This is a genomic window from Halochromatium glycolicum (assembly GCF_016584085.1).
Classification (GTDB): Bacteria; Pseudomonadota; Gammaproteobacteria; order Chromatiales; family Chromatiaceae; genus Lamprobacter; species Lamprobacter glycolicus.
Genome location: NZ_NRSJ01000039.1, coordinates 1 through 48,133, shown reverse-complemented (window position 1 = coordinate 48,133; position 48,133 = coordinate 1). Strand labels below are relative to the sequence as shown.

Annotated in this window: 48 protein-coding genes, 1 tRNA gene and 1 other RNA gene; 27 read left to right on the top strand and 23 right to left on the bottom strand. The window is 64.2% G+C overall.

What is annotated here, in order from left to right; translation table 11 throughout:
- Positions 1 to 103: 103 nt before the first annotated feature.
- The 3 genes from CKO40_RS17855 to CKO40_RS17845 all read right to left on the bottom strand — a co-directional run bounded on the left by CKO40_RS17855 (position 104) and on the right by CKO40_RS17845 (position 4,292).
- Entirely contained in the window at positions 104 to 1,252 is a 1,149-nt protein-coding gene (locus CKO40_RS17855; protein ID WP_200347804.1) for an IS66 family transposase, read from the bottom strand.
- A 407-nt stretch (positions 1,253 to 1,659) separates the two neighbouring features.
- A complete protein-coding gene (locus tag CKO40_RS17850; RefSeq protein WP_200347803.1) occupies positions 1,660 to 2,334 on the bottom strand; it encodes a 3'-5' exonuclease in 675 nt (224 codons plus the stop codon).
- Between the two features lie 92 nt (positions 2,335 to 2,426).
- Entirely contained in the window at positions 2,427 to 4,292 is a 1,866-nt protein-coding gene (locus CKO40_RS17845; protein ID WP_200347802.1) for a DUF294 nucleotidyltransferase-like domain-containing protein, read from the bottom strand.
- Between the two features lie 323 nt (positions 4,293 to 4,615).
- On the opposite strand from CKO40_RS17845, the gene CKO40_RS17840 reads away from it, so the two are divergent.
- Positions 4,616 to 4,834, top strand: a complete 219-nt coding sequence (locus tag CKO40_RS17840; RefSeq protein ID WP_200347801.1) for a hypothetical protein — start codon at positions 4,616 to 4,618, stop codon at positions 4,832 to 4,834.
- Between the two features lie 157 nt (positions 4,835 to 4,991).
- Here CKO40_RS17840 and CKO40_RS17835 read toward each other — a convergent pair whose 3' ends face one another.
- Together CKO40_RS17835 and CKO40_RS17830 are read right to left on the bottom strand one after the other, a co-directional pair.
- The gene (locus CKO40_RS17835; protein ID WP_200347800.1) at positions 4,992 to 6,836 is read right to left on the bottom strand and encodes a sodium:solute symporter family protein; all 1,845 of its coding nucleotides are present in this window, start codon (positions 6,834 to 6,836) and stop codon (positions 4,992 to 4,994) included.
- Positions 6,837 to 6,847: 11 nt separating this feature from the next.
- Positions 6,848 to 7,105: a sodium/substrate symporter small subunit gene (locus CKO40_RS17830; protein ID WP_200347799.1), complete on the bottom strand. Its 258-nt coding sequence runs from the start codon at positions 7,103 to 7,105 to the stop codon at positions 6,848 to 6,850.
- A 485-nt stretch (positions 7,106 to 7,590) separates the two neighbouring features.
- Between CKO40_RS17830 and thrC the strand changes: the two genes are divergently transcribed.
- From thrC to CKO40_RS17815, 3 genes are all read left to right on the top strand, one after another.
- Positions 7,591 to 8,982 carry a threonine synthase gene (gene thrC, locus CKO40_RS17825; RefSeq protein WP_200347798.1) on the top strand — a complete coding sequence of 464 codons (1,392 nt, stop codon included), beginning with the start codon at positions 7,591 to 7,593 and terminating at the stop codon, positions 8,980 to 8,982.
- 8 nt (positions 8,983 to 8,990) lie between these two features.
- Complete coding sequence (locus CKO40_RS17820) at positions 8,991 to 10,601, top strand: alpha-isopropylmalate synthase regulatory domain-containing protein (protein WP_242477155.1); 1,611 nt, start codon at positions 8,991 to 8,993, stop codon at positions 10,599 to 10,601.
- 282 nt (positions 10,602 to 10,883) lie between these two features.
- The gene (locus CKO40_RS17815; protein WP_200347797.1) at positions 10,884 to 11,129 is read left to right on the top strand and encodes a hypothetical protein; all 246 of its coding nucleotides are present in this window, start codon (positions 10,884 to 10,886) and stop codon (positions 11,127 to 11,129) included.
- A 242-nt stretch (positions 11,130 to 11,371) separates the two neighbouring features.
- Here CKO40_RS17815 and CKO40_RS17810 read toward each other — a convergent pair whose 3' ends face one another.
- On the bottom strand, positions 11,372 to 12,259 hold the full coding sequence (locus CKO40_RS17810; RefSeq protein WP_200347796.1) for an alpha/beta fold hydrolase: 888 nt from the start codon (positions 12,257 to 12,259) through the stop codon (positions 11,372 to 11,374).
- A 133-nt stretch (positions 12,260 to 12,392) separates the two neighbouring features.
- Here CKO40_RS17810 and CKO40_RS17805 point away from each other — a divergent pair, with 133 nt between their 5' ends.
- The 5 genes from CKO40_RS17805 to CKO40_RS17785 all read left to right on the top strand — a co-directional run bounded on the left by CKO40_RS17805 (position 12,393) and on the right by CKO40_RS17785 (position 17,083).
- On the top strand, positions 12,393 to 12,776 hold the full coding sequence (locus tag CKO40_RS17805) for a DUF6394 family protein (RefSeq protein WP_200347795.1): 384 nt from the start codon (positions 12,393 to 12,395) through the stop codon (positions 12,774 to 12,776).
- A 34-nt stretch (positions 12,777 to 12,810) separates the two neighbouring features.
- The gene (locus CKO40_RS17800; RefSeq protein WP_200347794.1) at positions 12,811 to 14,529 is read left to right on the top strand and encodes an NAD-binding protein; all 1,719 of its coding nucleotides are present in this window, start codon (positions 12,811 to 12,813) and stop codon (positions 14,527 to 14,529) included.
- Positions 14,530 to 14,747: 218 nt separating this feature from the next.
- Positions 14,748 to 15,302, top strand: coding sequence for a hemerythrin domain-containing protein (locus CKO40_RS17795; protein WP_200347793.1), 555 nt, complete (start codon positions 14,748 to 14,750; stop codon positions 15,300 to 15,302).
- Positions 15,303 to 15,506: 204 nt separating this feature from the next.
- On the top strand, positions 15,507 to 16,559 hold the full coding sequence (gene hemH, locus CKO40_RS17790) for a ferrochelatase (RefSeq protein ID WP_200347792.1): 1,053 nt from the start codon (positions 15,507 to 15,509) through the stop codon (positions 16,557 to 16,559).
- Positions 16,560 to 16,639: 80 nt separating this feature from the next.
- On the top strand, positions 16,640 to 17,083 hold the full coding sequence (locus tag CKO40_RS17785; RefSeq protein WP_200347791.1) for a gamma-butyrobetaine hydroxylase family protein: 444 nt from the start codon (positions 16,640 to 16,642) through the stop codon (positions 17,081 to 17,083).
- Between the two features lie 10 nt (positions 17,084 to 17,093).
- On the opposite strand, the gene CKO40_RS17780 is transcribed toward CKO40_RS17785, so the two are convergent.
- The gene (locus tag CKO40_RS17780) at positions 17,094 to 18,314 is read right to left on the bottom strand and encodes an argininosuccinate synthase (protein WP_200347790.1); all 1,221 of its coding nucleotides are present in this window, start codon (positions 18,312 to 18,314) and stop codon (positions 17,094 to 17,096) included.
- 323 nt (positions 18,315 to 18,637) lie between these two features.
- Between CKO40_RS17780 and CKO40_RS17775 the strand changes: the two genes are divergently transcribed.
- Entirely contained in the window at positions 18,638 to 19,480 is an 843-nt protein-coding gene (locus tag CKO40_RS17775; protein WP_200347789.1) for a UDP-2,3-diacylglucosamine diphosphatase, read from the top strand.
- A gap of 99 nt (positions 19,481 to 19,579) precedes the next feature.
- On the opposite strand, the gene ampD is transcribed toward CKO40_RS17775, so the two are convergent.
- The 5 genes from ampD to CKO40_RS25620 are packed head-to-tail and all read right to left on the bottom strand — an operon-like array spanning position 19,580 to position 22,559.
- Positions 19,580 to 20,143 carry a 1,6-anhydro-N-acetylmuramyl-L-alanine amidase AmpD gene (gene ampD / locus CKO40_RS17770; RefSeq protein WP_420827394.1) on the bottom strand — a complete coding sequence of 188 codons (564 nt, stop codon included), beginning with the start codon at positions 20,141 to 20,143 and terminating at the stop codon, positions 19,580 to 19,582.
- 45 nt (positions 20,144 to 20,188) lie between these two features.
- Entirely contained in the window at positions 20,189 to 20,641 is a 453-nt protein-coding gene (locus CKO40_RS17765) for a CBS domain-containing protein (protein ID WP_200347787.1), read from the bottom strand.
- Between the two features lie 2 nt (positions 20,642 to 20,643).
- Positions 20,644 to 20,994 carry a P-II family nitrogen regulator gene (locus tag CKO40_RS17760; RefSeq protein ID WP_200347786.1) on the bottom strand — a complete coding sequence of 117 codons (351 nt, stop codon included), beginning with the start codon at positions 20,992 to 20,994 and terminating at the stop codon, positions 20,644 to 20,646.
- A 5-nt stretch (positions 20,995 to 20,999) separates the two neighbouring features.
- Positions 21,000 to 21,806, bottom strand: a complete 807-nt coding sequence (locus CKO40_RS25625) for a DUF1538 domain-containing protein (RefSeq protein ID WP_476702806.1) — start codon at positions 21,804 to 21,806, stop codon at positions 21,000 to 21,002.
- A gap of 15 nt (positions 21,807 to 21,821) precedes the next feature.
- Positions 21,822 to 22,559 (bottom strand): DUF1538 family protein, encoded by a 738-nt coding sequence (locus CKO40_RS25620; RefSeq protein WP_476702805.1) that lies wholly within the window; start codon positions 22,557 to 22,559, stop codon positions 21,822 to 21,824.
- A gap of 439 nt (positions 22,560 to 22,998) precedes the next feature.
- Here CKO40_RS25620 and nadC point away from each other — a divergent pair, with 439 nt between their 5' ends.
- Positions 22,999 to 23,883 carry a carboxylating nicotinate-nucleotide diphosphorylase gene (gene nadC / locus CKO40_RS17750; RefSeq protein ID WP_200347785.1) on the top strand — a complete coding sequence of 295 codons (885 nt, stop codon included), beginning with the start codon at positions 22,999 to 23,001 and terminating at the stop codon, positions 23,881 to 23,883.
- 209 nt (positions 23,884 to 24,092) lie between these two features.
- Positions 24,093 to 24,482 (top strand): sulfur globule family protein, encoded by a 390-nt coding sequence (locus CKO40_RS17745; RefSeq protein ID WP_200347784.1) that lies wholly within the window; start codon positions 24,093 to 24,095, stop codon positions 24,480 to 24,482.
- 473 nt (positions 24,483 to 24,955) lie between these two features.
- On the opposite strand, the gene CKO40_RS17740 is transcribed toward CKO40_RS17745, so the two are convergent.
- From CKO40_RS17740 to CKO40_RS17720, 5 genes are all read right to left on the bottom strand, one after another.
- Positions 24,956 to 25,483 (bottom strand): phosphatase PAP2 family protein, encoded by a 528-nt coding sequence (locus tag CKO40_RS17740; protein WP_200347783.1) that lies wholly within the window; start codon positions 25,481 to 25,483, stop codon positions 24,956 to 24,958.
- Entirely contained in the window at positions 25,455 to 26,714 is a 1,260-nt protein-coding gene (locus CKO40_RS17735; RefSeq protein ID WP_200347782.1) for a glycosyltransferase family 4 protein, read from the bottom strand. Before CKO40_RS17735 ends, CKO40_RS17740 begins: the two co-directional genes overlap by 29 nt.
- On the bottom strand, positions 26,714 to 27,517 hold the full coding sequence (locus tag CKO40_RS17730; RefSeq protein WP_200347781.1) for a lysophospholipid acyltransferase family protein: 804 nt from the start codon (positions 27,515 to 27,517) through the stop codon (positions 26,714 to 26,716). Before CKO40_RS17730 ends, CKO40_RS17735 begins: the two co-directional genes overlap by 1 nt.
- 9 nt (positions 27,518 to 27,526) lie before the next feature.
- A complete protein-coding gene (locus CKO40_RS17725) occupies positions 27,527 to 28,285 on the bottom strand; it encodes a GNAT family N-acetyltransferase (RefSeq protein WP_200347806.1) in 759 nt (252 codons plus the stop codon).
- 186 nt (positions 28,286 to 28,471) lie between these two features.
- Positions 28,472 to 29,128, bottom strand: coding sequence for a histidinol-phosphatase (locus tag CKO40_RS17720; RefSeq protein ID WP_200347780.1), 657 nt, complete (start codon positions 29,126 to 29,128; stop codon positions 28,472 to 28,474).
- Between the two features lie 248 nt (positions 29,129 to 29,376).
- On the opposite strand from CKO40_RS17720, the gene CKO40_RS17715 reads away from it, so the two are divergent.
- Positions 29,377 to 29,931, top strand: coding sequence for an RNA pyrophosphohydrolase (locus tag CKO40_RS17715; protein WP_200347779.1), 555 nt, complete (start codon positions 29,377 to 29,379; stop codon positions 29,929 to 29,931).
- A 262-nt stretch (positions 29,932 to 30,193) separates the two neighbouring features.
- Here the strand turns inward: CKO40_RS17715 and CKO40_RS17710 are convergent, their stop codons facing one another.
- The 4 genes from CKO40_RS17710 to CKO40_RS17695 are packed head-to-tail and all read right to left on the bottom strand — an operon-like array spanning position 30,194 to position 34,479.
- Positions 30,194 to 31,591 (bottom strand): FAD-binding oxidoreductase, encoded by a 1,398-nt coding sequence (locus CKO40_RS17710; RefSeq protein WP_200347778.1) that lies wholly within the window; start codon positions 31,589 to 31,591, stop codon positions 30,194 to 30,196.
- Complete coding sequence (locus CKO40_RS17705; RefSeq protein ID WP_200347777.1) at positions 31,578 to 32,192, bottom strand: BON domain-containing protein; 615 nt, start codon at positions 32,190 to 32,192, stop codon at positions 31,578 to 31,580. Before CKO40_RS17705 ends, CKO40_RS17710 begins: the two co-directional genes overlap by 14 nt.
- On the bottom strand, positions 32,170 to 32,538 hold the full coding sequence (locus CKO40_RS17700) for a YraN family protein (RefSeq protein WP_200347805.1): 369 nt from the start codon (positions 32,536 to 32,538) through the stop codon (positions 32,170 to 32,172). Before CKO40_RS17700 ends, CKO40_RS17705 begins: the two co-directional genes overlap by 23 nt.
- A 54-nt stretch (positions 32,539 to 32,592) precedes the next feature.
- Entirely contained in the window at positions 32,593 to 34,479 is a 1,887-nt protein-coding gene (locus CKO40_RS17695; protein ID WP_242477154.1) for a penicillin-binding protein activator, read from the bottom strand.
- Positions 34,480 to 34,529: 50 nt separating this feature from the next.
- Between CKO40_RS17695 and rsmI the strand changes: the two genes are divergently transcribed.
- Both rsmI and rnpB read left to right on the top strand, forming a co-directional pair.
- Positions 34,530 to 35,378 carry a 16S rRNA (cytidine(1402)-2'-O)-methyltransferase gene (gene rsmI, locus CKO40_RS17690; protein WP_242477153.1) on the top strand — a complete coding sequence of 283 codons (849 nt, stop codon included), beginning with the start codon at positions 34,530 to 34,532 and terminating at the stop codon, positions 35,376 to 35,378.
- 115 nt (positions 35,379 to 35,493) lie between these two features.
- Positions 35,494 to 35,861, top strand: an RNA gene (gene rnpB, locus CKO40_RS17685) — RNase P RNA component class A.
- An 11-nt stretch (positions 35,862 to 35,872) separates the two neighbouring features.
- Here rnpB and CKO40_RS17680 read toward each other — a convergent pair.
- Positions 35,873 to 36,487, bottom strand: a complete 615-nt coding sequence (locus CKO40_RS17680) for a FlgO family outer membrane protein (protein WP_200347774.1) — start codon at positions 36,485 to 36,487, stop codon at positions 35,873 to 35,875.
- A gap of 8 nt (positions 36,488 to 36,495) precedes the next feature.
- A complete protein-coding gene (locus tag CKO40_RS17675; protein ID WP_200347773.1) occupies positions 36,496 to 37,281 on the bottom strand; it encodes a hypothetical protein in 786 nt (261 codons plus the stop codon).
- Between the two features lie 568 nt (positions 37,282 to 37,849).
- On the opposite strand from CKO40_RS17675, the gene CKO40_RS17670 reads away from it, so the two are divergent.
- The 12 genes from CKO40_RS17670 to CKO40_RS17615 all read left to right on the top strand — a co-directional run bounded on the left by CKO40_RS17670 (position 37,850) and on the right by CKO40_RS17615 (position 48,041).
- Positions 37,850 to 37,999: a hypothetical protein gene (locus tag CKO40_RS17670; RefSeq protein ID WP_200347772.1), complete on the top strand. Its 150-nt coding sequence runs from the start codon at positions 37,850 to 37,852 to the stop codon at positions 37,997 to 37,999.
- 53 nt (positions 38,000 to 38,052) lie between these two features.
- A complete protein-coding gene (gene rpsP, locus CKO40_RS17665; protein ID WP_200347771.1) occupies positions 38,053 to 38,319 on the top strand; it encodes a 30S ribosomal protein S16 in 267 nt (88 codons plus the stop codon).
- A 439-nt stretch (positions 38,320 to 38,758) separates the two neighbouring features.
- Positions 38,759 to 39,280: a ribosome maturation factor RimM gene (gene rimM, locus CKO40_RS17660; RefSeq protein WP_200347770.1), complete on the top strand. Its 522-nt coding sequence runs from the start codon at positions 38,759 to 38,761 to the stop codon at positions 39,278 to 39,280.
- A gap of 40 nt (positions 39,281 to 39,320) precedes the next feature.
- Positions 39,321 to 40,106 carry a tRNA (guanosine(37)-N1)-methyltransferase TrmD gene (gene trmD / locus CKO40_RS17655; protein WP_200347769.1) on the top strand — a complete coding sequence of 262 codons (786 nt, stop codon included), beginning with the start codon at positions 39,321 to 39,323 and terminating at the stop codon, positions 40,104 to 40,106.
- Position 40,107: 1 nt separating this feature from the next.
- The gene (rplS, locus tag CKO40_RS17650; protein WP_200347768.1) at positions 40,108 to 40,452 is read left to right on the top strand and encodes a 50S ribosomal protein L19; all 345 of its coding nucleotides are present in this window, start codon (positions 40,108 to 40,110) and stop codon (positions 40,450 to 40,452) included.
- A 129-nt stretch (positions 40,453 to 40,581) separates the two neighbouring features.
- Positions 40,582 to 42,024 carry an exodeoxyribonuclease I gene (gene sbcB, locus CKO40_RS17645; RefSeq protein ID WP_200347767.1) on the top strand — a complete coding sequence of 481 codons (1,443 nt, stop codon included), beginning with the start codon at positions 40,582 to 40,584 and terminating at the stop codon, positions 42,022 to 42,024.
- 152 nt (positions 42,025 to 42,176) lie between these two features.
- The gene (gene rplM / locus CKO40_RS17640; protein ID WP_200347766.1) at positions 42,177 to 42,605 is read left to right on the top strand and encodes a 50S ribosomal protein L13; all 429 of its coding nucleotides are present in this window, start codon (positions 42,177 to 42,179) and stop codon (positions 42,603 to 42,605) included.
- Between the two features lie 136 nt (positions 42,606 to 42,741).
- Positions 42,742 to 43,128, top strand: a complete 387-nt coding sequence (gene rpsI / locus CKO40_RS17635; RefSeq protein WP_200347765.1) for a 30S ribosomal protein S9 — start codon at positions 42,742 to 42,744, stop codon at positions 43,126 to 43,128.
- A 77-nt stretch (positions 43,129 to 43,205) separates the two neighbouring features.
- Positions 43,206 to 43,279: transfer RNA gene (locus CKO40_RS17630), tRNA-Gln, on the top strand.
- A gap of 150 nt (positions 43,280 to 43,429) precedes the next feature.
- On the top strand, positions 43,430 to 45,292 hold the full coding sequence (locus CKO40_RS17625; protein ID WP_200347764.1) for a hypothetical protein: 1,863 nt from the start codon (positions 43,430 to 43,432) through the stop codon (positions 45,290 to 45,292).
- Positions 45,293 to 45,360: 68 nt separating this feature from the next.
- Positions 45,361 to 47,100, top strand: coding sequence for a methylation-associated defense system protein MAD7 (gene mads7 / locus CKO40_RS17620; protein WP_200347763.1), 1,740 nt, complete (start codon positions 45,361 to 45,363; stop codon positions 47,098 to 47,100).
- A 38-nt stretch (positions 47,101 to 47,138) separates the two neighbouring features.
- Positions 47,139 to 48,041 carry a type I restriction enzyme HsdR N-terminal domain-containing protein gene (locus tag CKO40_RS17615; RefSeq protein WP_200347762.1) on the top strand — a complete coding sequence of 301 codons (903 nt, stop codon included), beginning with the start codon at positions 47,139 to 47,141 and terminating at the stop codon, positions 48,039 to 48,041.
- The last annotated feature ends 92 nt before the right edge of the window (positions 48,042 to 48,133 follow it).

Sequence of the window (48,133 nt, the reverse complement as noted above, 5' to 3'; positions counted from 1 at the left end):
CGCGCAGCAGTCCCGCGACGCTGAGGTGCTGGCGTGAGAACGGACCACTCATCAATACCTGCCTCGCAGCTTGAGAAGGTCGTGGCAGTATACTGATTCGGCTTCAAAAGTTTACGAAAGATTTTTTTCGGCTCAAAGCCAACTTATTGTTTCTAAAGCAGATATTTTTGCGGCGGGAATTGCTGTAGGCCCAGTAGCCGTCGCTCATCAGCCAGCCGTTGAACAGCGGCCCGAGCATGCGGGTGAGCACGGCCTTAGAGCGTGCTCCGATGGTAAAGACCGTGGTGGTGGCCGAGGTGAAGACCCACAACCACACGAGCTTGCCGGCTTCGAACCAACTGGTCTCATCGGCGTGCAGCAGGCCGCTGTCACGGGCTTGCTGAAGCAGTTGTTCCTCGACCACCGGCTCCAGCGCGCGCGCCGCTTCATGGAGGCATTGGTTGATGGTGGCGATCGAGAGCGCGAGGTTGAGCCAGTCGCCCAGGAATTCTTGGATGCGCCGACGCGAGAGGTGCATCCGGCTCGAGAGGGCGCAGATGAAGCTCAGCAGCCGGGGGCCCACCAGATGGCGTTCGCTCAGCGCGACCCCCCAGGCCTCATCCGCCGGCGTGTGACCGGGCTCGGCGCGGGTGACATGACCGCAGCCGCAGGTGCGCTCGTGATAGGCGTGCTTGGTCTGGATGAGCTCCAAGCCGATGCGCGCTTCACCCAGGTCACCCAGATCGAGCACGAGGTGGGCCTGGTGGCAGGCGCCGGGCGCCTGGTCTTGGAGGTCGCTGCCGCAACGCGCGCAGTGCGTCGGATGATGCGCGCGCACCTGGGTGATGGCAAACGTCTGGGTGCGGCCATGGCCGGGGGCGCCGGGGCGTTGTCCGGGGCGCTTGGGGGCCCGGTGTTCAGCGCCCGTGCTCGGTGTCGAATCGCTGGGGGTCGTCTCAGAGGCGTCGGCGGTCTCTGCAGCAGGATTGCCCTCGTCGTCTGCGCGGGCGGCGCTCGACTCGGGGCGCGGCGCCTGCGAGGCGGGGTCGCTAGGCGCTTGATCAGTGGCGTCGCGGCCATGACCGCCGCCCCGCTCCCAGGGCGCTTGGCTACTTGGCGGGCGCGAGCTGTTGTGCGGGGTCTGATCAAGGCGCTCGTGGGCGAGCTTCAGATCGGCGAGCAGCTTCTCTGAGAGCCCCTGCAGTTGGGCGTGGCTCAACGCGGCCAAGGCGTCGGCATCAAGCTGCGAAAGATCGTGTTTGCTCAGCTGCACGGGGGGCTCAGCGCTAGAGGAGCGACGGCGTTTGGATCGGAAGGAATTGGCGCGTGATCTTGCCATACCAAGTCAGCAGTTGTCTGTCCCATCCCTGAGTGCTGGGCAAAGGTTTCCGGGGGAGGGTCTGAACGCTTACTCGCCTGGGCTGTCTCCGTGCCGAAGGAATAGGTGGCACGAATGGTCATCGAGGCCATAGGCGAGAACGGGCTCCGAAGATGACGGTATGCGTATCGGTCGGCTCGCGCAAGGTATCGCCTTTCGATTAGGCCCTACCGACAATCAGGATAAATTGAGCTTACTGTTCTCGAAGTGGTTTGTGAACGATGTTTCCAAGCGACACCGCGACAGAGGTGACGCGCCGGCGTGATCGAAGGAGCAGGCGGCAGAACGACGTGTCGCTCACGCTAAAGCAGATCGCCGAGGCAGAACCCATTGCCATTATCCCGATGGGCGACCTGGGCCAGGAAAAGCTCGGCGGCGGCCAGTGCATCGTAGAAGGCGTTGTGGGCGCGGTAGCGGGGCAGGTTGTAGCGCGCGCAGAGGGCGTGCAGCCGCAGCTCGGAGGGGCGGAACGGGATGTTGCGGCGCTCGAAGGTGCGGCGCGCCAGGACCTCGGTGTCGACGGTACAGGCGAGCAGGCCGCTGCCGTAGAGCTCCCGACAGGCGGCATCGAGGAAGCCGATCTCGATCTCGGCATGATGGGCGATCAGTACGCGCCCGGCGAGGACGTCGAGCAGCTCGCGCATGACGCGCCCGAGCCGCTCGCCGGCGGCGGCCTCGTCGTCGGTGATCTGGTGGATCACGGCGCTGTCGGCCGGGATCGCGCCGTCGCAGCGGATCAGCCGATGGCGGGCGCTGCCGAGATCGATGCGGTGACCCCGGATCAGTACCCAGCCGGCGCTCAGGATCTGGTCGCGCTTCGGATCGAGACCGGTGGTCTCGAGGTCGAGCGCGAGATAGTCGACACAGCGGTAGTCCAGTGTCTTCTTCGGGAACGGACGGCTCAGATAGCGGTGCAGCGGTCCGTTCGCGATCCTCCTTAGGCGTCTGCGGCGGCGCCGTTCCAGTGGTGATCCCATCAGATCATTGGCGGACTGAGGAGGGGGTCATCGCAGACTCGGGCCGGGTTCGGAGCGGATTCGCGGCGATACTCTGTCGGGGCCGGGGCCGCTCAGGTGAAACGGCCCGCTTGATAGCGCTGCCCGAGTGTCTCCTGCATGCTGTTGATCAGGATGAAGGCATCCTTGAGATGCCCGCGCTCGAGCGGTGAGAGCCGTTCGGGCGCGAGGAAGTTGTCGGCGTGCTCGCCCTTGCTGAGCTGCTCGGCCTGGTGGCGGATGCGCAGCGTATTGATCAGCTCGAAGGCGTCGATGAGGTTCGCGGCGCCATCCTGGCTGAGCGCCTTGGTCGCGGCGGCCGCCTCGAGCCGCTCGACGGTATTGATCGGCTCCAGCCCGGCGGACAGCGCGTAGGCGCGCGCGAGATCGATGATGGGCACGGTGCCGCGATGCTTGAGATCGAAGCTGCGGTCGTGATCGCCACCGTGGATCAACACGAAGTTGCGGAAGAACCCCAATGGCGGCCGGTACTTGAGGGCGTTGGCGGCCATGTAGGCGATGAAGATGCGGTTGTCGCGTGAGAGCTCGAGCACCTGCTGGTGCAAGCCATCGTAGAGCCCGGCCGGATCATGCAGCGCGCGCAGATCGAAGAACACGCTGGCGAGCATCAGGGCCTTGGGCTCGGGGCGCTGAATCCAGTTCTCGAAGTAGCGCTGCCAGACCGCGAGCGGCTGGCGCCAGGTCGGGTTCTTCGCCATGACCTCGCCCGGGCAGTAGATGTAGCCGCAGGCGTGCAGGCCGTCGTTGACGCGCTCGGCGAGCTGGCGAAAGTAGTCATCGTCACCCTTGCTCATCGCGTCGGCGATCAGCAGCGCGTTGTCCTGATCGGAGTGCGATGACTGCTCGCGCCGCGCCTGCGAGCCGCCGACCAGCCACGCATAGGGGACCGGCGGCGGGCCGAGCTCGGCCTCGGCGAGCGCGATCAGACGCAGGGTGATGGCGTCGGTGATCGCGCTGACGGCCTGCCCGACATGGTTGCCGGTGGCGCCGCTGTTGATCAGCTGCACCTGCAGCTCGGGGATCTTGGCGCTGACCGCCTCGAGCTCGGCAACGGTCTTGGCCTTGTGGACGTCGCTGACGATATAGACGCCGCTGCTGCTCTGGAAGCGCGTGAAGTCGCTGGTCGAGAGCATGCCGAGCACCTGTTCGCCCTCGACGACCGGTAGATGGTGGACGTTGAGCCGGGTCATCTTCAGCAGCGCCTCGAAGCCGAGCGTGTCGGCGCTGATGGTCGAGATCGACGCGGTCATGATCGCCTTCACCGGGCGGTCGGTGGACAGGCCGGCGGCGACGCAGCGATTGCGTAGGTCACGGTCGGTGATGATGCCGGCGAGCTGGCCCGCCTCCATCAATAGCAGGGCCGATGCGCGCTCTGTCGACATGATGCCGGCGGCCTCGCGGATGCTGATCGCCGGGTCGGCGATGACAGGGCTGCGGCGGATCAGGTCTTGCGCGGTCACCGTCATCAGGCCGCTGCTCGTCGCGGTCTGCTCGGTTAAGACATCGAGCGCCTTGCGCAGGCGCTTGGTCGGTGCATCCTGAAAGTGCTCGGCCAGCTCGGGATGGTCGGTACAGAGGCGCTCGAAGCGCTCGCAGCTCAGCGAGTAGGCCAGGGTGTCCTCGACGGTCTGGCCCGTTAGGGCGCGCGACTCGCTATTGCCGCCGCAGGCATCGCTATAGAGGTCGCCCTCGGCCAGCTTGCCGGCCAACTCGCCCTCCTCGGTGCGCAGCTCCACGGCGCCGCGGCGCAGGATGTAGAGATGCCGGGCTTGATCATCGGCTGGCGGGAATGCGGAACCGCGTCGCAGATAGCGAACAGTGAGCTGCCGCGGTATCTGCTCGAGCGCTGCCTCGGGCAGCTGCTCAAACGGCGGGTGATTGGCGAGAAACTCTTGGATTTCGATCAGCTCGACATCCATAGCGACCGTCCTCGGGTGGTAAAGCGGTAGTGGTATCGGTTGCTCGCATGAGTATGCCGCAAAATCGTGCAGTTGCGACCTGTCTCGACCCGAGATCGTCGCTGATGCGAGGTCTGACTGCGGCCAGCAAGCGATTCGCGATAGCGTCTCGCGGATCACGGAAAACCGCAATGAAGATGGGTAAACCGACTATACTGGTAGGGTGAGCGAGAGGTGCTCGATACCCGGGCGCCGGCCGACCATCATGAGGAGGCAGTATGGTGACGGCGACAGTACAACGGGAACGCTGGGTTCTGGTAGCCCAAGGCCCAGTCAAGACCCCGATGCGAGACACAGCGAGTAACGAGGTCTGGGGGGCTCCACATGGGCGGCCTGAGCTCAGTGCGCAGCGGCTCAAACGTGAGCGCCGGCACGGGTGGGACTATGTACCGATGGACCTGTACTTCGATCCAGCGACCGCGGAGGATGGCTTCCAGTTCGCAAAGAGGCGTGCGCGTCCTGAGCGTCGTCGCGACCCGCTCGGGCGACGTTTCATGGTCTAGGTCTACGACCAGACCGCGGCTCGTCGCGAGGAGTCGCCGGTCTGCCAAGGGCGCGGGTTGACCACCGCCGCAACAGAAAAGGCCCCGCACATGCGGGGCTTCATGTTTGGAACGAGAGCCGGCCGTCGGCGTGGCCGGCTCTCGTGGGCGTTCAGCCTTAGTGGCTGGTTGCCTCGCCGGAGCCACGCGGCACGCGGACGTCTTCGACGAGGTGCTGGATGTGCTCCGGCGGCGGTGCGGTCAGCTTCGCGACGACGAATGCGACGATGAAGTTGACGATGGCGCCGACGGCGCCGAAGGCGTTCGGCGAGATGCCAAAGAACCAGTCGGGCCCCATGCCGAGCTCAGGCGCCAGGAAGGCGGTGCCCGGGATGAAGAAGATCCCCTTGTGCTGGAACACATAGAACAGCGTCACCGTGATACCAGCCAACATGCCGGCCACCGCGCCGACGTTGTTCATCTTCTTGTAGAAGATGCCCATCATCAACGCCGGGAAGATCGACGAGGCGGCCAAGCCGAAGGCGATGGCGACCGTTCCTGCAGCGAATCCGGGCGGATTCAGACCCAGGAATCCGGCGACGACGATGGCACCGGCCATCGCGATACGCCCCGCCATCAGCTCGTTCTTCTCCGAGATCCCCTTCGCGAAGACACCCTTGAGCAGGTCATGCGAGATCGCCGACGAGATGGCGAGCAGCAGGCCGGCAGCGGTCGAGAGGGCTGCGGCGAGGCCGCCGGCGACGACCAAGGCGATGACCCAATTCGGCAGCTGAGCGATCTCCGGGTTCGCGAGCACCATGATGTCGCGGTCCGGCCCTGGGTTCAGCGAGTCGCCTGAGCGGTGGAAGACCTCGCTGCCCTTGAAGCCAAGCGCCTCGGCCTCAGCGACGGTGGCCTCGTTGGTGTCGTTGTAGTACTGCACCAGGCCGTCGTCGTTCAGGTCCTGCCAGGCCAAGAGGCCGGTCTTCTCCCAGTTCTTGAACCAGCTGGGCAGCTCGTCATATGGCTGGGGCTCGAACGCGGCCAGGCCCTGCTCGGTGGTCTCGGTCTGCTGCACCATCAGGGTATCGGTGAAGTTTAGCCGCGCCATCGCGCCGACCGCCGGGGCGGTGGTGTAGAGCAGGGCGATGAAGACCAGCGCCCAGCCGGCCGAGTAACGGGCGTCCTTGACCTTGGGCACGGTGAAGAAGCGGATGATGACGTGCGGCAGACCGGCGGTGCCGATCATCAGCGATAGGGTATAGGCGAACATGTTCAATGTGCTGCCCATCACCTGCGTGGTGTACTGCTTGAAGCCGAGCTCGGTGACCACTTGGTCGAGCTTGGCGAGCAGCGAGATCTCGCCGCCACCGGGGGCGTAATTGCCGCCGAGGCCGATCTGCGGGATCGGGATGCCGGTCAGGGCGAGCGAGATGAAGATCGCCGGGATCGTGTAGGCCAGGATCAGCACGCAGTACTGGGCGATCTGGGTATAGGTGATGCCCTTCATGCCGCCGAGCACCGCGTAGATGAAGACGATGCCCATGCCGATGTAGAGGCCCATCTCGTAGCTGGTCTCGAGGAAGCGCGAGAAGGCGACCCCGATACCCTTCATCTGGCCGATGACGTAGGTGATCGAGGCCAAGATCAGGCAGATGACCGCGACGATGCGGGCCGCTTGCGAGTAGTAGCGGTCACCGATGAACTCCGGCACCGTGAACTTGCCGAACTTGCGCAGGTACGGAGCGAGCAGGAGCGCCAGCAGCACGTAGCCGCCGGTCCAACCCATCAGGAAGACCGAGGCACCGTAGCCGTTGAAGGCGATGAGGCCGGCCATCGAGATGAACGAAGCGGCGGACATCCAGTCGGCCGCGGTGGCCATGCCGTTGGCGACCGGATGGACGCCCTTGCCGGCGACATAGAACTCGCCGGTGGTACTGGCACGCGCCCAGATGGCGATGCCGATGTAGAGCAGGAAGGTGGCGCCGACGACGCCGTAGGTCCAGAAATCGAGAGCTGTCATCGATGGGGTCCTCAGGTTTCGTCGACGTCGAATTTCTTATCGAGTCGGTTCATCTGCCACGCATAGACGAAGATCAGCACCAAGAAGGTGTAGATCGAGCCCTGCTGTGCGAACCAGAATCCGAGCGGGTAGCCGCCGAGCGAGAAGTTGTTGAGCGGCTCGACGAGCAGGATGCCGAGCCCGTAAGACACGACGAACCAGATGATCAGCAGGATGGTCAGGAGCCAAAGATTGGCCTTCCAATAGGCGGAGCGTTTTTCGGGTGTCACCGCTTTGTCCCTCCCTCAGGAGATCAGATTGGTGAAAGGGAGGCTCCGCCCGCGTTGCAGCTGCGGGCGCTGACTGGGCCGGCCGAGCGTCTCCCCGTCATTATTGGCATTGGTTGTTTACGCGCTGCGCAGCCCGTTTTCGGGTTTGCGAGCGGTCGCGCATTGTGTTGTCCGGTACAATCCCCTGTCAACGATAAGGAGTATCGGCTGAAGGGTCTGAACCGCCGGGAAAAGTCGTAATCGCCCGAGGCGACGCTTAAGGGTGCCGCTGTTCGCGCCGTCGAGCGCTCTAGGCGGCTACGGCAAGCTGTCCGTTCAGGACCGCCCCCTGATCCGTTCGCAGTGCAGCGGCCGTCAGTGCGGTGCTTGTTCATCTTTCCGCCCCGCGCTCACGCGCCCTCGTGGCGCCGCCGAGCGGTTACAGTTCGTCTATTGCGGCAAGGCAGCCGATTCACTATTTTTTGGGCTACCAACCTCAGGATGCGATGCGATATCTAAGTACACGAGGCGGGGTCGAGCCCCTCAGCTTCGCCGAGGCGGTGATGATGGGGCTGGGGACCGACGGCGGTCTATTGGTGCCGGAGGTGATCCCGAGCCTGCCGGCTGAGACCTTGCGCGATTGGGCACAGCTCGATTTTCAGGCACTGGCCGTCGAGGTCCTGACGCCCTTCGTTGGTGATGCGATCCCGCGCGCCGATCTGACCGATCTGGTCGAGCGCTCCTACGCCGGCTTCACCCACCCCGAGGTGACGCCGGTGACCGAGCATGCCGAACGGCGCTGGCTCGAGCTGTTCCACGGTCCAACCGCTGCGTTCAAGGATGTGGCGCTGCAGCTGCTTGGGAACCTGTTCGAGTACCTGATCGTGCGCGAGGGCGGTGCGCTGCGCATCCTCGGCGCGACCTCGGGGGATACCGGGTCGGCGGCGATCTATGGCGTCCGTGGCAAGGCGGGGATCGACATCTTCATCCTGCATCCGAAGGGGCGGGTGTCGCCCGTGCAGGAACGCCAGATGACGACCGTGCTCGACGCCAATGTGCACAACATCGCGATCGAGGGCACCTTCGATGACGCCCAGCGTATCGTCAAGGCGCTGTTCAGTGATCTACCATTCAAGCAGGAATACCGACTCGGTGCGGTCAACTCGATCAACCTGGCCCGGATTCTGGCGCAGACGATCTATTACTTCTATGCTTGGGGCCGGCTGAGCGGCGGTGATCCGGAGCGCCGCCTGAGCTTCGCGGTCCCGACCGGGAATTTCGGTGACGTGTTCGCCGGCTGGCTCGCCAAGCGGATGGGGCTTCCGGTCGATCGCCTCATCATCGCGACCAATCGCAACGATATCCTGACCCGTTTCGTCGCAACCGGTGTCTATCAGGCGGGTGAGGTCTACCAGACGCTGAGCCCGGCGATGGATATCCAGCTGGCCTCGAACTTCGAGCGCTACCTGTACTATCTGCTCGATGAGGACCCTGCTGCGGTGCGGACGCTACTGCTCGAGATGGCCGAGACCGGTGCGCTGAAGGTCGATGGCGAGCGTCACCGCCGGGTGCGGGAGGACTTCGACGCCCGGGCTGTCTCCGATGGCGAGACGCTCGCCGAGATCCGCCGTGTCGAGCAGCGCAGCGGCTACATCCTCTGCCCGCACACGGCGGTGGGGGCCTGCGCAGCCGCTGAAGTTCAAGACGCGGTGGTGCTCGCCACCGCGCACCCGGCCAAGTTCACCGAGGCGGTCGTCGAAGCGATCGGCCGTGAGCCGCCGCCGCCGCCCTCACTGCAGGGGGTGCTCGAGCGCGAGACCCGCTGCGCCGAGCTGCCGGCCGACGCCGATGCGGTCGCATCCTTCATCCGCCACACACTCGGCGCGTCTGCAGTTTGAGCGTGCCGATGGTCACCGACACAGACCAGATCGACATGAGCCCCGACGACGCCCAGCGCATCCTGATCCTCGACACCACATTGCGCGACGGCGAGCAGACCCAGGGGGTCTCGTTCTCGCCCGACGAGAAGGTCAATATCGCCAAGGCGCTGCTCGAACTGTTGCGGGTGGATCGGATCGAGGTCGCCTCGGCGCGGGTCTCCGAGGGCGAGCTTGCGGCGGTCGCCCAGATCATCGACTGGGCGCACGGCAAAGGGCTCGACGACCGGGTCGAGGTGCTCGGCTTCGTCGACGGCGGGCGCAGTGCGGACTGGATCAGGCGTGCCGGCGGTCGGGTGATCAATCTGCTCGCCAAGGGCAGCGAGAAGCACTGCCGGACGCAGCTCGGCAAGACCCCGCAACAGCATGCAGAGGACGTGCTCACGAACATCGCGCTTGCCCAAGAGCGCGGGCTTGCGGTCAACCTCTATCTCGAGGACTGGTCGAATGGCTATGCCGATGATCCAGCCTATGTCTATACCCTTGTCGAGCGGCTGAGCAAGGCCGGGGTCGGGCATTTCATGCTGCCCGATACCCTCGGCGTGATGACGCCGGAGCGGGTCTTCGCCGCCGTCAGCGACATGATCCGGCATTTCCCCGAGCTGCGCTTCGATTTCCATCCGCACAACGACTACGGACTGGCGACCGCGAACGTCTTCGCCGCTGCCCAGGCGGGCGCAGCGGCGGTCCACTGCACCGTCAACTGTCTCGGCGAGCGCGCCGGTAATGCCTCGCTCGCCGAGGTGGTGGTCAATCTGCGCGATCAGCTCGGGATGACGATCGAGATCGACGAGAGCCATCTCGGCCATGTCAGCGAGCTGGTGCAGTACTTCTCAGGCAAACGCATCGGCGACAATGCTCCGATCGTCGGCGATGACGTGTTCACCCAGACCGCCGGCATCCACGCCGACGGCGACAATAAGGGCAGCCTTTATCACACTCGGCTCTCGCCGGAACGCTTCGGGCGTCGCCGCGTCTATGCATTGGGTAAGCTCGCCGGCAAGGCCTCGCTGGCGAAGAACCTCGAGCGGCTCGGGATCACGCTCTCAGAGGACAACCAGCGCAAGGTCTTGAAACGCATCGTCGAGCTGGGCGACTCGAAGAAGACCATCACCGCCGAGGACCTGCCATTCATCATCGCCGAGGTGCTCGAGAGCAAGGACTACCACCATGCTGAGCTGATCGCCTGCAATGTCTCCTCGAGCTTCGGGCTGGAGTCGACCGCCAGTATCAAGGTCTGCCTGCGGGGCGACGAGCTCACCGCGACCGGTCATGGCAACGGCGGCTTCGATGCGTTCAACAATGCCCTCGCGCAGGTGGTGAAACGGATCGGCCTGACGCTGCCGACCCTGGTCGACTACGAGGTGCGCATCCCGAAAGGCGGTCGTACCGATGCGCTGACCGAGTGCACCATTGTCTGGGCCGGCGAGCGCGGCCACTTCAAGACCCGCGGGGTGCACTCGAATCAGGTCTTCGCGTCGATCGGAGCGACCATGCGGATGCTGAATCTGGTGATCCACTGGTCCCTGAAGCCGAGCGATGCATCGGCCGGGACGCCCGCGGCGGAATCAGCTGCCTGAGCGCGCATCGCGTCTTGCGCTAACGCTCATGGCACGGTGCCACCCCGGACGATGAACCCCGCGTGATTCACCGTAATCGTCGCCGCTGTTGCTAAACCGCGTCCAGAGACAGAAACGCAATTTTTCCGCAGCAGGCGCGATCAACATTGCACATCCCAAACTGGACGCAGTGTATTCGCCGTGCCCGCTGCCCGCTGCCCGCTGCCCGCTGCCCGCTGACGCGCGCTCGCGCGAGGTTAGCAAGGCCCCAATCAGACCGCTTGCCTTGACTCTGGTGTCCTCATGAAGAAACGGCCGAATCTCATCATCCTGTCTCTGTTCTGGGCTGCGCTGCTTGCACTCGCGATGACCTTGATCGGCTTTCTGCCTCATACGCCGAACGATCTCAATGATCCCGCCGGCGGTGTGATCTGGTCGCGGGTGCTCTACCTGTTCTTCGGCTGGTTCGTCTTCGCCGAGATCGTGATGCTGATTGGCGGTCTGCTCTATATTGGCAGCACCAGGCTGCGCCGCGGGCCGAAACGCTGAGCCGGCCGCTCATACCGGTCGACAGGAGTGGACCGCTGCCCATGCCGTTGACCTGGGTCTCTGATGCCGATGGCCGCAGCGCTCAATCGGTTGGGGCGCTTCAGTCGGTCAGCGTTTCGGGCCTTGCGCTTCCCGGCAAGGGGGCCGTCGGCGAGGCCGTCCTCACTCTGCTTGCGCCTCGGCCCGGCTGGGGTGGGGCTCGGTCCAGGTTGAAGTGGGTCTGGCGTGGGAGCGACCTGTGATCAGGCGCCCGCCCAGAACCGGTCGAGGGCGGCAAAGGTCGCCTGCGGCTGATCCCAATGCGGGAGCCCGCGGTGCGGTGCGAGCCGCTCGGACTGCCAGTTGGCGTGACGCGCGACGAGATCGGGCAACTGCTCGAAGGTGACGTAGGGGTCGCGATCGGCGATGGCCAGCACAGGCAGCCGGGTCAGCCGCCCATAGAGGTTGTCGGCCGCATTGCGGGTGAAGAGCTGCGTCGAGAGGAAGATCAGCGGCGCGTGGCGTGCTCCCGGCTGATGGGAGGTCGCATAGGCATAGTCCAGCACGTCCTGCGGCGGCTCGTCCTGAAAGGATTGACCGAGGTAATAGCGGATGCTGCGTCGAGAGGTCACCAGATCGTAGAGCTTCTGGCTCCAGAGTCGGACGCTGAGGAGTCTGTGCGTGAGGCGCCCAACCAGCGGCGACGGCAGTGACCGCTGCGAGAGCCCGGTCGGCGAGACCAGCACGAGCGAGGCAATGCTCGCCGGCGAGCCTAGCGCGGCGCGGGCGGCGAACTCGGCGCTGAGCGAGAGGGCCAGTACGTCGGCGGGCTCTTGCACCACCTGCTCGAGCAAGGCGCGGATGGCATTGGCAAAGAGTTCGGCGGAATAGTCGCGCGGCGAGCGCTCTGAATGCCCGAAACCGGGCAGATCGATACTGTAGACCGGCCGTGAATCGGCGTAATGCTCGAACAGCGGCTTGACCTCGTAGGTGCTCGGTGCGGCATTGATGCTATGCACCAGCACCAGCGGCCGCCCGCTGCCGCCCCTGTCGTGATAGTAGGCGATGCGCCCCGCCTGATCGGTGTGGAGCTGGTCGCGTGGTGCCGCAACGGCGTCGGGCAATGGGATGGGTGTCGAGGTCGGATTCATAGCAAACAGTCGACGGACGGAGGTGATGGCCCGCGTTGAGCGCATGCGGCGAGCGGGACGCGCTCCGGCGGGACAATCCGTATAGGATACGCGCGAGGAGATCGATTGTCCGCGCCGACCCCGGAGGCCCGCGATGAATCCCGAGAAGGTTGTCTTCGGTTTCTTTATCCTGCTTGCCCTGACACTGAACTTCGGTTTCGTCTATGGTGAGATCGACAATCTCGCGCATCACCATCCGTGGGAGCTGGCGTCGGTTGTGGTGGTCAACCTGATCGCGACCGTGCTCAAGCTCGGCGATCGCTCGCAGATGGGCGCGGTGCTGTTGGCGACGAGCTTGGTGGCGATCCTGCAGCTGCTCGCCGCTGCGGTGATCTGGACCGTGGCCGCCCATGCCTCGGCCGAGGGCTTCAACGCCGGCGCGCTCTCCAGTGTCGTCTCCCTCGCCGCTGGCGCGATGGTGGCCAATGTGGTCTCCGTGATCCTGTTGATCATCGAAACGACGATGCTGCGGCGCTAGGCTGCGCCCGGCGCCAAGCGAAGACGGGCCCCCGGTGGACAGCATCGTCTTTCTGGTCCTGCGGCGCATGCGCGCGCCGCTCTTGACCCTGATCGTGGTCTATTCGATCGCGATCGTCGGGCTGGTGCTGATTCCCGGTCGTGATCCCGATGGCGGCACCTGGCACCTGAGCTTCTTTCACGCGTTCTATTTCGTCAGCTACATGTCGACGACCATCGGCTTTGGCGAGTTGCCGAGGGCGTTCAGTGATGCGCAGCGTATCTGGGTGACACTGTGCATCTATGCAACCGTGATCAGCTGGCTCTACTCGGTCGGCTCGATGATCGCGCTGCTGCAGGACAAGGCCCTGCGCCGGGCGATGGAGGAGCGACGATTTGCGCACCATGTGCGCCGGATCAAGGAGGATTTCTACCTGGTTTGCGGCTATGGCCAAACGGGGAGCGGGTTGGTGCGGGCACTGACCGACCGCAACCAGCGGGCCGTCGTGCTCGATAACAATCCCGAGCGGATCGATCTGCTCAGGCTCGAGCCGTTACGGGAGTTCGTCCCGGCGCTGCGCGCCGACGTGCGGCGTCCCGACAATCTCCTGTTGGCGGGGCTGCGCAGCCCTTACTGCGCCGGGGTCTTGGCGTTGACCTCATCGAACGAGGTCAACCTGAAGGTCGCGCTCGCGGCAAAGCTGATGCATCAGGGTGTCCAGGTCGTCTGCCGAGCGGATTCCCACGACGTCGAGGCGAACATGGCCTCGTTCGGGACCGATCACATCTATGATCCATTCGATATCTTCGCGCGCTATCTCGGTCGTGCGATCGACTCGCCTTGCCTGACCTCGCTCCAGGATTGGCTTGGTCGGCTGCATGGCTCGACCCTGCCGGACCCGGTCTATCCGCCGGCCGAGGGACTCTGGATCATCTGCGGTTATGGCCGCTTCGGCAAGGCGCTCTATGGCCATCTGGCCGAGCAAGGCGTGGAGCTGATCGTGATCGAGATGGAACCCGAAGCCACCGGTTTACCTCCGGGACCGCTGATCAAGGGCCGTGGGACCGAGGCGGTGACGCTGGAACAGGCCGATATCTACCGTGCGGCCGGACTGGTCGCCGGCACCGACAACGACGCGAACAACCTGTCGATCGTGATGACGGCAAAGCAGCTCAATCCGGAGCTGTTCACGGTCGTGAGGGAGAACCACCTGATGAATGATGGGCTGTTCCAGGCGGTCAATGCCGATATCCTGATGCATCCGAGCCTGATCGTTGCGCAGCGGATCCAAACCTTGCTCAGCGCGCCGCTGTTGATGGAGTTCGTGGCCCAAGCGGAAAAGGAGCCGGACAGCTGGTGCTGTGAGCTGGTCAGTCGGATCATCGCCCTGGTCGAGGACCGACCACCGAGTCTGTGGGAGCTTTCGGTCGGGACGGCGTTCGGTTACGCGGCCAAGTGCCTGGAGCCCTCTGGGGCGCGCCCGACGCTGGAGGACCTGCTGCGTGATCCGCGCAATCGTGACGAACCGCTGCCCGCGATCGTGCTGGTCCAGCGCTGTCAAGGTGAGCATTGGCCGTTACCTGCATTGGATCGGCCGTTGTGCGTTGGGGATCATCTCTTGGTCTGCGGCCGATCCGAGGCGCAGGGCTGGATGCAGTGGACATTGAACAACCCCGATGTATTGACCTATGTCGTCACTGGCGCGCAGCCGTCGCGCGGTGCACTCTGGCGTTGGCTCAAGCAGCGCCTGATGCAGCAGCATCCTGGCAGCTGAGGCTGGCGGCAGGCCAATGCAGCGGACCAAGCTGAGCGGACCAAGCTGAGCGGACCGGGCTGAGCGGACCGGGCTGAGCGGACCGGGCTGAGCAGACCGGGCTGAGCAGACCGGGCTGAGCAGACCGGGCTGAGCAGACCGGGCTGAGCAGACCGGGCTGGCACCGGGCCGCTCCTGACCGACCCGTCGATTGATGTAAACGCAACGAGGTAGCCTGAATGAATCCATTATTGGAGCGTCTTGGTCATGACCATCGCCGGCTTGCCCAGTTGCTGATGTTGCTCGAGGGCTTGCTCGATCAGTTCCGCGACGGTCTCGAGCCGGATTACGAACTGATGTGCGAACTGATGGAATATCTGACCGACTATGCGGATCAGTCGCACCACCCCTGTGAAGACCGCATCTTCGAGCGCGTGCTAGCGCAGGAAGGGGCGGGCCATGCCATTCTCGGTCAGCTGATGAAGCAGCACCACTCGCTTGGGCAACTCAACCGGCGCTTCAAGGAATCGCTTGAGGGCATCGTCCATGAGGAGGTATTGCGGCGTGATGACGTCGAGCGCCAAGGCCGGGAGCTGATCGCGCAGCTGCGCGAGCACATGCGCCTTGAAGACGAGCAGGCATTCCCGCTCGCCGATGCCTGTCTGAGTGAGGACGCCTGGGCCGAGATCCAGGCGGTGGTGCCCGCTGCCCAGGACCCGCTGTTCGGGCAATCCGATCCGGAGCGCTTCCGGGCGATCTACAAGGAGCTCAACAAGCTGAAACGCGAGCATTGAACAGGCTTAGAGGCCCTGGCAAAACAGCCGTTTGACTCGCGCAACCTCCTGATCTATTTGGTGACAGGGGGCATCCTGTTAGGGCTTCTAAGCTGTCTCAGCGGTGAGGGAATTGCGCAATCCGGTTGAAACCCGGTGCTGCGCGCGCCAATCTGTAGTCTCACAAGTGTTGACCAGGGACAACCTGAAACCTACGGGACCTCGATGAAGTACAAGAACATCGTCGGCTTCGAGCACGACATGTCGGAGCACCTCGGCGTGCTGATGCTGAATCTGGGAACGCCGGAGGCGCCGACGCCAACAGCGGTTCGGCGTTACCTCGCCGAGTTCCTCAAAGACCCGCGCGTCGTCGAGGTTCCGCGCCCGATCTGGTGGCTGATCCTCCATGGGGTCATCCTGCGCGTGCGGCCGAGCCGCTCGGCGAAGGCGTATCAGGCGGTTTGGACTGACAAGGGCTCGCCGCTGCTCGATGTCGCCCGGCGTCAGGCAGCAGGCTTGCAAGAGCTGCTTACCGATCGGCTCGGTAACAACGTCCATGTCGAGCTGGGCATGCGCTACGGCAAGCCTTCCGTTGCCGAGGCGCTGGGGCGGTTGAAGGAGGCCAACGTGCGTCGGCTGCTGGTGCTGCCGCTCTATCCACAGTATTCCGCGACGACGACCGCCTCGACCTTCGACGCCGTGACCAACGAGCTGACGACCTGGCGCTGGCTGCCAGAGCTGCGCTTCGTCAATCACTATCATGACGAGCCCGGCTACATCGATGCGCTCTGCGACAGCATCCGGGCGGCCTGGGCCGAAAAGGGTGAGCCGGAACAGCTGATGTTCTCGTTCCACGGTATCCCGAAGCGTTACTTCATGGCCGGTGATCCCTATCACTGCCATTGCCACAAGACGGCACGGCTGGTGGCCGAGCGGCTCGGGCTAGACGACGATCGCTGGATGGTCTCGTTCCAATCGCGGGTCGGGCGGGACGAATGGCTGCAGCCCTACACCGATGAGACGCTCAAGCTCTGGGGCGCCGATGGCGTTCAGAGCGTCCATGTGATTGCGCCCGGCTTCTCGGCCGACTGCCTTGAGACGCTCGAAGAGATCGCGGTCGAGAACCGAGGGTACTTCCTGGAGGCTGGAGGTAAGGAGTATCACTACATCCCCTGCCTCAACGATGATCCGGCCCATCTGCAGATGCTCGCCGGTCTGGTCGAACGGCATTGCGCTGGCTGGCCCGAGGTGACCGCGCTGTCGAAGGCTGCCGCCTAAGCCTCAGTGTGCTCTGTTGTAAATGCGGTCCAAGTCCGCACCTGCGGGAGCAGTGACAGATTAACCTGACCCGCTGACCGATGGATAAGAATCCGATTCCCACCGAGTTCAATCTTCACCAGAAATCGCATGTGCTGGAGATCGCCTACGATGATGGCGCCCGTTTCCGGCTCCCCTGTGAGTATCTGCGCGTCTACTCACCCTCTGCTGAGGTGCGAGGACACACGCCAGATCAGGCCAAGCTGCAGGTGGGCAAGGAGCATGTGAACATCCGCGATCTAGAACAGATCGGTAGCTACGCGGTGAAGATCATCTTCGACGACGGCCACCGCTCCGGCCTCTACGACTGGCAGTACCTCTATAAGCTTGGCCGCGGCTGGCAGCCCCTGTGGCTCGATTATCTCGATCGCCTGAAGGATGCCGGGCGCAAGCGCACCGCGCCGGACCCGTTCGAGACCCTGCGCGAGCGCGGTGATGAGCCCGCCGAGCTGCCGGCGCAGCAGCAGGCTCAGGCTGCCGGCTAAAGGGCCTGACTCAGCGCTTGCGGCGACCTGCGACCCGCAGCCGCAGCGCATTCAGCTTGATGAAGCCGGTCGCGTCGCCTTGATCGTAGGCCCCGGCGTCATCCTCGAAGGTCGCGATCGACTCGTCGAACAGGCTGTCGGTGTCGGACTGGCGGCCGACCACTATCAGATTCCCCTTGTAGAGCCGCAGCCGCACCTTGCCGTTGACCACCTGTTGGCTCTCGTCGATCGCCGCCTGCAGCATCCTGCGTTCAGGGCTGAACCAGTAGCCGTTGTAGATCAGCGTCGCGTAGCGCGGCATCAGCTCGTCCTTGAGGTGGGCGGCCTCGCGGTCGAGGGTCAGTGACTCCATCGCGCGGTGCGCCTTGAGCATGATGGTGCCGCCGGGCGTCTCGTAGCAGCCGCGCGATTTCATCCCGACGTAGCGGTTCTCGACGATGTCGGCGCGGCCGATCCCGTGCTCGCCGCCGATCCGGTTCAGCTCGGCGAGCACCTCGGCCGGGCTCATCACCTTGCCGTCGATCGCGGTGATGTCGCCGGCGGTGAAGGTCAGCTCCAGCTCGCGCGGGGTGTCCGGGGCGTCCTCCGGATTGCGCGTCCAGCGCCACATCGCCGACCCGGGCTCGACCCAAGGGTCCTCGAGGTCATAGCCCTCGTAGGAGATGTGCAGCAGGTTGGCGTCCATCGAATAGGGTGACTTGCTGCCGTCGCGCTTCATCTCGACCGGCACGCCATGCTCGGCCGCATAGGCCATCAGCTTCTCGCGCGAGAGCAGATCCCATTCTCGCCAGGGCGCGATGATCTTGATCTCGGGGTTCAGCGCAAGCGCATTGATCTCGAACCGGACCTGATCGTTGCCCTTGCCGGTGGCGCCGTGGCTGATCGTGTCGGCACCGGTCTCGGCGGCGATCTCGACCAGGCGCTTAGCGATCAGCGGGCGGGCGATCGAGGTGCCGAGCAGATACTCGCCCTCGTAGATCGCGTTGGCGCGGAACATCGGATAGACGAAATCGCGAACGAACTCCTCGCGCAGGTCCTCGATATAGATCTCCTTGATCCCGGCCGCCTCGGCCTTTGCGCGGGCCGGCTCGACCTCCTCACCCTGACCGATATCGGCGGTAAAGGTGACGACCTCACAGTCATACTCTTGCTGCAGCCAGGTCAGGATCACGGAGGTGTCGAGCCCGCCCGAATAGGCGAGAACGACCTTGTTCACGGAATTGCGTGCCATGGAAATACTCCTCTCATCGGCTTAATCCGCCAGTATATACCGCTGCTAACGCTGTTCCGGATGTCCGATCCTCGCATCGCCAGCAGTGGAACGCAGAAACGGCGGTTGAACGGCCATCAGGGTCTGTTCCGCGGGCCTGCTCGCAAACAGGCCAGCAGGGCACAACGAGGCGGAATCCTCAGGCTATTCCAGCGCGTGGTTGCGCAGCTAGGGATCGCGCGGGGGATGTCCCTTTTCACCAGATCTTCATAGGCTGTCCATGCTGTCGCAACAAAGGCGCGAGACCATGTCGGGTACCGATAGCTTACGAGGACCTGAACGACATGAGTCAGGTGACCCATCTGCGGCCGCTGAAGTACCGGAGCATCTGGATCTCGGATGTTCACCTTGGCTTCCGCGGCTGCCAAGCCGAGTTTCTGCTCGATTTTCTGCAGTCGACCGAGTGCAAGCAGCTGTACCTGGTGGGCGATATCATCGATGTTTGGGCGATGAAGGGCGGTCTGTTCTGGCCGCAAGCCCACAACAATGTGGTGCGTGCGATCCTGGACAAGGCGCGCGGTGGCACCGACGTTGTCTATGTGCCCGGCAATCACGACGAGGTCTTGCGCGGCCATCTTGGCTCCGAGTTCGGCAACGTCCGACTGCGGGACGAGATCGTCCATGAGACCGCTGATGGCCGCCGTTTCCTGATCATGCACGGCGACAAGTTCGATCAGGTGGTCCAGAACGGCCGTTGGCTGGCGATGCTGGGGTCGCGGCTTTATGACTTGCTGCTCGCAGCCAATCACCGCCTGAATGCGCTCCGGCGCCGTTTCGGCTTCGGCTATTGGTCCCTCGCTGCCTACCTCAAGCATCGGGTCAAGAACGCGGTCAACTATATCGGGAACTTCGAGCAGGCCGTCGCCGACGAGGCGCGCCGGCAAGAGGTCAACGGCATGATCTGCGGCCACATCCATCACGCCGAGATCCGGGAGATCGATGGTGTGAGCTATTGCAACTGCGGCGACTGGGTCGAGAGCTGTACCGCGCTCGTCGAGCATCATGACGGTACGATCGAGCTCTTGCGCTGGACCGAGGCGCACCAGGTGCTGACCTCCGAGCAGCCCGTGCCGCAACCCCAACCGGCACCGCGCCCTGCTGCTGCTGCCGCTGTCGCCGCCCGCTAGCGCGCTCTGGCTTACCCTGAATCACGCGACATTTATCGTCCGGGGTGGCACGCCGTGCCATGACCGTTCGTTTGGCGCCCGGCCGGGAGCGAGCCCCGATCAGTCGGTCGGCGGGGTTACGCGCGCGGGGACGGCGGCGAGATAGCGCTCCCAGTCGAAGGTCGGGCCGGGGTCGGTCTTGCGTCCCGGGGCGATGTTCTGGTGCCCGGTGATGCGGTCGGCAGTGATTGCCGGATAACCTGTGCGGATCAGTCCTGTCACGCGGGCAAGCTGCCTGTACTGTGCATCGCTGAAGGGCGTTTGATCCGTCCCTTCGAGCTCGATGCCGATCGCGTAGTCGTTGCATTCCGGGCGCCCTCTGAAGGATGAGCGGCCCGCGTGCCAGGCGCGGCGGTGGAGTGCGACGAATTGCAGCAGTTCACCATCGCGCCGGATCACCAGGTGGGCCGAGACGCGGAGCCCGGCCAGAGTGGCAAAGTAGGGATGGGCGTCGAGGTCGAGCTGGTTGCAGAAGAGCTGCTCGATCCAGGGGCCGCCGAATTCACCCGGCGGCAGGCTGATGCTATGGATCACGAGCAGGTCCGGCTCGACCCCGCGCGGGCGCTCGTCGGCATTGGGCGAGGGCCGCCAGCGTGCGATGGCAAGCCGTCCGTCGGCATCGATCAACCTGGTTCGGCGCTGCGTTATCACGGGTTCCGGGTGACGTTGCTATCCGTTCTCGGTACCGCGTTTGCCGGCGCTGCGCCGCCTGCGATGGCGGCGTGGCAGCATGCCTTTGACGACAAGATCGGTCAGACTGACGATGCCAATGACCTCGTCATGCTCAACAACCGGTGCGCGCGAGAGGTCGAAGCGATTGAACAGTCTTGCGCAATAGCGGATGTCCATTGTCGGGGAGACGCTGAGCAGCGGTTTCGACATGATCTCGTAGATGTTGACACGCTCCGGGGCCCGGTCCTTGGCTAGGACTTGGCGGGCAATATCGGAGATCAGCACAAGGCCGTATTCGTCGTCGGCGTGGCGTTTGCGGACGATCAAGGACTTGGTGTCCACGTGCAGCATGCGCTCGAGGGCCTGCGCCACGGTGTCCATGCCGTCGACCAGGTCGAAGTTCGGCTTCATGACATCGCGCACGCGGATCAGGTCGTCAGCGTCCCGCATGCCTAGATCTCCTCCTGTACCTTGTCGGCGAGCACCCGGATCTGATGGCTGATACCGACAGCGTCTTCGACATCGAGCTGAAACGCGATCCCGCAACCGGCGCGTTCCTCGAAGCGGCCGACCTCGGCAATGGTCTCGAGGATGGGGCGGGCGAGATGCTCTTCGACCAACAGCATGAGTACGTCCCGCTGAGTCTCGAGTGTAAGACCGAAAAAGGTCTTCTGCTTCTCGGCGCCTTCGCCGCGCGCCTGACTGATTACGGTTGAGCCCGTGGCGCCGGCCTCGCGCGCTGCATCGAGCACCTGCTGGGTTTCGGTTCGCTCGACCAAGGCAATGATGAGCTTGAAATGCATGGCTGTCAGCTCTCCTGGCGGCGTTTGGTGCGCGCTCGAGCGCGCAGACGAGTGATCTCGGCCCCGATCTGAGCGTACCCAAGCACGCTCATGATCGGGAATAGGCTGGCGAACGCGATCAGGCCGAAGCCGTCGAGCAACGGGTCGCGGCCGGGGATGTTGCTCGATAGTCCGATCCCGAGCGCGGCGACCAAGGGCACGGTGACCGTGGACGTGGTGACGCCACCCGAGTCGTAGGCGAGCGCCACAATACTGCGCGGGGCAAAGGCCGTTTGCAGCAGCACCACGCAATAGCCAGCGATGATGTAGTAGTGCAGCGGCGTGCCGGTGACGATGCGGAAGACGCCGATCGTCAGTCCGATGGCGACGCCGACGGCAACGGCAAGGCGCAGCCCGCCTGCGGCGATGGTGCCGGCGGAGACCTGCTGCGCCTTGATCGCCACGGCGATCAACGACGGCTCCGCGATCGTGGTCGCGAACCCGATCGCGAACGCGAACAGATAGACCCAATGATAGTCGAGCCAGTGCGCAGTTGTGTGTTCTTGGTCTCCGGTGTTGCCGAGAAAGGCGGGATCGGTGAGCTGTGCGGCCATCAGCTTGCCGAGGGGAAACAAGGCCGATTGCAGTCCCTGGATAAAACAGGCCAGACCCACCACGACGAGCACGAGGCCGAGCACGACACGCCCGAGGTTCGGGATCGGCCGTCGCAGCACCATGACCTGAAATCCGATCAGGATCGCGATGATCGGCAGGACGTCGGTGATCGTACCGAATAGTGGCTCGGTCCAAGCGAGCAGGCGTTGCAGATCCATGCCGTCGAGTCGCCTTTAGACCAGCATGCCGTAGCCCATCACGAAGATCATCGGCGTCAGCGAGGCGAAGGCGATCAGACCGAAGCCGTCGACGGTGGGATTGCGTCCTTCGATACTCGAGGCGAGCCCAATACCGAGTGCGGTGACCAAGGGTACCGTGATGGTCGAGGTGGTGACGCCGCCGGAATCATAGGCAATGCCGACGATCTCTGCCGGTGCGATCCCGGTCATCAGCACCACGCCCAGGTAGCCGCCGATGATCAGGTAGTGCACCGGCCAACCGCGCAGGATGCGCAGCACACCGATGACGATCGCGAGGCCGACCGCCATCGCGACGGTCAAGCGCAACCCGTCGGCGTAGCGTTCGCGTGCGACGTCAGTGGTTGGGATCATTCCGCCTTCGGCGGCGACCAGTGCGGCCTCGTCGGCGACCGCGATCAGCGCAGGCTCGGCGACGGTGGTGCCGAAGCCGAGGCTGAACGCGAAGGCGAGCAGCCAGAACAGGCTTCCCTTGCGGGCGAAGTCCGACGCCATGGTCTCGCCGATCGGGAAGAGGGCGAGCTTGAGGCCTTGGACGAACAGGGTGAGGCCGATCACCACGAGGAGCGCGCCGCCAAGGAGGCCGACCAGGTCCGGTATCGGCTGGCGCAGGACCAGGTACTGGAAGCCCAGGATGACCGCGAGGATCGGGGTCAGATCACGCAGGCTGTCGCGCAGCGAGCTCAGCAGCGGCAATGCGAGCGCCTTGAGCATGCGCGCAGTTCAGCATCCCGCAAGAACTGAGCAGGAATGGACGATCTGACTGCAGGGAGGTCGAAAGTGGACGGCGGGATGATGACGGCACATTGATGGATAGCGATCGCACTGCAAGGCTCGAACGTTCAAACTATAGCCGGCAACACGCCCGCTTGCCGTGAGGGTCGACACAGCTTCCGGGGCCCGGGCATCGTCGAGACGACAGGGCGGGGCGGCGGGATTTCAGTCGGCTGAGATGGCGCTGTATGCGCGGCCTGTTGGCTGATGCGATCGACGCGACACCGCCCGGCGTTTCGGTTCTGTTGCCTGGCACTCCCGGTAAGAGGGGCTGCTCGCGCGCACGAAACAGACGATGGGTCGCGGTTGTCGCTGTGGCGGCGCATGCTGCCTAGACATACCCACGTATAGCAATCTTGGATCTCGATGGGTCGATCTTATGAGCAATCCAACCATCTCCGATGCTCCGAGTGCCGAGCGGTTGGCTCGGCATCATCCACCGCCGGAACTGGTTTCCGCGCAGGTGCGCGAGGCGCTTGCCGAGGATGTCGGGGACGGTGATCTCACAGCGGGCCTGCTGCTCGCTGACGCAAGGGCGTGCGCCGAGGTGATCAGCCGTGATGAGGCGGTGCTTTGCGGGGCGCAATGGTTCGAGGAGGTCTTTCGTCAGCTCGATCCGGGCGTTGTGATCGATTGGGAGCTGCGCGATGGAGAGCGTGTGCAGCCGGGACAGCGCCTGTGCTCGCTCGAAGGCAACCTGCGCCAGCTGCTCACCGGCGAGCGTACCGCGCTCAACTATCTGCAGCTGCTGTCCGGAACGGCGACCCGCGCGCGCCGCTACGCCGATGCCGTCGCCGGACTCCCGGTGCGCATCCTCGATACCCGCAAGACCTTGCCTGGGCTGCGGCGGCAGCAGAAGTATGCGGTTCTCTGCGGCGGTTGCGACAACCATCGCATGGGTCTGTTCGATGCCATCCTGATCAAGGAGAATCATATCTGCGCCGCCGGCTCGATCAGCGCGGCAGTGGCCGCAGCCCGGCGTCTTGCTGGCGGGGTTCCGGTCGAGATCGAGGTGGAATCACTCGATGAGCTGCGCGAAGCACTGGAGGCTGGTGTGGAGCGCGTGCTCCTCGACAACTTCGGGCTGCCCGAGCTGCGCCGGGCTGTGGAGCTGACCGCAGGCCGCTCCCGGCTCGAGGCATCGGGCGGGATCACGCGCGAGCGGTTGCGTGTCATTGCCGAGACCGGCGTCGACGATATCTCGGTCGGCGGGCTGACCAAGCACGTCGAAGCGGTCGATCTGTCGATGCGATTGGTTTCTTGACTACCCTGACCGGCAACTGGCTTCTCGTGCCCGGTTCGGCGGCTGCGGATGAGCGGGGTGTCGGCGATTCGCGCTGCCTATCGCTAGGCCGTTGCGAATTGGCAATAATGACTTGGAATTTTAGAAAATGATAATATAATAATCCCTGTTGTCGCTGCACTGGCGACGACGCTTGCAACCCAGACAATATCGAAGACCGGAGAAGATTGATGAAAAAGCTTGCTACTGCCGCTGCCGTTGCCGCCCTGCTTGGTGTGTCCGCCTCTGCCAGCGCTTGGTGGGGTCCGGGCTGGGGTGGCCCCGGTTACGGCAACGGTTGGGGTGACGGCATCGGCGACATGTTCGGCGACATGTTCGGCGATGGCTACGGCGACTTCAACATGAGCATGAGCGGCGGTGGCCATGGCTACGGCCGTGGGCGCGGCTATGGTTATGGTCGCGGCTATGGCTACGGTTATGGTAACCCGTACTACGGTGGCTACTACGGCGCACCCTATTATGGTGCTCCTTACGCAGCACCTTACGGGGCCCCTTATGGCGCGGCTCCCTACGGCGCGCCGCAAGCGCCTGCTGCGCCTGCTGATAGCGAATCCAAGTAAGATCCGCTAACAGCCTGCCACTAGGCTGAGGCCCGATGGCCAACTCTCAAGGGGGTTGGCCGTCGGGCCTATTGGCGTTGGCGCACCGTTTTTCTTATTCTGCCGGAGTGCCGCCGGACGATGGTGGCGCGGCGGCGATGCGCTTACGGTCTCGCCGCTGGCGGTGAGCCTGGCTCGGGTCTGTCGACGCAATGAGCCCGTCAACCGCAGTGGTCCGCTGCATAGAACAATGAACGGCCTCGATTGAATCCGGTTTTGGGCGCCTTAGGCGATTGCCGGAAAAGCTCGTACCGAATTGCGCAGGATGTTCGTTTGCCTTCGAGGAGCGTCGCCGGGAGCATAGCCGGGCTATGTGACCGGCGGCGCGACGAAGAAGGCGAGCGAAAAGACCAGCAAGGCGGTATGAGCTTTGACAGAAATCGCCTTAGCACTGACCCGTGGGTACGGCGCGCTTCGCCTGGGATGATGCCTGCTCAGGTGATGAGCAACAGGCTACTGTAAGCCAGGCCGAGGCCAATCGCCGAGGCGACGAGCACGTCGGTCGGATAGTGCAGACCTAGGACGACGCGCGAGGCCGCGACCAGTAGCGTGAAGGGGATCAGCAGCCAGCCCAGGTGCGGATAGTAGTAGAGCGCGATCGTCGAAAAGCTCACCGCATGGAGCGTGTGCCCGGATGGGAAGCTGTAGCGATCCAGCGGCGGCACGCTGGCAGCGATATCCGTCGCGTAGTGACAAGGCCGGACACGGCGTGTTCGACCCTTAAGGCTCCGGTAGAGGAGGAGCGCAATCCCACCGACGATAAGCATGTGCAAGGCCGCCTCGAGGCCGTCTAGGCCATCGACGATCGGCAGCACGGCCATCAAGCTGTACCAGAACACTCCGTTGCCGAGACGGCTGATCAGCGCGAACGGGCGCAGTAGCCAAGGGTGCCGATGGGCGCGGTTCCAGCGTCGGCACAGCGGTGTCTCAAGCTCATTCAGCAGTCGCAGGAATGGGTTCATGGCGCTCGCCCCGCTTGCCGGCACAATCGATCACAGAAAAGAGGCGATCCTCGAGGTCCGCGATAACGCGCTCCCAGCTCAGCGATTCGGCGGTTTGTCTCGCCGCCCGCCCTAGATCGCTCAGACGCTCGCGGTCCTCTGCGGCCTGCTCGGCGCATCGCAAGAAGGCTGCGCAATCGGCCATAGGCACACTATAGCCGTTCACGCCGTCATGCAGGTGCTCGCTTGCAGCGGCGTAGTCGAAGGCGATCGGCGCGATTCCGCTTGCAAGTGCCTCGGTCAGCACGTTCCCGAAGGTCTCGGTCAGGCTTGGAAAGATGAAGAGGTCTGCTGAGGCATAGTGGACCGCGAGCTCGTGACCGATCTTGGCGCCGGTGTAGACGTGGCCGGGGTGGTGCTGGCGAAGCTGGGCGAGCTCCGGCCCATCCCCAACGAGCACGCAACGGCTATTCGGTTGGGCGTGGTGGATGCGCCCGAATGCCTCGATCGCAAGCGCCACATTCTTCTCGGCGGCAATCCGTCCGACGTAAAGTGCTACCAGGGTCTGGTCGTCGCAGCCCCAGGATCGCCGCAGCGCTCTGCTGCGATGGGCCGGGGAGAACCGGCCGGTATCGACGCCGCGGCTCAGCACATGCAGGTTCCGGAACCCATCGCGGCTGAGGTCACGCTGCAGGCTGCGGGTCGGGACCAGGGTTGCCTGGGAACGATTGTGGAAGCGTCTCAGCAGATGCGCGATCGGGCGCATCAAGAGGCCGACCCCATAATGGCTGCAATACTGTTGGAACTGGGTGTGAAAGCCAGTCAGCGCCGGGATCTCGAGTCTTTCTGCGACTCGAAGGGCGGCATGGCCGAGCGGCCCCTCGGTCGCGATGTAGACCGCATCGGGTCGGTTGTCCTGCCATAGCTGGCGCAAGCGCTTCCATGCGGGAAGGCCGAAACGCAATCCTCGATAGCCCGGTAACGGCAATCCGCCGACCAACAACTCGCATGGCTCTGCGGCCTGCGATCCGGCCGGGGTGTGCTGTGCTTGTGGTCGATCCGCAGGCTGGCGCGGTCTGACCAGGCCGACCCGATGACCGCGACGCTCGAGTCCGTTGGCCAGCTGAGACAGGGTGTTGGCGACGCCGTTGATCTCAGGCGGGTAGGTCTCGGTGACCAGCGCGACATAGAGCTGCCTGGCGCTCTGGGCCGGGGAATGACAGCGATGGGTCCTGTGGTCAATAGCGCTCATCAGATCGCGACCTCCTGGCCAAGACGGAGAGGTCTCGAGGGCGGCTCGAGCGGGACCTCGAGCGCTGCTGCGATCGCAGCGCGGGATTGCGCCGCGAGTGAACGGCGGTCGATCCCCTCGCTGACGATCGGCTCTCGGAAATGGACCTCGACTCGGGTGGCTCGTCGCTGCAGCACTCGCCAGCCGTGGGCGACCAGGTTGTCATCCCCGACGAAGGGTGCGATCGGGTCGGGCGCGGCGTTGGTGCCGTAGCGGATGGCGACCGGTTGCACCGGAACCCCGGTCTGGCGCGCCGAGGCGAGCAGACGCGGAAAGAATCGCCGGACCTGACGACCATCGCTGGTGCTGCCCTCGGCGAAGATCACGACTGGCTTGCCATTGCCGACCCTGGTCTCGATCTGGTCGGTCAGCGACTGGGCTTGGTTGCCGCCGCGCTTGATGAACAGCGTTCCGACCTGCGCCGACATCCAGCCGATCAGCGGCCAGTCCCTGACCTCGATCTTCGACAGGAAGTCGGTCTCGATCAGTGACCCGAGTACTGTGATATCGAGCCAAGAGACATGGTTAGCGACGATCAGCGCCGGCTTGACCGGCGTTCCGGTCACCTTGGCGACCTCGACTCCCAGTATCGGCAGCACGCGCTGATGCCACCAGCGCACGATCCTGGGCAACGATTGCCAGGGCCGGCCGAGCGCCTGCGAGAGCGTGAAGCCCAGCAGGAGCGTCGTACCGATCAGGAGGTAACCGCTGAGGCGCAGCAGGCGGATGCTCGCGCGCAGGGATGAGGTGCTTGCAGGAGGCATCAGCGCGCCCTAGACACGCTCGAGGAAGTGGCGCGCATAGGTTGGGTTCAGCGCACGCATGTCCAGCAGCATCAAGATGTCCCCGACCTCGAAGTCCGGATCTCGGCAAGGCTCGCCGCAGGCGAGTGCGCCCAGGCGCACATAGCCTTTGAGCAGGGCCGGCAACGGGGCATCGACGACATCATCGGCTGACAAGGTCGTTTGCAGTGGCACTCGTGGTACAACGCGCAGCCATTCCGGCGCCATCGCCTGTCGCCGCAACCGGTTCATGATCGCGGCGGCCTGGCAATCGTTCTCGCCAAGCGGCACGCTCGCGCAGCCAAAGAGGTAGTCGACCTGTTGCTGGTGAATATAGTGCGCGACCCCGGACCAGAGTACCGCGATCACGGAGCCCTGTCGGCATTCGGGTGAAACGCAGGTCCGTCCCAGCTCGAGCAGGTGCCCGGAGAGTGATGGGATGATACCAAGATCGAACTCGCTCTCGGAGTAGAAACCTCCGAGCTTGGCGGCGCCGGAATTGCTGAGCAGCCGCGTGCAGCCCACCACCCGGCCGCTCTTCGTCTCCCGGACGAGCAGGTGCTCGCAGACCGGATCGAACTCGTCGCTGTCGAGCCCGTCCTCGCCGGGCTTGAGCTTCGCGCCGAGCTCCTCACCAAAGATTCGATACCGTAGCGCCTGGGCTTCGCGCACCGCTTGCGGCGAATCGGCAAGCTCGACGAAAAGGCGTTCGCCGCGTTTTACACTCAGCGCCGGTGCGCTCGCTCCCATGTCTTCTCCGACCATCGCAACGGGGTAACTTCTCAGTTTACTGAAAGCGCATGTCGATTCTGTGGCTTGATCATGACGGATCGATGACCGTCGGGTTGTGCCAATTCAGACGCTGCAGGCCGCGTCTTGCTCGCCCTGTACAGCACGGGCTCGGGCTCGGGGTCAGTTCGCATCCGACCCCAGGGATCAGCCCCGCAGCGAGCGGATCGACCAGCCGCGTTGGCGGGCGATCGCGGCGAGTCGTTCATCCGGGTCGATCGCAACGGCTTGCTCGACCGTCTCGAGCAATGGCAAGTCGTTGATCGAATCGCTGTAGAAGACGCTGCCCGTCAGCGTCGCATCGTGACGCTCGAGCCAGTCTCTGAGCCGTTCGACCTTCCCTTCGCGGAATGCCGGCGTGCCTTCGACCCGGCCGGTGTAGCGTCCGGCCTCGATCGCGGGCTCGGTCGCAATCAGCTGGTCGACGCCGAAGCGCGCCGCGATCGGACTGGTTACGAAGGCATTGGTAGCCGTGATGATCATTAGCGTATCCCCGGCACGACGATGCTGTTCGACCAGCTCGCGGGCGGCGGGCAGGATGATCGGATCGATGCGTCTGCGCACGAAGTCTTCACGCCAGCGCTCCAGGTCCGCCATCGGGTGCTGGCTCAAGGGCGCGAGCGAGAAGCGCAGAAAGGCGTCGATATCGAGGCAGCCGTTACGGTAGTCATCGTAGAAACGCTGATTGGCGTGCTCATAGGCCTCTGCGTCGACGATCCCGAGGTCGATCAGGTGTCGACCCCAAAGATAGTCTGAATCGCCCGCGAGCAGGGTGTTATCGAGATCGAAGAGAGCAAGCGGCATCGATTTGACTGACGATTACTGATGACAACGGCAATCTTGGAGCGATTGGGTTCCTACTGCGGCCCGGCTCGGCGCAGAGCCGGCCGTCAGGCTGTCAGAAGGGCCGCAAAACAGGCGGCAACAAGTGGCTGCGTTCTTGCAGCGTTCTGAGTGCCGATTCGCAGGCGGCTGCGCCCCCTCGAGCGCGATTTGAAGCCGCTGCCCGGATTATGGAAGAATGCCAGTGAAATCCAACCGGGTACAGTAACTTGATCGACGGGGACGGTTTCCGGCCAAACGTCGGCATCATTTTGAGCAATGCGGACCGCCGTCTCTTCTGGGGCCGGCGCGTCGGGCAGAACGCATGGCAGTTTCCTCAGGGCGGCATCCGATCCGACGAAACCCCGTTGGAAGCGATGTACCGCGAGCTCGAGGAAGAAGTAGGTTTGATGCCGACGCATGTGACCGTGCTGGGCTGCACGCGCGGGTGGCTCCGCTATCGCCTGCCGAAGCGCTTCATTCGGCGCCATTGCGGGCCGATCTGCATCGGCCAGAAGCAGGTTTGGTACATGCTCCGTGTCGATTGCGGTGAGGGCGCCTTCTGCCTCGACCGCAGCGAGAAGCCGGAGTTCGATGCCTGGCGCTGGGTGCGTTACTGGTATCCAGTGCAGGATGTCGTCTACTTCAAGCGCCGGGTCTATGAGCGCGCGCTTCAAGAGCTGGCGCCGCTACTGTATCCGGAGGGGCCGCCCGAGATGGATGTCTTGACTCCGCAGATCCACCAGCAAGCCGCCCGTGGCTATCTGCGCCAACGGCGCCGCTAGTGCAAGACAGCGGAGATCCCGAGACCGATTGTCGCTGCCCGCAATGCTCGTGCGGTCGGGGTCCGCTTGCGGGTGATCCTCGCCGCCGCAAGTGCGGCCTGGTCGCCCGCAAGCGGGCTCCTATAGCGATGCGAGCCCAGGTGGCAGGGCCGGGTGGCAGAACCGGGTGGCATAAAGAAGGCCTCGGCATGGCTGACGCGAGGCACTGGCCATCAGGTGAAACAGGGTGCTGGTCCGCCCCCGCAGCAGGTTGGGAGTCGGGCTAGGCTGATCCCGCCGTCAGCGGTAGGCCCTTACCCGGATTGAGGATCGTTTTCGGATCGAACTGGGCCTTGATGCCACGCATCAACGCGAGCGCCGACGGGTCGATCTCGCGCTCGACGAAATCGCGCTTCTCCAAGCCGACGCCGTGCTCTCCGGATAGGGTCCCATCCAGCTCGATGACCAGGTCGAAGACCCCGCCGAGACAGCGCTCGGCGCGCCTCATCTCGTCGGATTTGTCTGGATCGACCAAGAGGTTCACATGGATGTTGCCGTTGCCGGCATGGCCGAAGTTGACGATCCGGATGCCGTATCGCTGCGAAAGGTGCTCGAGACCCTCGATGAAGGCCGCGATCCGCGACACCGGGACGACCACGTCTTCGTTGATCTTCTTTGGCGCGACATGCCGCAGCGCCGGTGAGAGGGCCTTCCGGGTCCGCCACAGGGCTGCGATCTGTTCCTGATCGCGCGCCACGCTCAGCTCGAGCAGGCCGTCATTGCGCGCCGCCGACGCGACTGCATCGGCGGCGGCGGAGAGGCAGTCGGCCGGGCCGTCGACCTCGATCATCAGCAGTGCGCCGGTCTCGGTGCTGACGCCGAGATCGGAATAGCGCCGGACCATCTCGATCGCCGAGGCGTCCATGAATTCGAGCGCGCAGGGCGTGATCGGCTGCGCCATGATCGCGGCAACCGCATCGGCCGCGGCGTGGATATCGCGGTAGGTGGCGCGCAGCGTCTGCTTGCCCTCTGGCAGCGGGGTCAGCTTCAGCGTGGCCTCGGTGATCAGTGCCAGCGTGCCCTCGGAGCCGATGATGAGGCGGGTCAGGTCGTAGCCGACGACGCCCTTGGTGGTCATGACGCCGGTACGGACCCACTCCCCGCTCCCCGTGACGGCGGCGAGGCCGAGGGTGTTCTCGCGCGGCGTGCCATACTTGACCGCCCGCGGCCCAGCCGAGTTGTAGGCGAGGTTGCCGCCGATGGTGCAGACGGCTGCGCTGGTCGGATCAGGCGGCCAGAAGAAGCCGTGCTCGCTGAGCGCGCGCTGCAGGGTCTCGTTGACGACGCCGGGCTCGACGACCGCGAGTCGATTGGCCGGATCGATACGCAGGATGCGGTTCATGCGCTCGAACGCGATCACGATACCGGTGCGCTCAGGCACGGTCGCGCCGGTCGTTCCGGTGCCGAGCCCGCGTGCGGTGATCGGGATTGCGTACTCATTGGCGAGCTGTACCAATGCCTTGATCTGGGCGGTCTCGGTCACGAACGCGACCGCAGCCGGCAGCGCCTGACGACGGCTGTTGTCGTAGCCGTAGGCCCAGCAGTCGCCGGGATCGGTGAGCAGCGCTTCGCGACCCAGGATCTCGGCCAGCGCCTTGGTGACTGGCTCAGCGAGGGCCATCGATATACTCGAACAGCTTGACCACCCGTTTGACGCCAGGGAGCCTGCGGACGATATCGGTCGTGGTCTCGGCCTCCTGCCGGGTGACGAGTCCCATCAGGTAGACGACGCCGTCCTCGGTGACGATCTTGACCCGAGTCGCGTCGAAGTCCTCGATCCCCTGACCGCCGCCGATCGCGATCTTCGCGCGCGATGTGATCAGGGCGTCCTGGCCCTCCCGGGCCAGGGAGATGCGTGGGCCGATCTCGACCTCGTTGTAGACCTTCGTGACCAACGGGAGCCCGCTGACGACCTCGGCAAAGCGCTGTCTGACCTCGGCATTATCGGCCTGGCCGGTGAGCAACACTGCGTGGTTGTAGCTGGTCACCGATATCCGGCTGGCCTGCTCGATCTCGGGGTCTTGATAGAAGAGATGCTTGGCCTTGAGCTCGATGACCTCGTCATCGACCACCGTGCCGGGTGAGCGACGCTCGTGCAGAACGGATGCGCCATAGGCCGTTCCGACCACCGCCGCCGGTGCGCAGGCTTGCAACAGCGCGGCCGTGGGCACCGCGGTCAGGATGATCAGAACGATCCAATTAGGCTTGGGCAGCGAAGGCATGTCGAATCCAGGTGATCTTGCCAACGGCATCGACGGCGACCACATCGAACCGGCAAGGCAGTTCGGTCGGATGGCGTTGCAGATAGTAGGCAGCGGCGGCCGCGATCCGTGCCTGCTTGCGGGGATCGACGCTGGCGGCCGCACCGCCGAAACGCCCGGAGGCACGATAGCGCACCTCAATGAACGCTAAAGTATCGCCATCGCGCATCACCAGGTCCAGCTCGCCGCGTTTGCAGCGAACATTGTGCGCGACAAGCTGCAGGCCTTGGCGCTCCAGGTGGTCGCGCGCCAGGCGTTCCTTGCTGTCACCAAGCTGTTTGCGCCAGGGCTGTTCGCGGGATGTCAATGTCAACTTTTTTGCTGGCTTGGCAAAGCAGAACCTTGAACTGCGTGTCGCGAGTCAGCGGGAGGCCAATCTATCGGCGCCGCTGTCCTCGGTGATCTCGTTGACCGTGATGACGCCGGTCTCGGTAAACCGCGCCAGTGTCAGCTGGCGCTGGATCTCTCCGCGTGCGTTGACCCTCAGTCCGCCGGTCTCGCCGGGGAAGAAGCTGCCCGGTTGCGTGCGCATCTCGCTGACCCGCGGGACGAGGCGGTAGGCATCGATACCCATTGCATAGAGCCGAGACAAGGGGCCGCTGATGTTGCGCAGCCCTTCGCGAAGTGCTTGACGTGAGAGCTGCTCGGACCGCTGCTGATCCAGCAGCCAGGGGATGTCGACGAAGTAGAGTCCGTCGAGTGCCGCGTGCCGTGCCGGATCGAATGCGCCCTCGTAGACGTGTGAGGTGGCGACCACTGGTACGGCGATGCCGGCGCCGCGCAAGGCCGCCCAAAGTTCGGCAATGTTACTGCTCTTGGCTACGAGCAGGATCACCTCTGCATCGCTCCCAGCGACCGCTCCGGCGCCCTGTTGAATCGAGCCATAGCTCGGCTGCACACTGATCGACCCACCCAGCCCTCGCCATTGCCTGCGAAGCGCCTGGGCCATCCGCGAGCCCCAGGCACTCTGCGGGTAGAGGATTGCCGCGCGACGAACCCCGGCATCGAAGGCATGGTTGGCGGCACTGATCGCCTCGTCTTCTGGCGCGAGGGCGAACTGGAACAGGTTCTCGGCCGCAGTATCGTTGGTTCGATTCAGCGCGAGCGTTGGTACTGGAAGCCTACCCGAGTCTGTCAGCGCCGAGACCGAGGGCTTCGACAGTGGCCCGATCACCAGATCAGTGCCGCCCGCGACGGCTGCCTCATAGCTCGAGCCGCTACTGTTGCGAAACTCGAGGGTGGGCCCTGTACCGCCCTGGTCGGCGTCGAAGGCTGCATTGATGCCGTCTCGGATGGTTCGGGCTGCGGCGCCGAACCTACCTGATTGCGGAAGCAGCACAAGCGTCTCGGTGCCCGGTGGGTAGGCCCCGTTCAGGGTGGCGAAGTAGAACTCGCCGAGGTCACTCAGCGCCGGGTGTTGACGATGCCGTTGTCGCCAGTATTGCAACGCCCTATCGGACTCTGCTGACGGTACCCCCTGGCCGGCCAGCGCCTGAGCGAGCTCAACCCAGCCCCGGACCTCGCCTTTGCTTGAGCGGGCGGCTTCTCGGAGTTGGGCCTCGGGTAGACTCGTTAGGGTGAATAACAGGGAGACCTGATTACCGAGCCGCGCTGAGCGGTCTTGAAGCAGGCCATCGAGGTCGTTCAATGCCTCAGCTGCTCGCAGCGGCTGATTGCGCATCCGATAGGCCGCGGCCACGGACCCATACCAGTCGCGCTTGAGTGCGGGTGTCAGGGTATTTGGCTTGACCTGTTGCAACGCTGCGATCGCCTCGGACGCGCGGCCGCTGCTGAGTGCGATCTCGCCTCGCAGCAGATTGGCCGACTGCCGCTGCGCGGCAGTGGCTTTGGACTGGTCGAGGCCGAGGACCAGGCGATTGGCGCCGTCCAGATCACCTGCTTGCACCAGTGCGCCGGCAGCCTCGAGCTTCAGTTGTTGGCTTGCGGGCGCCGATGCCTGCTCGGCCAGAACGAGATAGGCCTCGGCCGCGGCGGCGGGCTTGCCTTCCTGCTCCAACGCCCTTGCATCAGCGAGTGCTGCCGCGGGGACCTGGGCAAGTGCCTGTGCTGCATCGCGGTGAGGATCGATTGCGCAGCTGGTTGCGAGCAGCGCGGCAGCAATGAGCATGGCCCATCGCGCATTGAACGACGCCTGGTTCGATGCCCGAGCCAACAGCGCGCGGATGGGGCTGGGACGCGTTGGTTGTGCAGACGCTAGGGGCTGCCGGCCGGGACGCTGGGCAGGCATCATGGTCTCCTCGAGAATCGGGAATCTTGCCGGGCGGCGGAGGTGTTGAGTTGACAGGAATACTATACGTGGTGGCCACGCCGATCGGCAATCGAGGCGATCTCAGCCCGCGTGCGCAGTCCGTGCTTGCCGAGGCCGACGTGATCGCGTGCGAGGACACGCGGCATAGCCGACCCCTGCTGGCCTCGATCGGGGTAACGGGAGAGCTGCTGGCCTATCATGAGCACAATGAAGAGCAGATGGCGCCGCGTCTGCTCGAGCGTCTCGAGGCCGGCGAGACCATCGCCTTGATCAGCGATGCCGGCACGCCGCTGATCAGTGATCCGGGGTTCTCATTGGTGCGGGCGGCGCGCGCGCAGCGTATTCGGGTCGAGCCGATCCCGGGACCCTGTGCGGCGATCTGCGCGCTCTCGGCCGCGGGCCTGCCGAGTGATCGTTTCCTGTTCATCGGCTTTCCGCCGCGCACCAGTTCACAACGACAGCGTTGGCTGGAGGCGGTCAAGACCGAGACCGGCACGCTCATCCTCTACGAGAGCGGGCGGCGCGCGGCAGCGACTCTGTCCGATCTCGCGACGGTCTTCGGCGCCGAGCGCCGGGCCGTCGTGGCTCGCGAGCTCACGAAGCGTTTCGAGACCTTCCTTGAAGGCTCTGTTACCGAGCTCTCCCAGCAGGTTGCAGCGAACCCTGAACAACAGCTCGGTGAGCTCGTGATCCTGGTTGAGGGAGGCCCTGCTGAAGATGCTGATGGGGATCGGCGTGAGCAGGCCCGGGTACTGCAGCTGCTCGCCGATGAACTGCCGCTCAAACGTGCTGCGGCATTGACGGCCGCAATCACTGGTGGCGCGCGCAATGAGCTCTATCAGTTGGGGCTCGAGCTCAAGCGACGGGGTGGCCGCTGACGACGCTCGCTGAGTTGCCTCGAGCGCGCGCTCGCAACCCCGGGGACCGGTTGCAGGCGCTGCGGTTGTCGGCGGACTGACCGGTCGGGCGAATGTTCGTTTAGACTACGAGCTGGGAGTCGGCCGGACAGTCGCGGCTTGGCGTGTTCCAAGCGGAGGAAAGTCCGGGCTCCGTAGGGCAGGGTGCCAGGTAACACCTGGGGGGCGAGAGCCTACGGAAAGTGCCACAGAAAACAGACCGCCGTTCCCGGTGCGGGAACGGTAAGGGTGAAAAGGTGCGGTAAGAGCGCACCGCGCCGGTGGTAACACGCGGCGGCACGGTAAACCCCACCCGGAGCAAGACCAAATAGAGGAGCGAGCGGCAGTCGCCGCAACGTGCGGCCCGTACGGGCTCCCGGGTAGGTCGCTTGAGGCGCGGGGTGACCCGCGTCCCAGATGAATGGCTGTCTACGACAGAACCCGGCTTACAGGCCGGCTCCCTCTTCCTCGACTCGTTACCAGCGCCCCCCGAGCATCGAGCGCAGATTGTTGTCCAGCGGCAGGCTGAGCTCGGTCGTGGCAAGGACGGCGGCGTCGCGGGTGCGCACGACCCGAACGTTGAGGTAGACCGTTTCCTCCCCTTGCGCATAGGTCCCGAGCAGGATCGAGTTTGCGTTATAGGCATTGCGCAGACGCTTGATCTCCCGTGACAGGATCAGCTCACCTAGGCGCTGCTCGATGAAGAGACTCTCGCGCATCTTTACCTCGTGCATCTTGATACCGGCCTGCGACATCGCAGAGGCGAAGAGGTCAGAGCTGATGCGGCCAAAGGTCGAGGAGGTGCGAAGGTTGTCGATGTCGACGAAGGTGGCGGCGATCATCGGGTCGTAGCCGGTCAGCCCCGGGTTTTCGCTGAAGAGCTGTTTGGCGGCGGTGTTGATCTCGCCGGCCAGATCGATCGGCTCTTTGGTTTCGGTGTACTGGCTGAACGCGGGGCCGTAGGTATAGAAGAAGCAGCCCGTCAGGGGCATTGAGCCGAACGCAACGAAGAGCAACAGCAGCCAGAAGGGTCGAACACGGGGTCGCTTGTCTCCGTGTCGGCTGTCAAGGGGCAGTGGTGATCGGTACATGGCTCGCTCTACCAGCGGTTATCGAGCCGGACCTTCGGGATCGGAGGCGGCTTGGGCACCTGGTGGGGCGCATAATGCTCTCGATCCCCGCGATTGATGTAGTAGATGTTCGATGAGGAATAGAGCACGTGGCGATGATCGACGACCTCGGTCGTGATGATCACCTCTTCATCGCCGACCCCGGTCCAGCTGCCGCTGGTGACATCCGCGGCGACCGCAGGTGGGAGTAACGCCAGCCCGGCATTGGAGGATGGCGCGGCCAGGACCGCGATGCCCGCACCGAGACTGGCCAAGCTGATGACGCCGGGATAGGGGCGGATGAAGCCGCGGTCGGAGTGGTGGATGACCTCGACGTCGAAATCCAAGCGCGCCGCCTGCTCCGGTCGAGTGCGGATGCGGGCGCCGCCGGAGACCAGCTCGCTGGTCAGTAGGGCACGATAGCCGCGGGCGAACTCGCCGCTCGTCTTGCCGTTCTGTTCCGCCACATAGAGCGGCGTGTTGCGGAGATTGCTATGCTGAAGGATACCCTGCGCCTCATGCTCGGCGAGGACTTGCCAATGATGGGCCGCTTGCATGCGCTGCTGTTCGCTGTAGGGATAGGTGGTGGCCATCGGCACCTGGGCTGCGTCTGAGTAGAAACAGCCGCTGAGTGCGAGGCTGAGCGCAAAGAGGGTCACGAGCGGGGCGAGTCTCGAGGCCGGTTCGACGACTCGCTGCCCTGTCCGCCCTGCTTCAGCGCCGTCCGATGGGGCGCTCAGGGCCAGGGCCAAGGTATCGCTTGCAGCAGTCTTCATTGGCTCCTTGCCTCGATCGCGCCTAGCGGTTTGTGGAGCTGCACTGTAGAAGCCCTCTCACGGCTTGTCGTTCTCATGCTTTCGGAGTCTGGCGGGAGCTCGACTCCGCCGTCAGCAAATATACCCTTCGCAAACCGATTTTCGGTTTTTCCTCGACCGCTCCGGGTCGCGTCACGGCGCTGGGGGCAGTTAATGGGGGGACGCCGTGAATCCATCTCCTTTTAGGCTTGACGACGGCCTCCATGCCGTCGACACCCCCGCTCGCCGTCACCCGACCCTCCGCTCTGCCGTGCCGAGCATTGACGTGCTTTGGGTATAGTGTAGCGGCTCAGCGTGCTGAGTGCGCATGCCACTGGGCCGGGTCAGCGGCCGGGAACGAGTGTACGGGACGCGCGGATGCCGGTTCTGTGAGCGGCTCCACGGTATGCGAACGTTTTCAGGGTGCAGTCGGCAGTCAGAGCTCGGTTGAGCGGGCCGAGCCCGCGTCAACCGGCCGCTCGAGGACGGCCGAGGACGGATTCAAGGCGAGCGAGACGCGCGTGGCGGCCGGTCCCGGTTCGATAGAGTTGTGCTCGACGCCGCCAAAACACTTTTCTACGCTGAGCGCATCAGGTATCATGGCCTGTTACGCGACGTGGTGGAAAGCAACAGTGACGTGCTGGCTTGCCAGAAGGCTGCCGATGCCGGCAGTGCGGCAGCTCGTTCCATCATCAAATGAATCCTCTCTTTAAACCGACTCTCTTATTCAGGGAGCTTGCTGGATCGCTAGCGATGGTCAAGATCAGACTCACCCGTGGCGGCGCAAAGAAGCGTCCGTTTTACCAGATCGTAGTCACCGACATCCGTAAGCCGCGTGATGGCGGGTGCATCGAGCGCCTCGGATTCTTCAATCCTTGTGCAACCGGTGGCGAGAGCCGTCTTCGTGTGGATCGCGCTCGGGCGCAGCACTGGCTAGAACGCGGTGCTCAGCCGACTGAGCGGGTGATCAAGCTGTTGAAGGATGCGGAGAAACAGGCAGAGGCACCAGCGGCGGCCTGATCTTCTTGCTCGTGCATCTCGACGTCATTCGGTCAACGCGGGCGAATTCGCTTCTGCTGGTCGGGCAGCGCTGAACCTTGGAAACCCCAACAGAATGCCCTGTACAGATTTAGAGGCCCTGCACTGCGTCCAGTTTGGGATGTGCATTTTTGACCGCGCCTGCTGCGGAAAAATGACATTTCTGTCTCTGGGCGCGGTTTAAAAGGGGGCTTCTTGCGGCCACCAAAATCCGGGGCGGGGCCTGCATAGGCTGGACGAGCATTCGGACAAGGCCTCTTAAGAGGCCGCTTGCTTGTTCAGGCTGGCCGAGTCTTCTGATAAGGTCTCTTAGTCAGCCTAACAGAACGCCTCGGTGACTCCGCGATCACCAGGTTGGGCGGTGCCCGCGGTGTTCCGGTAGGGGCCGCTAGTCGAGATCAAACGAGGGCGCTGCCAGGCGATGGCTGACTCCTTAGCCGACACCGGCGATCGGCAGGCCGGCCAGGTCGTCCTTGGCCGGATCATCGGGCTCTACGGGGTGCGCGGCTGGGTCAAGGTGTTCTCGGAGACAAGCCCGATCGAGGGCATCTTCCGCTATTCGCCCTGGCTCGTTGACGGTGTGGAACGTGTCGTCGCCGAGCAGCGACGACACGGCAAGGGCCTGGTCGCGCGGCTGCAGGGCTGTGAGGATCGAGATGCGGCAAGGGAACTGCTGGGTCAGACGATCGCGATTCGGCGTAGCCAGTTGCCGCCGCCGTCAGCAGACGAATTCTATTGGGTCGACCTGCAAGGGCTGGCGGTGGAGACCGCCGAGGGTCGGCCGCTCGGAAAGGTGAGCCATCTGGTCGAGACGGGTGCGAATGATGTGCTGGTGATCCAAGGCGACCGCGAACGGCTGGTGCCGTTCGTTTGGGATCAATTCGTGCTCGAGGTCGATTTCGACTCGAGACGAATCCGGGTCGATTGGGACCCCGAATTTTGAGCCGGTACGCTAAGCGGGAGAGGCGCTCGGACGGATAGCGATGCGATTCGACGTCATTACCCTGTTTCCTGCGCAGTTCAAGGCGCTGACACAGGAGGGCGTGGTGGCACGGGCGCTGCGCAGGGGTATCGCCGAGATCCATCTGCGCACCCCGCGTGACTACACGGCTGATCCGCAGCGGGCTGTTGATGATCGGCCTTATGGTGGCGGTCCAGGTATGGTCATGCAGTATGCGCCGCTGCGGGCCGCGCTCGACGCGGCGCGGGCTGATGCCGCGGCGGCTGGCGTCAGTAGCCGCGTCGCCTATCTGTCGCCACAGGGTGCGCCTGTCGATCAGGCCAAGATCGTCGAGATCGCCTCGGCGAGCGGCTGGGTCTTGCTCGCCGGGCGTTACGAGGGCGTCGATGAGCGTTTGATCGAGGACGCGGTCGATGAGGAGTGGTCGATCGGGGATTACGTGCTGAGCGGCGGTGAGCTGGCGGCCATGGTGGTGATGGACGCGGCAATCCGATTGTTGCCAGGTGTGCTCGGTCATGCCGACTCGGCGGGTCAGGACTCGTATGCGAGCGGGCTGCTCGATTGCCCGCATTACACGCGGCCGGAAACGGCCGCTGGTCGCGGCGTACCGAGCGTGCTGCTGAGCGGGGATCATGCGGCGATCGAGCGCTGGCGCTTGCAGCAGGCGCTGGGCCGGACCTGGGAACGGCGCCCCGAGCTATTGCGCAAGCGGGGCATGAACGATGTCGAGCGACAGTTGCTCGACGACTATCGACGGGAGGCGTTGCGGTCAGGATCGCGCGCCGGGTCGAAACCAAGTGAGCAATGACATGAGCAATATCATCGATCAGATCGAGCAAGAGCAGCTAAACCCGTCGATCCCTGCGTTCGCTCCCGGCGATACGCTGGTCGTGCAAGTCCGGGTCAAGGAAGGGGACCGCGAGCGTCTGCAGGCGTTCGAAGGCATCTGCATCGCCAAGCGCAACCGCGGCATCAACTCGGCATTCACGGTGCGTAAGATCTCGCATGGTGAAGGGGTCGAGCGGGTCTTTCAGACCCACAGCCCCGCGATCGCAGAGATCAAGGTCAAGCGCCGCGGGGATGTCCGCCGCGCCAAGCTCTACTATCTGCGCGGGCTGACGGGCAAGGCAGCGCGCATCAAAGAGAAGGTCTAGGCCGGGTCTCTCGCAGCGAGTGTTGCGCCGAGCCGGCGAGCACGGCGATCCGCGCCCGTTGATGGCTGGTATCGGTTAATGGTCGGGATCGATCGTTCGCTGCAGCGGCGGCTGCTCGGGCACTGAAGCGTGGCGGCAAGTTTCTACTGGCACGACTACGAGACCTGGGGCAACCAGCCGGGGCGTGATCGACCGTGCCAGTTCGCGGGGTTGCGCACCGATGAGGCGCTGCAGGAGATCGGCGAGCCCTTGGTCCTGTATTGCCGTCCGGGCGACGACCTGTTGCCGCATCCGGATGCCTGCTTGGTGACTGGAATCACGCCGGAGATCGCGCACGAACGCGGACTCCCGGAAGCCGAGTTCGCGCGCGCGATCCAGCAGCAGCTTGCTCGGCCGGAGACCTGCGCGGTCGGCTACAACAGTCTCCGCTTCGATGATCAGGTGACGCGCTGGCTGTTCTACCACAACCTGCTCGACCCCTATGCGCACGCCTGGCAGAACGGAAACTCCCGTTGGGACCTGATCGATGTGCTGCGCTTGGCGCATGCGCTGCGTCCGGACGGTATCGAATGGCCACAGCGTGAGCCGGGCGTGACCTCGTTCAAGCTCGAAGACCTCACCGTCGCCAACGCGATACCGCATGCCGGGGCGCATGATGCGCTGGCCGACGTGCGCGCGACCCTGGCGCTGGCGCGGATGCTGCGCAGCGCCCAGCCGCATTTGTTCGATTACGCCCTGACGCTGCGGGACAAACATGAGGTGAAGCGGCGGCTCGCCACCGGCAAACCGCTCTTGCATGTCTCCCAGCGCTATCCGGCGGCGCGCGGCTGCATCGCGCCGATTGCGGTCGTCGCCGATCATCCTAAGAGCCCGAATACGGTGCTCTGCTTCGATCTGCGCGAAGACCCGACGCAGCTGCTCGATCACTCGCCCGAGGACCTACGTCGACGCCTGTTCGCCCCCGCTGCGGACCAGCCGCAAGGTCTCGACCGGCTGCCGGTCAAAGGGATCAAGATCAATGCCGCGCCGATGCTCGCCCCCATGGGTACCTTGACCGCCGAGGCCGCCGCGCGCTGGTCGATCGATCCCGAGCAAGTCGCACAGCATGCGCAGCAGGCAACGAGGCATCGTGACGAGATTGGCGAGCGCCTGCGTCAGGCCTACGCTCAAGAGGACTCGACCGAGTTCTCGGATGATCCAGAGGCCATGCTCTATACCGGCGGCTTCTTTCCGGATGCGGATCGTCGGGAGATGGCGCGCCTGGCAACGTTGACGCCGGACGAGCTCGCTGGCGAGCAGCCGCGCTTCGAGGACGCACGGCTGTCGACCCTGCTGTTTCGGATGCGCGCCCGCAGCTGGCCCCGGACGCTGAGCGAGGACGAGCGTGAGGATTGGGATGCCTGGCGCCTCGAGCGTCTGACGGACCCCGAGGCCGGCGCGTCGCTGACGATCGAGGCGTTTGAGGCCCGCCTGGCCACGCTGCGCTCAGAGCGGGCCAGCGACCCGGCGGCGCTGGCAATCCTGGATCGGCTCGAGGCATGGGGTGAGCGGGTGATGTCTGCCGAGTACTGAGGGATGGGGTCGAACAGTTTGATGGCTGTGGCGAGCCCGGAGCCGATCGAGATCAGCAGTCTCGGTGGCGTCCTAAGAGTTGCGTTAAGGCTAAGACTTGGTTATATTTGACGGTCTAACTTTTAGTTGACGACTCGCTAGGAGCGACCGCCATGACAACCCAAAGCGCGAAGCCGGCCGAGGTTCGGCGGGCTTGGTACCTGATCGATGCCGAGGGCAAGACACTTGGCCGCCTTGCGAGCGAGTGCGCGCGTCGGCTGCGGGGCAAGCATAAGCCGACCTATACGCCGCATGTCGACACCGGCGACTACCTGGTGATCGTCAATGCCGAGAAGGTGCGCGTGACCGGTAACAAGATGACCGACAAGATGTACTATCGGCATACTGGCTACATTGGCAATCTCCGCTCGGCCAGTCTTGCTCAGATGCTTGACAAGCATCCCGAGCGGGTGATCGAGTTCGCGGTGAAGGGGATGTTGCCGCGCAACCCGCTGGGCCGCGCGATGCTGAAGAAGCTCAAGGTGTTTGCGGGCCCCGAGCATCGTCACGCCGCGCAGCAACCGCAGCCGCTCGAGATCTAGCTGCGAGTCGGATGGCTGCTTGCCGCTGCGAGCCAACGTCAGCGCTTGGCCAGCGCCGGAGCAGCGCCGTTCGATCATCGACCGCGCTGATCGAGTTCGAATCTCCAAAACACTGACTTACCGAAAAGACTGCACCATGGAAAAACAGTACGCCACAGGGCGTCGCAAGAGCTCCTCGGCGCGCGTGTTCTTGAGCACGGGCTCGGGATCGATCAAGGTGAACGGACGTTCGCTGGACGACTATTTCGGTCGTGAGACAGCCCGGATGGTGGTTCGGCAGGCGCTCGAAGCGGCTGATATGGTAGACCGCATCGACGTCAACGCGACCGTCGAGGGTGGCGGCTCCAGCGGTCAGGCCGGTGCGATCCGTCACGGCATCGCCCGCGCGCTGGTCTCACACGATGATCGGTTCCGCGTGCCGCTGCGGCGTGCCGGATTCTTGACCCGCGATGCGCGTGAGGTCGAGCGCAAAAAGGTCGGCCTTCACAAGGCCCGTAAGCGCCCGCAATTCTCGAAGCGCTGATCGGTTGCGCGGCCGTTCATCGAAGCAGTCGCACGCGATCGCCCCGAGTTCTCCTTCGGGGCCTTGCGTCGAACAACTGGGGGATCGTCTAGTGGCAGGACAGCGGACTCTGACTCCGTTAACCTAGGTTCGAATCCTAGTCCCCCAGCCAATATAAGCCCGCCCATGCGCGGGCTTTTTTGTGCCCGTGTGGTCGTTCAATGTGTTTCGGAAGGTTGCCGCCGACGTTTTGAGTCTGCCAGTATCACGACCAATGGCCATGATCCGTAAGGCGCGCGGCCATCGGACATAGAACATAGCCATGGGACACAACAAGCATCTCGACGCATTTCTCCAGTTCTACAGCCAAGCGGAAGCCGGTAACGGACTGACCCGTGGCCTCGAATCGGCGTTGGCCAAGGCGACCTACGCCAGCACCCGGCTGGATCGCGAGCTGATTCCTGCGCTGCTGGCCGGTGACATGCGCCTCACCATCCTCACGGGCAACGCCGGCGACGGCAAGACCGCCTTCATCCAAACCGTCGAACAGCGGGCCGAGGCGGCCGGCGCCTCGCTGAAGCGCATCGATGGCGTCGGTTGCGATTTCACGCTGAACGGCCGCGAGTACCGCACCCTCTACGACGGCTCCGTGGACACCGAGCAGCATGCCAACGCGGCCATGCTGGCTGACTTCTTTGCGTCGCTCGCGGGAGACGAGGCGCCGGGACCCGGCCCCTGCCTGCTCGTGGCAATGAACGAGGGCAAGCTGCGGGATTTCCTCGCCATGTCCAGCGCCCACCGCTGGCTGGCGCGGCAACTGCTCGATCACCTGAACGAGGACCAGCCGCTTCCTGAAGGCTACCTGGTGGTCAACCTCAACCTGCGCTCGGTCGTCGATGCCGATCCGGCCGGCGGCGACTGGATGTTCGACCAGGTGCTGGACCGGTATGTCAGCGACAAGCTCTGGCAGGACTGCGAGCGCTGCGAAGCCAAGCTGCGGTGCCCGGTCAAGTTCAACGTGGACAGCTTTCGGCGGTTTCCCTTGGACGGGTTGTCGGAGAAGGACCGGGAGGCAATCAAGGCGCGCAATGCCGCCGTCGAAGCGGCGCGGGCGCGGCTGAAGTCCCTGTTCCAGGTCCTGCACTTTCGCAAGCGGCTGCACATCACCGTCCGCGACATGCGCTCCGCGCTGGCCTTCGCGTTGTTCGGCAAGCGGACCTGCCAACAGATCCAAGACGCCCTCAAGACCGGAAACGACGACTTTCTGCCGCGCTACTACTACAACGCGCTGTTCGATCCCAACGAGAAGGACCGTGTGCTCTGTTTCCTGCGGGAGTTCGATCCCGGCCGCGCCGCTGCACCCCAGTTGGATGCCAGGATCAGCTTCACGCCACCCAAGACACCGGAGTTTCGGCGCCTGTTCAACGACCTCTCCAACACCCGTGTCGCACATCTTAGGCGCTCCAGGACCGATGAGGAGAACGACCTCAACCGCCACTTCAACGCGCGAACGCGCTCGCCGGAGGAGCGGGACAGCACCGTGCTGGAGGCGGCGCGCAGCTACGTCTCCGCAGTGCGCAGAAAGCTCTTCTTCGAAGGCAGCAAGGCGCACGAACTTGAGGACGCCGCGCTTCAGGAGTCGCAACACGGCTGGAACGAGCTGTTGCCCTACGAGAGCCTGAGCCGCTTCATCGCGTTTGTGCGCAGCGGCAAGGACGAGGGCGATAAGCTGCGCAACCAGCTCGTGGAGGGCATCAGCCGCTCCGAAGGCATCCACGACCAGGAGCGCAGCCGCGAGTACGTCTGCATCCGCACCCGCCAGGACCCGAACGCAAAGGTCAAGGCATTCTTCACCTACCCGGCCAGCGAGTTCAGTTGCAAGCGCCCGGACCCTGGCCCGCAGGCCCGCTTCATCGAGTACCTGCCCTCGAGCGTGCTGCTCCGTCACGACCCGACCAATGTGGTCCTGGAAGTCTCCCTCGACCTCTACGAAATGCTGATGCGCATCCGCGACGGCTATGTGCCGACGGCGGGCGAGATGCGGGCCTTTTTCCTGAATCTCCTGATGTTCAAGAAGCAACTGATGGCGACGCCCGCGGGCGAGCTGCTGCTCACCGAATCCGATTACCAGATCTACCGGGTCAAGCGGACGCCGCAGCAAGGCATTGCCGTCACCACCCTGTAAGCCGCGATCGTGGCCCGTGCCCCGTCAGGTTGCAGAGCATCGACACCGCATAGGCATCGGAGAAGCTCATGCCCGTCGCACCGCTGAGTCGCCAACAGAAGCTCTTCAAAATGGACGCCCTGCTGCCGCTGGACGCAAACAACCTCGATGTGGACGAGGCAGTGACGCGCCTGCTCGTGTACCTGCGTACCAACGGCCGGCAGATCCGCAACACCTTCAAACCGCCGCTCATGGACGAAACGCCGGATGCCGAGACGCCGAAGGCTGTCGTCGCGGCACTGGTGGAAGACGGGTCAGTACAGATTCAGGGCATCGATGACCCGGCACGCCGCGAGCTGATTACCAACTGGCTCGAATCCCACTTCGCGCTGATGTCCCGCCGCGGCAAGTCCGCCGGCGGGGACTACCGCATGGGCGGCCTGCGCCCCCTGCACTTCAACGTCATCAAGCTCTTCAACCCCAAGGTCAAGCGCCAGGATCGCTACCTGAGCGACTGGTTGTTCAACGTCATCCACCAGGACAACCTGCTCTACGCCAATCCGGACAGCCTGTTCAAGCGATTTTTCGGCGAGGGCGTCAAATTCTTCGGCGAGAGCGACCTACGCACGGATGAGGCAGCGCTGAAAACCCTCGCGGCCGCGGACCGCCTCGACATCGAGCTGCTGTTCCTGTTGCGCCTGACCGAGCGCTTTGAGGTGGACAAGTTCGGCACCCGCGCCCAGGACCAGGTCATCGCGCACTCCTTCCTCTGCCCGGAGCAGGTGGAGCTGATGCGCGAGGACCTTGGCCTGCTGTTCCTCTACAAAGACAGCATCCCGCGCCGGGAGCTGATTAATTACATGACCACGCTGATGGTCTTTCACGCCGCGCTGTACTTCTTTCAGGTGGTCAGGATCGCCAACCATGCTGTCGCCGAAGGCGAGCTGCCGCCGGCGCGCGGGGAGTGCCCGAAGGCCGGAGAGGCGCGGCATCATGCCCCGTTCGAGCTGACACTGTTCTGCGATCTCGCGAACGGCCATGATCCGACCGTCAAAGAACTGAGCGAAACCTGCTACCAAGACCTCTTCAAGGAAGTCGAGCGCTACTTCCGCTCCGGCTACACGCTAAAGAAACTGGAGGAGTTCGCCGCATCCTATCTCTCTCCGGCGCAGAAGAAGCAGACCGGTAAGGACTACGTGGGCCTGCTGCTGGAGGCGTTCCGCAACCACGGCGACCTCAACGGCTACTTCAACCGCGACATCAACGACGTCATCCAGGCTGCCCGCGATCCGGACACCGAACAGGACGACCCGGACATTGCCCGCATCATCGAGGTCTGCAACCAACGCAAGCTGGACAAGCTCGACACCTTCGTCGAGATCCTGCTCCACTTCCAGTATGGCACCCTGCGCGAGCAGCATCGCAAGCTCATCGCCGGCCTCTGCGGTATCGACCAGGAGCGCGGGCTCCTGGCCGGCAAGGGCCGGGTCAAGCGCCGCTTCGTGCTCGGCAACGAGCTGTTGGAGGTACTGATCCAGCTGGCGGTGCTGCGTGAGCGCCAAAGCGATAACCGATTCGAGACCCATCCAATTCAGATCCGCGACTTCGTGGACTGGCTCGCCGGCCGCTACGGGCTGCTGGTGGACCGCCTGGGTCCCGCGGCAGCGACCGAGTCGGAACAGGTGAACCGCGCCCTTGCACGCAACCATGACGCGCTCAAGACACGGCTGCGCCAGCTCGGTTTCTTCGTCGACCTTGCCGACGCATCCAACTCCCAGGTCATCGAGCCGCGCTTCACCATTGCCGGCGCCGAGCTTGAGGCCGCCTGACGTGCCGGCGCGACGCCGACCTGAGCTTGAGAAGCAGCATGACCGAACGACAGGATATCGATCACCCCGGCGCGGAAGACGCCGAAGCGCAAGACCTGGAAGATGGACGCGGCCGTTACGATAAGGAGGAAGAGGAGATTCAGGACGGCATGGTGCAGGACCTTGTCACCGGCACCCTTGTCAAGCTCAACGCCAAGGAGGCCGTCCGCCAGGAAGAAGAGCGCAAGCTCATGGAGGAGCTGGGCTATGAGCAGGCCGACTACAAAGACCTGATCCGGATCAACCTCAGCATCAAGCCGTCCCAGGGCAAGTCCAAGCGGTTTCCGCTGGTGGTACTGCACCAGCCCCAATCTCAATCCAGGGCCGGCGAGAGCCTGCCGCCGGCCAAGCGCGCCTACATCCTCTACGACATCCAGCCGAGCAAGAAGGCCGAGGACTCCAAGGCCGGTGCCGAGAACCTGGCGGAGCTGCTCAAGGACATCCCCTCGGCCCAGTACGCCGTCTGGACCAACGGCACCGACCAGATCGTCTGGTTCAAGCAGCGCACCGCGCTCAAGACCCGCACCCTCTACGCCAACGACATCCCGCGCTACGGCAAGGGCATCGAAGACACCTTCGAGCCCGGCCGGCGCAAGCTGCGCAAGGCCGTCTCCGGGTCCCTGCGGCAGGCCTTTCGGCGCTGCCACGACTACATCTTCGCCATTCGCGGGGGCTCCAACGAGAGCGTGTTTTGGGAGCTGCTGAAGATCGTCTTCGCCAAGATCGAGGACGAGCGGCAGATGGCCACGGCCGAGCCCGGCACACCCGAGGCGGACGGCCTGTTCCGCATCATCAGCCTGGAAGAGCGCAACGACCCGGAGAAGGCGGCGAACATCGCCGAGCGCGTCAACCGGCTCTACGAGCAGGCAGCAATTCCCGCCATCCTCGGAGATGGCAGCTGACAAGACACGGAGACCGGCATTGAAGATCTCTGGACGCATGGACGCCTCGCTGCAGAGCAACGCTTTGATGAAGCTGGCTTGTTCTCCCCTCA

Coding starts and splice junctions, on each gene's coding strand:
- CKO40_RS17775 (WP_200347789.1), top strand. CDS start 18,638: ATGAGTCAGGTGACCCATCTGCGGCCGCTGAAGTACCGGAGCATCTGG.
- mads7 (WP_200347763.1), top strand. CDS start 45,361: ATGCCCGTCGCACCGCTGAGTCGCCAACAGAAGCTCTTCAAAATGGAC.
- CKO40_RS17820 (WP_242477155.1), top strand. CDS start 8,991: ATGGTCACCGACACAGACCAGATCGACATGAGCCCCGACGACGCCCAG.
- CKO40_RS17720 (WP_200347780.1), bottom strand. CDS start 29,128: ATGCCGCTTGCTCTCTTCGATCTCGATAACACCCTGCTCGCGGGCGAT.
- CKO40_RS17785 (WP_200347791.1), top strand. CDS start 16,640: ATGGATAAGAATCCGATTCCCACCGAGTTCAATCTTCACCAGAAATCG.
- CKO40_RS17675 (WP_200347773.1), bottom strand. CDS start 37,281: ATGAAGACTGCTGCAAGCGATACCTTGGCCCTGGCCCTGAGCGCCCCA.
- rpsI (WP_200347765.1), top strand. CDS start 42,742: ATGGAAAAACAGTACGCCACAGGGCGTCGCAAGAGCTCCTCGGCGCGC.
- CKO40_RS17695 (WP_242477154.1), bottom strand. CDS start 34,479: ATGCCTGCCCAGCGTCCCGGCCGGCAGCCCCTAGCGTCTGCACAACCA.
- rplM (WP_200347766.1), top strand. CDS start 42,177: ATGACAACCCAAAGCGCGAAGCCGGCCGAGGTTCGGCGGGCTTGGTAC.
- CKO40_RS17760 (WP_200347786.1), bottom strand. CDS start 20,994: ATGCATTTCAAGCTCATCATTGCCTTGGTCGAGCGAACCGAAACCCAG.
- CKO40_RS17795 (WP_200347793.1), top strand. CDS start 14,748: ATGAATCCATTATTGGAGCGTCTTGGTCATGACCATCGCCGGCTTGCC.
- CKO40_RS17765 (WP_200347787.1), bottom strand. CDS start 20,641: ATGCGGGACGCTGACGACCTGATCCGCGTGCGCGATGTCATGAAGCCG.
- CKO40_RS17805 (WP_200347795.1), top strand. CDS start 12,393: ATGAATCCCGAGAAGGTTGTCTTCGGTTTCTTTATCCTGCTTGCCCTG.
- nadC (WP_200347785.1), top strand. CDS start 22,999: ATGAGCAATCCAACCATCTCCGATGCTCCGAGTGCCGAGCGGTTGGCT.
- CKO40_RS25625 (WP_476702806.1), bottom strand. CDS start 21,806: ATGGATCTGCAACGCCTGCTCGCTTGGACCGAGCCACTATTCGGTACG.
- CKO40_RS17730 (WP_200347781.1), bottom strand. CDS start 27,517: ATGCCTCCTGCAAGCACCTCATCCCTGCGCGCGAGCATCCGCCTGCTG.
- CKO40_RS17840 (WP_200347801.1), top strand. CDS start 4,616: ATGCGAGACACAGCGAGTAACGAGGTCTGGGGGGCTCCACATGGGCGG.
- CKO40_RS17780 (WP_200347790.1), bottom strand. CDS start 18,314: ATGGCACGCAATTCCGTGAACAAGGTCGTTCTCGCCTATTCGGGCGGG.
- CKO40_RS17845 (WP_200347802.1), bottom strand. CDS start 4,292: ATGGATGTCGAGCTGATCGAAATCCAAGAGTTTCTCGCCAATCACCCG.
- CKO40_RS17705 (WP_200347777.1), bottom strand. CDS start 32,192: ATGCCTTCGCTGCCCAAGCCTAATTGGATCGTTCTGATCATCCTGACC.
- rplS (WP_200347768.1), top strand. CDS start 40,108: ATGAGCAATATCATCGATCAGATCGAGCAAGAGCAGCTAAACCCGTCG.
- CKO40_RS17625 (WP_200347764.1), top strand. CDS start 43,430: ATGGGACACAACAAGCATCTCGACGCATTTCTCCAGTTCTACAGCCAA.
- thrC (WP_200347798.1), top strand. CDS start 7,591: ATGCGATATCTAAGTACACGAGGCGGGGTCGAGCCCCTCAGCTTCGCC.
- trmD (WP_200347769.1), top strand. CDS start 39,321: ATGCGATTCGACGTCATTACCCTGTTTCCTGCGCAGTTCAAGGCGCTG.
- hemH (WP_200347792.1), top strand. CDS start 15,507: ATGAAGTACAAGAACATCGTCGGCTTCGAGCACGACATGTCGGAGCAC.
- CKO40_RS25620 (WP_476702805.1), bottom strand. CDS start 22,559: ATGCTCAAGGCGCTCGCATTGCCGCTGCTGAGCTCGCTGCGCGACAGC.
- CKO40_RS17745 (WP_200347784.1), top strand. CDS start 24,093: ATGAAAAAGCTTGCTACTGCCGCTGCCGTTGCCGCCCTGCTTGGTGTG.
- CKO40_RS17810 (WP_200347796.1), bottom strand. CDS start 12,259: ATGAATCCGACCTCGACACCCATCCCATTGCCCGACGCCGTTGCGGCA.
- CKO40_RS17835 (WP_200347800.1), bottom strand. CDS start 6,836: ATGACAGCTCTCGATTTCTGGACCTACGGCGTCGTCGGCGCCACCTTC.
- CKO40_RS17680 (WP_200347774.1), bottom strand. CDS start 36,487: ATGTACCGATCACCACTGCCCCTTGACAGCCGACACGGAGACAAGCGA.
- CKO40_RS17815 (WP_200347797.1), top strand. CDS start 10,884: ATGAAGAAACGGCCGAATCTCATCATCCTGTCTCTGTTCTGGGCTGCG.
- CKO40_RS17725 (WP_200347806.1), bottom strand. CDS start 28,285: ATGGGAGCGAGCGCACCGGCGCTGAGTGTAAAACGCGGCGAACGCCTT.
- CKO40_RS17710 (WP_200347778.1), bottom strand. CDS start 31,591: ATGGCCCTCGCTGAGCCAGTCACCAAGGCGCTGGCCGAGATCCTGGGT.
- rimM (WP_200347770.1), top strand. CDS start 38,759: ATGGCTGACTCCTTAGCCGACACCGGCGATCGGCAGGCCGGCCAGGTC.
- CKO40_RS17850 (WP_200347803.1), bottom strand. CDS start 2,334: ATGGGATCACCACTGGAACGGCGCCGCCGCAGACGCCTAAGGAGGATC.
- CKO40_RS17735 (WP_200347782.1), bottom strand. CDS start 26,714: ATGAGCGCTATTGACCACAGGACCCATCGCTGTCATTCCCCGGCCCAG.
- CKO40_RS17615 (WP_200347762.1), top strand. CDS start 47,139: ATGACCGAACGACAGGATATCGATCACCCCGGCGCGGAAGACGCCGAA.
- CKO40_RS17740 (WP_200347783.1), bottom strand. CDS start 25,483: ATGAACCCATTCCTGCGACTGCTGAATGAGCTTGAGACACCGCTGTGC.
- rpsP (WP_200347771.1), top strand. CDS start 38,053: ATGGTCAAGATCAGACTCACCCGTGGCGGCGCAAAGAAGCGTCCGTTT.